Annotated in this window: 47 protein-coding genes (1 of these 47 only partly in view); 28 read left to right on the top strand and 19 right to left on the bottom strand. The window is 70.2% G+C overall.

All coding sequences use genetic code 11. The annotated features are described in order from the left end of the window. The 3 genes from cls to NKJ47_RS00230 form a co-directional block, all read left to right on the top strand. Positions 1-1,410, top strand: partial view of a cardiolipin synthase gene (cls, locus tag NKJ47_RS00240; protein ID WP_254459605.1) — the 3' portion only. The gene continues 9 nt to the left of window position 1, outside the view; only the last 1,410 of its 1,419 coding nucleotides appear in the window; the start codon falls outside the window, past its left edge; it ends in the stop codon at positions 1,408-1,410. A gap of 111 nt (positions 1,411-1,521) precedes the next feature. Beyond that, a complete protein-coding gene (locus NKJ47_RS00235; protein ID WP_254459604.1) occupies positions 1,522-2,946 on the top strand; it encodes an FAD/NAD(P)-binding protein in 1,425 nt (474 codons plus the stop codon). Between the two features lie 300 nt (positions 2,947-3,246). Continuing rightward, positions 3,247-4,170: an IS110 family transposase gene (locus NKJ47_RS00230; RefSeq protein WP_254458495.1), complete on the top strand. Its 924-nt coding sequence runs from the start codon at positions 3,247-3,249 to the stop codon at positions 4,168-4,170. Between the two features lie 87 nt (positions 4,171-4,257). Here the strand turns inward: NKJ47_RS00230 and NKJ47_RS00225 are convergent, their stop codons facing one another. Next, positions 4,258-5,775, bottom strand: coding sequence for an MFS transporter (locus tag NKJ47_RS00225; RefSeq protein WP_254459603.1), 1,518 nt, complete (start codon positions 5,773-5,775; stop codon positions 4,258-4,260). 115 nt (positions 5,776-5,890) lie between these two features. On the opposite strand from NKJ47_RS00225, the gene NKJ47_RS00220 reads away from it, so the two are divergent. Together NKJ47_RS00220 and uvrD are read left to right on the top strand one after the other, a co-directional pair. Next, complete coding sequence (locus NKJ47_RS00220; RefSeq protein ID WP_254459602.1) at positions 5,891-6,772, top strand: LysR substrate-binding domain-containing protein; 882 nt, start codon at positions 5,891-5,893, stop codon at positions 6,770-6,772. A 70-nt stretch (positions 6,773-6,842) separates the two neighbouring features. Further along, the gene (uvrD, locus tag NKJ47_RS00215) at positions 6,843-9,044 is read left to right on the top strand and encodes a DNA helicase II (protein WP_254459601.1); all 2,202 of its coding nucleotides are present in this window, start codon (positions 6,843-6,845) and stop codon (positions 9,042-9,044) included. A 40-nt stretch (positions 9,045-9,084) separates the two neighbouring features. On the opposite strand, the gene NKJ47_RS00210 is transcribed toward uvrD, so the two are convergent. The 4 genes from NKJ47_RS00210 to NKJ47_RS00195 all read right to left on the bottom strand — a co-directional run bounded on the left by NKJ47_RS00210 (position 9,085) and on the right by NKJ47_RS00195 (position 13,439). Next, positions 9,085-10,080, bottom strand: coding sequence for a UPF0104 family protein (locus tag NKJ47_RS00210; RefSeq protein WP_254459600.1), 996 nt, complete (start codon positions 10,078-10,080; stop codon positions 9,085-9,087). After that, positions 10,077-10,817 carry an endonuclease/exonuclease/phosphatase family protein gene (locus NKJ47_RS00205; RefSeq protein ID WP_254459599.1) on the bottom strand — a complete coding sequence of 247 codons (741 nt, stop codon included), beginning with the start codon at positions 10,815-10,817 and terminating at the stop codon, positions 10,077-10,079. Before NKJ47_RS00205 ends, NKJ47_RS00210 begins: the two co-directional genes overlap by 4 nt. A gap of 118 nt (positions 10,818-10,935) precedes the next feature. Further along, the gene (locus tag NKJ47_RS00200) at positions 10,936-12,873 is read right to left on the bottom strand and encodes a M61 family metallopeptidase (RefSeq protein WP_254459598.1); all 1,938 of its coding nucleotides are present in this window, start codon (positions 12,871-12,873) and stop codon (positions 10,936-10,938) included. A 296-nt stretch (positions 12,874-13,169) separates the two neighbouring features. Further along, positions 13,170-13,439, bottom strand: a complete 270-nt coding sequence (locus tag NKJ47_RS00195; RefSeq protein WP_254459597.1) for a hypothetical protein — start codon at positions 13,437-13,439, stop codon at positions 13,170-13,172. 253 nt (positions 13,440-13,692) lie between these two features. On the opposite strand from NKJ47_RS00195, the gene NKJ47_RS00190 reads away from it, so the two are divergent. Together NKJ47_RS00190 and NKJ47_RS00185 are read left to right on the top strand one after the other, a co-directional pair. After that, positions 13,693-14,253, top strand: a complete 561-nt coding sequence (locus NKJ47_RS00190) for a sugar O-acetyltransferase (protein ID WP_254459596.1) — start codon at positions 13,693-13,695, stop codon at positions 14,251-14,253. A gap of 84 nt (positions 14,254-14,337) precedes the next feature. Further along, entirely contained in the window at positions 14,338-14,784 is a 447-nt protein-coding gene (locus NKJ47_RS00185) for a universal stress protein (protein ID WP_152239900.1), read from the top strand. A 417-nt stretch (positions 14,785-15,201) separates the two neighbouring features. On the opposite strand, the gene NKJ47_RS00180 is transcribed toward NKJ47_RS00185, so the two are convergent. Then, on the bottom strand, positions 15,202-15,495 hold the full coding sequence (locus NKJ47_RS00180) for a DUF2782 domain-containing protein (protein ID WP_254459595.1): 294 nt from the start codon (positions 15,493-15,495) through the stop codon (positions 15,202-15,204). Between the two features lie 332 nt (positions 15,496-15,827). On the opposite strand from NKJ47_RS00180, the gene polA reads away from it, so the two are divergent. Both polA and NKJ47_RS00170 read left to right on the top strand, forming a co-directional pair. Next, a complete protein-coding gene (polA, locus tag NKJ47_RS00175; RefSeq protein WP_254459594.1) occupies positions 15,828-18,599 on the top strand; it encodes a DNA polymerase I in 2,772 nt (923 codons plus the stop codon). A 559-nt stretch (positions 18,600-19,158) separates the two neighbouring features. Then, complete coding sequence (locus tag NKJ47_RS00170) at positions 19,159-19,638, top strand: DUF421 domain-containing protein (RefSeq protein WP_254459593.1); 480 nt, start codon at positions 19,159-19,161, stop codon at positions 19,636-19,638. A 95-nt stretch (positions 19,639-19,733) separates the two neighbouring features. Here NKJ47_RS00170 and NKJ47_RS00165 read toward each other — a convergent pair whose 3' ends face one another. The 6 genes from NKJ47_RS00165 to NKJ47_RS00140 form a co-directional block, all read right to left on the bottom strand. Beyond that, positions 19,734-20,000 carry a DUF2164 domain-containing protein gene (locus NKJ47_RS00165; protein WP_254459592.1) on the bottom strand — a complete coding sequence of 89 codons (267 nt, stop codon included), beginning with the start codon at positions 19,998-20,000 and terminating at the stop codon, positions 19,734-19,736. After that, entirely contained in the window at positions 19,997-20,896 is a 900-nt protein-coding gene (hemF, locus tag NKJ47_RS00160; protein WP_254459591.1) for an oxygen-dependent coproporphyrinogen oxidase, read from the bottom strand. Before hemF ends, NKJ47_RS00165 begins: the two co-directional genes overlap by 4 nt. A 64-nt stretch (positions 20,897-20,960) precedes the next feature. Further along, positions 20,961-21,515 carry a hypothetical protein gene (locus NKJ47_RS00155; RefSeq protein ID WP_254459590.1) on the bottom strand — a complete coding sequence of 185 codons (555 nt, stop codon included), beginning with the start codon at positions 21,513-21,515 and terminating at the stop codon, positions 20,961-20,963. A gap of 465 nt (positions 21,516-21,980) precedes the next feature. Then, complete coding sequence (locus NKJ47_RS00150; RefSeq protein WP_254459589.1) at positions 21,981-24,365, bottom strand: S9 family peptidase; 2,385 nt, start codon at positions 24,363-24,365, stop codon at positions 21,981-21,983. Between the two features lie 548 nt (positions 24,366-24,913). Beyond that, positions 24,914-27,001 (bottom strand): glycoside hydrolase family 55 protein, encoded by a 2,088-nt coding sequence (locus NKJ47_RS00145; protein WP_254459588.1) that lies wholly within the window; start codon positions 26,999-27,001, stop codon positions 24,914-24,916. Positions 27,002-27,261: 260 nt separating this feature from the next. Continuing rightward, on the bottom strand, positions 27,262-27,429 hold the full coding sequence (locus tag NKJ47_RS00140) for a hypothetical protein (RefSeq protein ID WP_254459587.1): 168 nt from the start codon (positions 27,427-27,429) through the stop codon (positions 27,262-27,264). An 828-nt stretch (positions 27,430-28,257) separates the two neighbouring features. Between NKJ47_RS00140 and NKJ47_RS00135 the strand changes: the two genes are divergently transcribed. The 6 genes from NKJ47_RS00135 (at position 28,258) to NKJ47_RS00110 (ending at position 35,427) form a co-directional block, all read left to right on the top strand. Next, positions 28,258-28,545, top strand: a complete 288-nt coding sequence (locus NKJ47_RS00135) for a hypothetical protein (protein ID WP_254459586.1) — start codon at positions 28,258-28,260, stop codon at positions 28,543-28,545. 618 nt (positions 28,546-29,163) lie between these two features. Beyond that, a complete protein-coding gene (locus NKJ47_RS00130) occupies positions 29,164-30,564 on the top strand; it encodes a cytochrome ubiquinol oxidase subunit I (RefSeq protein WP_254459585.1) in 1,401 nt (466 codons plus the stop codon). Continuing rightward, positions 30,564-31,580, top strand: a complete 1,017-nt coding sequence (gene cydB, locus NKJ47_RS00125; protein ID WP_254459584.1) for a cytochrome d ubiquinol oxidase subunit II — start codon at positions 30,564-30,566, stop codon at positions 31,578-31,580. The genes NKJ47_RS00130 and cydB overlap by 1 nt, the downstream gene beginning before the upstream one ends. Before the next feature lie 104 nt (positions 31,581-31,684). Beyond that, entirely contained in the window at positions 31,685-33,049 is a 1,365-nt protein-coding gene (locus tag NKJ47_RS00120) for an AMP-binding protein (protein ID WP_254459583.1), read from the top strand. A 286-nt stretch (positions 33,050-33,335) separates the two neighbouring features. Continuing rightward, positions 33,336-33,899, top strand: coding sequence for a hypothetical protein (locus tag NKJ47_RS00115; RefSeq protein WP_254459582.1), 564 nt, complete (start codon positions 33,336-33,338; stop codon positions 33,897-33,899). A 19-nt stretch (positions 33,900-33,918) separates the two neighbouring features. Beyond that, complete coding sequence (locus NKJ47_RS00110; RefSeq protein ID WP_254459581.1) at positions 33,919-35,427, top strand: XVIPCD domain-containing protein; 1,509 nt, start codon at positions 33,919-33,921, stop codon at positions 35,425-35,427. A 199-nt stretch (positions 35,428-35,626) separates the two neighbouring features. On the opposite strand, the gene NKJ47_RS00105 is transcribed toward NKJ47_RS00110, so the two are convergent. Continuing rightward, a complete protein-coding gene (locus tag NKJ47_RS00105) occupies positions 35,627-36,643 on the bottom strand; it encodes a pteridine-dependent deoxygenase (protein WP_254459580.1) in 1,017 nt (338 codons plus the stop codon). After that, positions 36,640-37,998 (bottom strand): NAD(P)/FAD-dependent oxidoreductase, encoded by a 1,359-nt coding sequence (locus NKJ47_RS00100; protein WP_254459579.1) that lies wholly within the window; start codon positions 37,996-37,998, stop codon positions 36,640-36,642. The genes NKJ47_RS00105 and NKJ47_RS00100 overlap by 4 nt, the downstream gene beginning before the upstream one ends. Before the next feature lie 130 nt (positions 37,999-38,128). Between NKJ47_RS00100 and xanC the strand changes: the two genes are divergently transcribed. The 11 genes from xanC (at position 38,129) to fabG (ending at position 46,605) form a co-directional block, all read left to right on the top strand. After that, a complete protein-coding gene (gene xanC / locus NKJ47_RS00095; protein ID WP_003470209.1) occupies positions 38,129-38,398 on the top strand; it encodes a xanthomonadin biosynthesis acyl carrier protein XanC in 270 nt (89 codons plus the stop codon). Beyond that, positions 38,373-39,104, top strand: a complete 732-nt coding sequence (locus NKJ47_RS00090) for a ketosynthase (protein ID WP_254459578.1) — start codon at positions 38,373-38,375, stop codon at positions 39,102-39,104. The genes xanC and NKJ47_RS00090 overlap by 26 nt, the downstream gene beginning before the upstream one ends. 54 nt (positions 39,105-39,158) lie before the next feature. Next, positions 39,159-39,908: a lysophospholipid acyltransferase family protein gene (locus tag NKJ47_RS00085; RefSeq protein ID WP_254461492.1), complete on the top strand. Its 750-nt coding sequence runs from the start codon at positions 39,159-39,161 to the stop codon at positions 39,906-39,908. A gap of 9 nt (positions 39,909-39,917) precedes the next feature. Continuing rightward, positions 39,918-40,205 carry a dehydratase gene (locus NKJ47_RS00080; RefSeq protein ID WP_048491109.1) on the top strand — a complete coding sequence of 96 codons (288 nt, stop codon included), beginning with the start codon at positions 39,918-39,920 and terminating at the stop codon, positions 40,203-40,205. Further along, positions 40,202-41,176 carry an acyltransferase gene (locus NKJ47_RS00075; protein ID WP_254459577.1) on the top strand — a complete coding sequence of 325 codons (975 nt, stop codon included), beginning with the start codon at positions 40,202-40,204 and terminating at the stop codon, positions 41,174-41,176. Before NKJ47_RS00080 ends, NKJ47_RS00075 begins: the two co-directional genes overlap by 4 nt. Further along, positions 41,100-41,747 carry a LolA-related protein gene (locus NKJ47_RS00070; protein WP_307547187.1) on the top strand — a complete coding sequence of 216 codons (648 nt, stop codon included), beginning with the start codon at positions 41,100-41,102 and terminating at the stop codon, positions 41,745-41,747. The genes NKJ47_RS00075 and NKJ47_RS00070 overlap by 77 nt, the downstream gene beginning before the upstream one ends. Before the next feature lie 88 nt (positions 41,748-41,835). Further along, entirely contained in the window at positions 41,836-42,054 is a 219-nt protein-coding gene (locus NKJ47_RS00065; protein ID WP_254459576.1) for a hypothetical protein, read from the top strand. A gap of 23 nt (positions 42,055-42,077) precedes the next feature. Further along, positions 42,078-44,411, top strand: coding sequence for an MMPL family transporter (locus NKJ47_RS00060; RefSeq protein ID WP_429002556.1), 2,334 nt, complete (start codon positions 42,078-42,080; stop codon positions 44,409-44,411). Between the two features lie 4 nt (positions 44,412-44,415). Next, positions 44,416-44,850, top strand: coding sequence for a phosphotransferase (locus NKJ47_RS00055; RefSeq protein ID WP_254461490.1), 435 nt, complete (start codon positions 44,416-44,418; stop codon positions 44,848-44,850). Between the two features lie 96 nt (positions 44,851-44,946). Next, complete coding sequence (locus NKJ47_RS00050) at positions 44,947-45,663, top strand: MgtC/SapB family protein (RefSeq protein WP_254459574.1); 717 nt, start codon at positions 44,947-44,949, stop codon at positions 45,661-45,663. A 204-nt stretch (positions 45,664-45,867) separates the two neighbouring features. Continuing rightward, positions 45,868-46,605, top strand: a complete 738-nt coding sequence (gene fabG / locus NKJ47_RS00045; protein WP_254459573.1) for a 3-oxoacyl-ACP reductase FabG — start codon at positions 45,868-45,870, stop codon at positions 46,603-46,605. 61 nt (positions 46,606-46,666) lie between these two features. Here the strand turns inward: fabG and NKJ47_RS00040 are convergent, their stop codons facing one another. From NKJ47_RS00040 to NKJ47_RS00020, 5 genes are all read right to left on the bottom strand, one after another. Then, positions 46,667-48,343, bottom strand: a complete 1,677-nt coding sequence (locus NKJ47_RS00040) for a tannase/feruloyl esterase family alpha/beta hydrolase (RefSeq protein ID WP_254459572.1) — start codon at positions 48,341-48,343, stop codon at positions 46,667-46,669. Between the two features lie 207 nt (positions 48,344-48,550). Further along, positions 48,551-50,176 (bottom strand): NAD(P)/FAD-dependent oxidoreductase, encoded by a 1,626-nt coding sequence (locus tag NKJ47_RS00035; protein WP_254459571.1) that lies wholly within the window; start codon positions 50,174-50,176, stop codon positions 48,551-48,553. After that, positions 50,173-50,994, bottom strand: a complete 822-nt coding sequence (locus NKJ47_RS00030; protein ID WP_254459570.1) for a glycosyltransferase family 2 protein — start codon at positions 50,992-50,994, stop codon at positions 50,173-50,175. The genes NKJ47_RS00035 and NKJ47_RS00030 overlap by 4 nt, the downstream gene beginning before the upstream one ends. Next, positions 50,991-51,764 carry a beta-ketoacyl synthase chain length factor gene (locus NKJ47_RS00025; RefSeq protein ID WP_254461489.1) on the bottom strand — a complete coding sequence of 258 codons (774 nt, stop codon included), beginning with the start codon at positions 51,762-51,764 and terminating at the stop codon, positions 50,991-50,993. Before NKJ47_RS00025 ends, NKJ47_RS00030 begins: the two co-directional genes overlap by 4 nt. A gap of 8 nt (positions 51,765-51,772) precedes the next feature. Beyond that, entirely contained in the window at positions 51,773-52,972 is a 1,200-nt protein-coding gene (locus tag NKJ47_RS00020) for a beta-ketoacyl-[acyl-carrier-protein] synthase family protein (RefSeq protein ID WP_254461488.1), read from the bottom strand. Between the two features lie 218 nt (positions 52,973-53,190). On the opposite strand from NKJ47_RS00020, the gene NKJ47_RS00015 reads away from it, so the two are divergent. Next, a complete protein-coding gene (locus NKJ47_RS00015; RefSeq protein ID WP_017909431.1) occupies positions 53,191-53,451 on the top strand; it encodes a YcgL domain-containing protein in 261 nt (86 codons plus the stop codon). Further along, entirely contained in the window at positions 53,444-56,755 is a 3,312-nt protein-coding gene (locus NKJ47_RS00010; protein ID WP_254459569.1) for an ankyrin repeat domain-containing protein, read from the top strand. Before NKJ47_RS00015 ends, NKJ47_RS00010 begins: the two co-directional genes overlap by 8 nt. Positions 56,756-56,853: the final 98 nt, after the last annotated feature.

Genomic DNA, 56,853 nt, shown 5'->3' with positions numbered 1-56,853 from the left:
GTCTGGTTGGAAGGCACGTGGCTGCTGGCGCTGGACTGGCTGATCCGGCTGGTGGCGCTGTTGTGGATCCCTACCCGCACCACGCCCGGGGCCGCGCGCAGCTGGCTGCTGCTGGTGGGCTTCGTGCCGCTGCTGGGGCTGCCGCTGTACCTGCTGCTCGGCCACCCCTGGCTCTCGCGCGAGCGCATCCGCCGCCAGGCGCTGGCCTCGCAGGTGATCCGCGAGCAGCAGGTGCCGCTGACCGCGCTGCGCTGGGCGCCGCCGGCCGATACCGTGATCGCCGAAGTGGTGCCGCTGGTCGAGCGCCAGGGCGACTTCATGCCGACCCACGGCAACAGCGTCGAGCTGCTCGACCGCTACGCCCCGTCGCTGCAGGCGCTGATCGACGACATCGACGCGGCGGTGGAGCGCGTGCACCTGCTGTACTACCTGATGTTCGACGACGCGGTCGGCGATGCGGTGAGCGCCGCGCTGCTGCGCGCCGCCGCGCGCGGCGTGCGCTGCCGGCTGCTGCTGGATGCGCGCGGCGGCCGTCGCGGCCTGCGCCGCTACCGCAAACGCCTGCACGCGGCCGGGGTCGAGGTGCAGGCGCTGCTGCCGGGCGGGCTGCGCTGGCGCCGCAGCGGCCGCATGGACCTGCGCAACCACCGCAAGATCGCGGTGATCGACAACCGCGTCGGCTACATCGGCTCGCAGAACCTGGCCGAGCCGCAGTTCGTCCCCGGCCATCCCAACCGCGAGCTGGTGGCGCGGGTGCAGGGGCCGGTGGTGGCGCATCTGGAAGCGGTGTTCGCCAGCGACTGGTTCATCGAGACCGGGCAGCGCCTGAGCGTGGTCGCGCCGGCCTCCATCCACGGCGGCGGCGTCGCCACGCAGCTGCTGCCCAGCGGGCCGGCGTACCCGTTCGAGAACGCGCGCGACACGGTCAACGCGCTGATCCATCTGGCGCGGCGGCGCATCGTCATGGTCACCCCGTACTTCGTGCCGGACGAGGCCACGCTCAGCGCGCTGCGCATCGCCGCGCTGTCCGGGGTGGACGTGCAACTGATCCTGTCCGAGAGCAACAACCAGCGGCTCACCGCCTGGGCGCAGGAAGCCTATTACGACGAACTGCTGCGCAGCGGAGTCAAGATCGCGCTGTACCGGCCGTGCTTCCTGCACGCCAAGCACCTGAGCGTGGACGAAGGCATCGCCCTGGTCGGGTCGATCAACCTGGACATCCGCTCGTTCGCGTTGAACGCCGAGATCGGCATGCTGTGCTACAGCGCCGCGGTGGTGCAGCGATTGCGCGCGGTGGAAGCCGACTACCTGGCCGATGCACGGGTGCTGTCGCTGCAGGACTGGCGCAAACGGCCGGCCTGGCGGCGCAGCCGCGAGGGCATCGCGCGCCTGGCCGATGCCCTGATGTGACGCACGCCGATGACAGGCGCATGACGCGCTCATGCGCGATCGGTGCCGGCACATGCACCACGGTTCTCAGCCACCGGCCGGGCCGGTCGGGGCTTCCCTTACAATCGCGGCATGAATGAGCTTGTGCCCAGCGAACCGGCCGAGGACGACTGCGACATCGCCATCGTCGGCGGCGGCGCGGCCGGCGTGCTGGTCGCGTTGCAACTGCTGCGCCAGGCCGGCACCGCGCTGCGCGTGCAATTGATCGAATCGCAGCCGGCGCTGGCGCAGGGCGTGGCCTATGCGACGCCTTGCGCCGAGCATCTGTTGAACGTGACCGGCGGGCGCATGAGCGCCTTCGTCGAGGCGCCCGACGATTTCCTCGACTGGCTGCAGCAGCAGGCGCTGTATCCGCAGCTGTCGCGCGCGGCGCTGGCCGAGGCCTACGTGCAACGCCGCCATTACGCCGCCTACCTGCGCGCGCGTCTGCTGCAGGCGCAGGCCGCCGGGCCGGCGCGCCTGCAATGGCGCCAGGCGCGCGTGCTGGCGCTGCATCCGCAGCCGACAGGCGGGCAGCTCCTGCAGTTGCACGATGGCGGCCGGCTACATGCCGGCGCCACCGTGCTGGCGCTGGGCAACAGCCTGCGTCCGCTGCCGGCGCGGGGTGCCCCCAGTCTCGACGCGCCGTCGCGGATCGAGGCCTGGGACTACGCGCAGCTGCAAGCGATTCCACGCGAGGCGACGGTGTGCATCGTCGGCTCCGGCCTGAGCATGGCCGACAGCGTGCTGACCCTGCTGGCGAACGCGCACCGCGGCCCGGTGCACGTGGTCTCGCGGCATGCCTTGCTGCCGTTGCCGCACGCCGCGCATGGCGCGCCGGCCGAGTTCGATGCGCAGGCGTTGCTGGCGATGTCGCTGCGCCAGCGTCTGCACGCGCTGCGCCGCCACGCCGCCGTGGCGCAGGCGCAGGGCCGGCCCTGGCAGAGCGTGATGGACCGGGTGCGACCGCTGAGCCAGGCGCTGTGGCAGTCGCTGTCGGTCGTCGAGCAGCGCCGCTTCCTGCGTCACGTGGTGCGCTACTGGGACGTGCACCGGCACCGCATCGCCGCCTCCGTGTTCGCGCAACTGCAGGCGATGCGCCGGGTCGGCCAGTTGCGCCTGCACCGCGCGCGGCTGGACACGGTGTTCCCGGTGGGCGCCTGCGTGCAGGTCAACGGCATGGGCGCCGACGGCGCGCCGCTGCAGCTCGACGCGCACTGCGTGATCAACGCCACCGGCGTCGAGCTGCGCGCGCAGACCATGCGCAATCCGCTGCTGCACCAGGTGCTCGGCTGCGGCCACGCGCAGCCCGGCCCGCACGGCATCGGCGTGGCCAGCGCCGCCGATGGCGCGCTGCTGGATGCCGACGGCCGCGCCACCCCGCGCATCCGCGTGCTCGGCAGCCTGCGCATCGGCAGCCTGTGGGAAAGCCTGGCGATCCCCGAACTGCGGGTGCAGGCGCAGCAGACCGCGCAGGCGCTGCTGGCGTTGGATCTGCCGGTCGCCGCCGTGCATTGAGCGCCGCGGCGCATGCCGGCCGCGGTTGCGCGCGGCGTAGCCGCGACCCGGAATTTCGGTCACGCCCGTCGCGGCTGAAGCCGCTTGTGTCAAATGAGGGTCTATCGTTATAGGTGAGAGCGGAGTGCGGCAGGCCGTTTAGCCGCAGTGCCAGCAAGCACGAGTAGGAGTCAGCGCCGCCGCACCCCGTATCTCCTGCCTCATCAGCCCGAACAGTTGCCCGAGTCGCGAGCTCGAACTCCACAAGCATGGGCATCGGCAGGAGTGCTCTCGTTCCTGAGTCTACTGCGGAGAACGTCTATGCGGCGCTATGTCGGGATCGATGTATCCAAGGCCGAACTGGTCATTCATGTCCTGCCGGACGAGCAGGCCTGGACCCAACCCAATACGCCACAGGGGCAGCGTGCGCTGGCCCAACGCCTGGCGGCGCTGGGCTGCGAGCGGATCGTGCTGGAAGCCAGTGGCGGCTACGAACATGCCGTGCTGCAGGTACTCCGAGAGGCGGACCTGCCGGCAGTGCGGATGGCCGCCGATCGTCCGCGCAAGCTAGCCCAAGCCTTGGGCCTGCAGGCCAAGACCGACGCCCTGGACGCGCGCCTGCTGGCCATCGCCGCCCAGCACATCCCGGCCACGCCCACGACCGTGGTGCCCGAGCATCTTCAGTCCCTGCGCGAACTGCTGGACCTACGCGCCACCCTGGTGGGCCAGCGCGATGCCCATCGGCGGCGCCTGGAGCACATCACCAGCGCCAAGGTGCAACGCCGCTGCCGAGAGGTGGTCGCCCTGCTGAACCAGCAGATCCAGACATTGACGCAGGAGATCGAGCAGCAGGGCAAGACCTGCTCGAGCTTGCCCAAGGTGCCTGGGCTCGGCACGATCCTGCGCGCGGTCCTGGCCGCGCGGTTGCCAGAGCTGGGCACGCTGCCGCCACGCAAGCTCGCCGCCCTGGTCGGGCTGGCCCCGTTCAATCACGACAGCGGCTGCTGGAAAGGCCAACGTCGCATCAAAGGCGGCCGTGCCGACGTGCGAGGCGTGCTGTACATGGCCACCTGGGCCAGCATCCGCGCCAAATCCCCCTTGGCCAACACCTACGCGCGCTTGCGCGCGGCCGGCAAGCCGGCCAAGGTCGCCATCGTCGCCTGCATGCACAAGTTCCTGCGCTGGCTCAATGCCATCGCGCGCGATCAGGCACCGTACGCCCCTCCGGTTATCGCTGGGGCATGACAGTTGACTCCTACAGGGACAGGACCTTCGCTTCGTTGCTAGCCGCGACGGGCATTGCCGGTCCTACAGGCGGGTCTTCCAGCGCGATCAGGGGCCCCCCTCCACCGCGTCCTGCGGCGTGCGCCCGAGCAGCACGCAGATCGCGATCGCGGCCAGCGCGGTGATCGCCGCCAGCACCCGGGTCAGCGTGCCGAACGCCGCGGCGTAGGCCAAGCGCAGTTGTACCGCGGACAGTGCGCCCTCCTGCGTGGATGCCGCCAGATCGCCGGCGACCAGCCGCTGCGCGGTTTCCGCCAGGGCCGCGTGCGGCAGCAGCGGCGCGATCGCGGCCAGTCGCACCTGCAGCAACGCCGCGAGCAGGGCCGCCACGCCGGCCAGGGCGATGCCTTCGCCGGCCACACGCAAGGTGCCGAACAGGCCGGCGGCCATGCCGGCGCGTTCCGGCGGCACCACGCTGACCGACAGCGCATCCATCAGGCCCCAGGGCAGGGCGGTGCCGGCGCCGATCACCAGCAGCGCCGGCAGCGCCTGCGCCGGTGGCCGCGCGCCGAGCCAGCACAGGCCGGCCGCGGCCGCGGCCAATCCGGCCGCGGACAGCCAGGCCGGGGCGATGCGCTGCGCCAGTGCGGCGGCCAGGCTCGGTACCAGCAGCATCGGCGCCGACAGCGCCAACAAGGTCAGGCCGGCGCGGGCGGCGGGCGTGCCATCCACGCCGATCATGCGCAGCGGCAGCAGCACCAGCAGCACCACGTAGCTGGTGCAGGTGGCGACCGGCAGCAATTGCACGCCGACGAAGCGCCGGTAGCGGAACAGGCGCAGCTCCAGCAGCGGGTGGCGGTGGCGTCGTTCGATCCGCACGAAGACCAGCAGCAGCATCGCCGCGGCACCGAGCAGGGCCAGCGTGGCGGCGCTGCCCCAGCCGCTGTGCGGTCCCTGGATCAGGCCGGCGGTGAACAGCGCCAGCGCCGCGCTGAAGCACAGCGCGCCGGCGCGGTCGGGCGGTCCGGCGGCCGGGTCGCGCGATGCCGGCAGCCAGCGTGCGGCCAGTCCCCACGCCAGCGCCGCGACCGCGGCCACGCCGAAGAAGATCGCGCGCCAGCCCAGCCGCTCGCTCAGCGCACCGGCGGCCAGCGGGCCGAACGCCAGGCCGGTGCCGAAGGTGGTGCCGAGCAGGCTGAACGCGCGGGTGCGCGCCGCGCCGGCGTACAGCTGCGCCAGCGCCGCGGTGCCGGCGGCGAGCGCGGCGGCGGCCCCGACGCCCTGCAGCGCCCGCCACAGGTCGATCGCCACGACCGAGCCGGCCACGGCCACGCCCAGGCTCGCCAGGACGAACAGCGCCAGTCCGCCGAGGAACACCCGGCGGCGTCCGCGCCGATCGGCGAGCGCGCCGGCGGCCAGCAGCAGGCTGCCGAAGCTGAGCATGAAGGCGTTGGTGATCCAGGCCAGGGCCAGCGCACTGCCGCCCAGGGCCGCGCCGATCGCCGGGGTGGCGACGGCGCCGCCGGAGAAGTTCAGCGGCAGCGCCAGGGCGGCCAGGCACACCGCGGCCAGCGCGGCGCCACGGCGTGGCAGGGGCGTGGAGCGGGAGGTCGAACGGGAGATCATCGGAGCGGCTCTTGCGGCGGATAGCGGGACGCCACTAGAGATACACAGGCCGCAATCTCCGAAAAAGGCCGCGATTCTCCGGACTTCACGGAATAAAACGCTCTAATATCGCGACATGGACCGCCTCACCGGCATCGTTGCCTTCGTCCGTGCCGCCGAGCAGCGCAGTTTCGTCGGCGCCGGCCGCGTGCTCGGCCTCTCGGCCTCGGCGGTGGGCAAGAGCGTGGCCGCGCTGGAGCGCGAGCTCGGCGTGCGCCTGCTGCAGCGGACCACCCGGCGCATCGCGCTGACCGCCGAGGGCGCGCTGTTCCTGGAGCATTGCCAGCGCGTGCTGGCCGACCTGCGCGAGGCCGAGGATGCGCTGGCGCAGACCCGGCAGGCACCGCGCGGGCGGCTGCGGGTCGGCTTGCCGACCATCGGCTACCGCTTCCTGGTGCCGCTGTTGCCGGAGTTCCGCCAGCGCTATCCGGAGGTGGAGCTGGACCTGGACTTCGACGACCGCGTGGTCGACCTGCTCGAACACGGCCTGGACGCGGTGATCCGCAGCGGCGTGCAGGCCGACTCGCGGCTGCTGGCGCGGCGCCTGGGGCCGTTCCGTTTCTGCCTGTGCGCCGCGCCGGACTACCTGCGCCGCCGCGGCGTGCCGCAGACCCCGGTGGAACTGGCCGCGCACGATGGCCTGCTGTTCCGCGTTCCCGGCACCGGCAAGCCGCAGGACTGGCCGCTGGCGGAACCGGCGCCGCTGCCGCCGGCAGTGCTCACCTGCAACAACATGGAGGCGGTGCGCGCGGCGGCGATCGCCGGCATGGGCATCGCCTGCATGCCGGCGTTCCTGGCCCGGGACGCGCTGGCCGACGGCCGCCTGCAGGCGCTGCTGGAGACGCACATGGCCGACGGCGGCACGTTCTTCGTGGTGTGGCCGTCGCGCCGGCAACTGTCGCCGAAGCTGCGCGTGTTCGTGGATTTCCTCGCCGAACGGCTGTTCCGCGCCGCGTGAGGCCGCGCCGCGTGCCGCGCGGCGCGCGCTGTCGCAGCCGCTGCGCCGCCGCAGCGGTTAAAATGCGGCGGTGGATGTCTCCCATTTGCTCGACGATCTGAACCCCGCCCAGCGCGAGGCCGTTTCCGCAGCGCCCGGCCATTACCTGGTCCTGGCCGGCGCCGGCTCCGGCAAGACGCGCGTGCTCACCCATCGCATCGCCTGGTTGCACCAGGTGCATGGCGTGCCGGTGCACGGCATTCTGGCGGTCACCTTCACCAACAAGGCCGCGGGCGAGATGCGCCACCGCGCCGACCTGCAGTTGCGCAACGGCAGCCGCGGCATGTGGATCGGCACCTTCCACGGCCTGGCGCACCGCCTGCTGCGCCTGCACTGGCAGGACGCGAAACTGCCCGAAAGCTTCCAGGTGCTCGACGCCGACGACCAGCTGCGGCTGGTCAAGCGCGTGGTGCAGCAGATGGAGCTGGACGAGGGCAAGTTCCCGCCCAAGCAGATCGTGTGGTGGATCAACCAGCAGAAGGACGAGGGCCGCCGCGCGCAGCACATCCAGCCGGAGCCGCGCGACGAGTGGGTGACCACCCTGCGCAACGCCTACGCGCTGTACCAGGAGCGTTGCGACCGCGCCGGCCTGGTCGACTTCGCCGAACTGCTGCTGCGCGCGCACGAACTGCTGCGCGATACCCCGGCGTTGCTGGCGCACTACCGCGCCCGCTTCGGCGAGATCCTGGTCGACGAATTCCAGGACACCAACGCCATCCAGTACGCGTTCGTGCGCGTGCTCGCCGGCGACAGCGGCCACGTGTTCGTGGTCGGCGACGACGACCAGGCGATCTACGGCTGGCGCGGCGCCAAGGTCGAGAACGTACAGCGCTTCCTCACCGATTTCCCCAGCGCGCAGACCATCCGCCTGGAGCAGAACTACCGCTCCAGCGCCAACATCCTCAACGCCGCCAACGCGGTGATCGCGCACAACCCCGACCGCATCGGCAAGCAGCTGTGGACCGATTCGGGCGACGGCGAGCCGATCGACCTGTATGCCGCCTACAACGAGGTGGACGAAGCGCGCTACGTGGTCGAGCGGGTGCGCCAGTGGGTGCGCGACGGCGGCAGCTACAGCGAGGCGGCGGTGCTCTACCGCAGCAACGCGCAGTCGCGCGCGTTCGAAGAGGCGCTGATCGCCGAACAGGTGCCGTACCGGGTCTACGGCGGCATGCGCTTCTTCGAGCGCGCCGAAATCAAGGACACCCTGGCCTACCTGCGCCTGGTCGCCAACCGCGCCGACGATGCGGCGTTCGAGCGCGCGGTGAACACGCCGGCGCGCGGCATCGGCGACCGCACCCTGGACGAGGTGCGGCGCCTGGCGCGCGCGCAGTCGCTGTCGCTGTGGGCCGCGGCGCAACAGGCCGCGCAGCAGGGCGGCGAACTGGCCGCGCGCGCGCGCAACGCGCTGGGCCAGTTCCTCGGCCTGATCGAGCAGCTGGCCGCGGAAGTGGCCGGGCTGCCGCTGCCCGAACAGATCGACCAGGTGCTGGCGCGCTCCACCCTGCGCGAGCACTGGAGCAAGGAGAGCCGCGGCGGACTGGATTCGGAATCGCGCACCGACAACCTCGACGAACTGGTGTCGGTGGCTTCGCGCTTCGTCCGCGCCGACGGCGACGAGGACGCCGACGAAGGCCGCCAGGCGATGACCGAACTGGTCGCGTTCCTGGCCTACGCCTCGCTGGAGGCCGGCGAAGGCCAGGCCCAGGCCGGCGAGGAGGGCGTGCAGTTGATGACCCTGCACTCGGCCAAGGGCCTGGAATTCCCGATCGTGTTCCTGGCCGGCATGGAAGACGGCCTGTTCCCCAGCGCGCGTTCGCTGGAAGAGAGCGGGCGCCTGGAGGAAGAGCGGCGCCTGGCCTACGTCGGCATCACCCGCGCCCGCCACAAGCTGGTGCTGAGCTACGCCGAGTCGCGGCGCATCCACGGCCAGGACAACTACAACGTGCCCTCGCGCTTCCTGCGCGAGATCCCGCGCGAGTTGCTGCACGAAGTGCGGCCGAAGGTGCAGGTCTCGCGCAGCGCCTCGCTGGGCGCACCGCGCAGCATGGGGCACAGCGTGATCGAGGCGCCGGCGATCAAGCTCGGCGCCAACGTGCAGCACCCCAAGTTCGGCGGCGGCGTGGTCATCGACTACGAAGGCAGCGGCGCCCACGCCCGCGTGCAGGTGCAGTTCGACGAGGCCGGCGCCAAGTGGCTGGTGATGGCGTACGCGAACCTGACGGTGCTATGAGCGCCGCTGGCGGCGTGCCCCAGCCACGGCTGCGGCGCCGCTAATCCACGCCGCGGCGCTGCCGCGCCTCCAGCATGGCGTAGCCAGCGCCGGCCAGCAGCAGCGGGCCGAGATAATAGAACGCACGGTAGGCCAGCAGCGCGGCCAGCAGCGCCGACTGCGGCGCCTGTGCGCCGAGCAGCGGCAGCACCACCGCTTCCATCACGCCGATGCCGGCCGGTACGTGCGCGATGGCGGTGGCCACGGCTGCGGCCAGCAGCGCGCCGAGCACCGCGACGTAGTCCACCCCGGCTGGCATCAGCACGTACAGCAGGGCGCCCATCAGCGCCCAGTTGCCGGCGCCCAGGCCCAGTTGCAGGAGGGTCAGCGGCAACGGCGGCAGGTGCAGGACATGGCCGCGCACCTGCAGCGTACGGCCATGCGCGCGCTGGCAACCGATCAGATACGCCAGCACGGCGGCCAGCATCGCCGCGCCGATCCATGGCAGCGCCGCGCCGCTCAGTGGCCACTGCGCCGGCGTGCGCAGGCGGCCACTGGCCAGCAACACGCCGGTCAGCAGCAGATAGCCCATCCAGTTGGTGGCGATGGCGAAGCCGACCACGCGGCTGATCGCGCCCAGGCGCAATCCGGCCCGCGCGTACAGCCGATAACGGATCCCGGTGCCGCCGATCAGCGCGCCGACGTTCAGGCTCAAGGCGTAGGCGATCATCGCGATCGCCATCGTCCGGGGTGTCGCCGCCGCATGCGCGGTGTAACGGCGCGCGGCCAGGTCGTAGCAGGCGTACAGCAGGTAGCTGGCTACGCTCAGCCCGGCCGCCGCGGCCAGGGTGTCGGCGCCGTAGCCAGCCAGGGTGGTGCCGACCCCGGCCCAGTCGACCGCACGCGCGGCGCGCGCCAGCAGCACCGCGACCAGTGCCAGGAACCCCAGGTAGGCGAGGCGGCGCAGGACGCGCCAGCGCTCGCGCGTGCGGCACGTGGCACGTACGGAGTGTGGCGCGGCGCCGCCATGCGCATCGAGGCGGTCGGTACCGCTCATAAGGCGATGCGCGCCTGCAGCGGCGCGTGGTCGGACAGCTGCGACCAGGGGCGCCCGGTCAGCACCCGTGCGCTCTCGATGCGCACGTTGCGCAGGTAGATCCGGTCCAGCGGCAACAGCGGCCAGCGCGCTGGGAAGCTGCGCGCCACGCGCCCGTGCAGGTGCGCGAAGGCCTCGGTCAGGCCATGCCGCTGCAGCAGCGGATGCCCGCGCTGGCGCCAGTCGTTGAAATCGCCGGCGACGATCAGCGGCGCCTGCGCCGGCAGGTCGGCGATCAGCGCGCCGAGCAGGCCGATCTGCCGGCGCCGGTGCGCCTCGCGCAGGCCCAGGTGCACGCAGATCGCATGCACCGCCATGGCCTGTCCGGGGATCTCCAGCACCGCATGCAGCAGCCCGCGGTGCTCGTGGCCGGCGATGGAGACGTCGCGGTTGACGCAGGAGGCGATCGGGAAGCGCGACAGCAGCGCGTTGCCGTGGTGTCCGTGCGGATACACCGCATTGCGGCCGTAGGCGAACTGCGGCCACCGCGCATCGGCGAGGAATGCGTACTGGCTCTGCGCCGGCCAGTCGGCATGGCGGCCGGCGTGCAGCTGGTGTTCGCCCAGCACTTCCTGCAGGAACACCAGGTCCGCGGGCAGGGCGCGGATCGCCGCGCGCAACTCCGGCAGCATGAAGCGCCGCTTCAGCACGCTGAAGCCCATGTGCGCATTGAGGGTCAGCAACTCGATCGCAGGCATGCCGGGGCAGGAGGGAGGCGGCGTTGCCATTGTCGCCAGCATCCGCGTGCGGCGCGTGACGGTGTCGCCGCGTGTCGCCGCCGCCGCTGCATCGCCGGCAGCGGCGGCAGGCGCCGGCTCAGCGCCGTGCGGCGATGATCTTGCTCAGGTAGTCCGGCGTGCCCTCGACCCGCACCAGGTGCGGATACTGCAGGCCGTCGTGGTAGTTCACCGGCACGTCGCGCACGCCGCCCTGGTACTTGAGCGTCAGCACGATCGGCGCGGTGCCGCCCTTGGCGCCGGCGATGGCCTGCTTGAGCGTGTCGCGCGAATAGTCCTGGCCGTTGACCGCCAGCACGGTGGCGCCGCTGCTGACTCCGGCCTTGAACGCCGGACCGTCCCAAAGCACGTCGTTGATGCTGGCGTCGTCGTTCATCACCAGGCCGATCGACCAGGCGAAGTTGTAGCGGTGCCGCGCCGACTGGTGGCGGCTGTCGTACTGCTTTTCGAATTCGCTGGGCTGGTCGGTGTAGACCAGCTTCCAACCGCTGGCCTGCAGGCCCTCCAGCAGCGGCGGGTCGACTTCGTACACGCGCCGTTTGAGGTAGTCGGCCCAGTCGTAGTGGACCACGCCATCGAGCGCGGCGATGACGTCGTCGAAGGTATAGGTCTTGACCGCGAAACTGCCGTCGTCGATGCCGAAGAAGGCCTTGGCCACGTCGTCCAGCGACTTGCGCCCGTCGCTCATCGCGCGCAGCTTGGCATCCACCGCCAGCCACACCATCTGCCCGCCGCTGTAGTAGTCCTCGCTCATCTGCCAGCTGCGGTAGGGCAGCGGCGCGCGGTGCGCGGCGGTGGGGTCGTTGGTGGTGTCCTCCAGCGAGCGCCAGCGGAAGCCGGGGCGGTTGCGGTCGTAGTTGGCCGCGGTCATCGCCAGCGCATCGCGGAACTGCTGCGGCGTCCACATCCCGGCGCGCGCGGTCAGCACGTAGCCCCAGTACTGGGTCTGGCCTTCGTAGACCCACAGCAGCGAGTCGCCCATCGGCACGTTGAAGGTGGGCGTCCACAGGTCGGCCGGGCGCCGGAACTTGCCGTTCCACGAGTGCGTGTACTCGTGCGCCAGCAGGTCGCGGTCCGGCGCGTTGTCGGCCCAGGCGCTGAAGTAGTCGGCGGCCAGCCCGTTCTCGCTGGACCGGTGGTGCTCCAGGCCGTTGCCGCCGAGCACGTCCGACAGCGAGAACAGGAAGTCGTAATGATCATAGTGGTGCGAGCCGAACAGCTTGATCGCCTGCACCGGCAGGTTGCGGTGTGCCTGCAGCTGCTCGGCGCTGATGTCCAGGAACCGCGGCGCGTCGGCGACCACGTCCAGGTGCACCGGCGCGCCGCCGGCCGGGGTCAGGTCCACGCGCTTGAAGTAGCGCCCGGCGTAGATCGGCGAGTCGACCAGGGTGGTGAAGTCGACCGGCTTGAAGGCGGTGGTGGCGCCGTTGCGGCTGGCGGTCTCCAGCGCGGTGCCGAACTCCCAGCCGGCCGGCAGGGTCACGCTCGGCGCCACGGTGATGCCGCGGGTGTCGTGGCCGGCCGGATACAGCGCGACCTTGTTCCACTCCAACTGCAGCATCTTGTCGGTCATCTCGAAGCCGTCGTCGCGCGGCGACAGGTACTGGAAGCTGGCGTCGATCGCGCTCACGCCCTGTGGCACGTCGACGTGGAAGCTGTACACGTCGAAGGTGTCGCGGCGCCACGGCAGCGGCTTGCCGTTGGCGGTGAGGGTGAGGCCGGCCAGCATCGCCACCGGTCCGCTCGGCGAATGGTCGCCGGGGATCCACTCCGGATACTGCAGGGTCAGCCGCCCGGCGCTGACCGGGATGGTCTCGTGCACCCGGTAGATGCCCTGGCGCACGTCGCCGACGTCCACCTGCAGCGTCAGCGTGCCGGGATAGGGCGTGTCCTGCGGCGCCGGCACGTCGGGCGTGCGCACCACCTGCGCCTGCGCGGCGCTGGCCAGGGCCAGGCCGATGCCGAGGACCAGCGCCCGGCGGGCGCGACGGGAGGCGGGGAAAGCGGTGGCGGACATGCGCGGCTCCGAAAGGCGGGATGGGATGCGGAAGCGCGGAACGTTAGCACCTGCCGCGGCCGCCGGTGCACTGGCGTGGCCGGGCCGGGCCGAGGCAGGCGCCAGGCGGAGCCGTTCATGCGCGCGCCGCGCCCCGCCGCGGTCGAAAGGCGGCGGTGCGAACGCGGTCTCCATCCACTGCCTGGCGACAGCGGCGGTCTGTCCCGGTCCGCCGCGCTGCGGAGCAGCAAGCGCGCAGCCTCGCGGGCCGCTGGTTGCGCTGCGCATGCGCTTCGGCGGCTGGGAGGGATGCCGCCTCAGTCCTTCAACGCACCGTCGCCCGGATCGCTGGCGGCATAGGTCGAGGTCGGCAGTTCCGCGGCATGCGGATGCCGCAGCGCCTCGCGCAGCGGCGCCGGCAGGTGCTCGACCGCCAGGATCACCTTGCCGAAATGCACGTCGCGCACCGCGCTCGACGGCACCACGAAATCGCCGCCGTTCTCGATGTTGATGACGAAGGTCGCGCCGCCGTCGCGGACCTCGCGCACCGCACCCACACCGACCTCGCCGTCTGCGACGAACACCATCTGGCCTGCTTCCACACGTTCGGACCTCGCGCACCGCCTTGTCTGGGGGAAAAGTCCGCGCGGCCTGGCATCGCCGTGCACGGTCGTTCGATGATCGGATGCGTGTGCGTTGCTGGACGGTGAACACAGCGTGGCGCGCAGGTCACGACGTCGCTGCCGCCGCCTGTGCGTCATGACCCAGGGGCGGCGCGCGTTGGTCGTCACGCACGCCGATGCGATCATCCCGGTTCGACCACGGCCTGGGAGGGCAAGGATGCGCAGCGAGAAAGAAAAGATGCTGGCCGGCGAGGCCTATCGTCCCGGCGATGCGCAGCTGCAGGCCGAGCAGGACGCGGCCAGTGCCTGGATGCTGCGCTACAACACGGCGCTGGCCGAGCCGCCGGCGCGGCGGCACGCGCTGCTGGAAGCGGGGCTGGGCTCGGTCGGGCGCGGTGCGGTCGTGCGTCCGCCGTTCCATTGCGACTACGGCTACAACATCCATCTCGGCGCGGACGTGTTCCTCAACTTCAACTGCGTGATCCTGGACGTGGCGCCGGTGCGGATCGGCGCCGGCACCCAGATCGGGCCGGCGGTGCAGCTGTACGCCGCCGATCACCCGCGCGATGCCGCGCAGCGCGCCGAGGGACTGGAACTGGGGCGGCCGCTGACCATCGGGCGCAACGTCTGGATCGGTGGCGGCGCGATCGTGCTGCCGGGCGTGAGCATCGGCGACGATGCGGTGATCGGCGCAGGCAGCGTGGTCACCCGCGACGTGCCGGCCGGCGCGCGCGTGGCCGGCAATCCGGCACGGCGGCTGAAGCCACACAGCGACTGAATTTGATCCGGGTCAAGGAAGGCGCCGCGCATTGGGTGTGCAATGCTGTCCCGGCCGCCGCGCGCGGCGTCAACGGAGCATCCCATGTACCAGCGCATCCTGATCGCCATCGATGGTTCCGAGTTGTCCGCCAAGGGTCTGCAGCAGGGGCTGGCGCTGGCCGCCAAGCTTGGCGCGGAGGTGGATATCGTCACCGTGTCCGAGCCGTGGGCGATGGGCATGTACGACGCGATGGGCTGGAGCGTGGGCTATGAGGCCAGCCCCGAGTACCGCCAGGACCGCGAAGCCGGCGCGCAGAAGATCCTGGCGCCGGCGCTGGCCGCCGCCGCGGCCACCGGCGTGACCGCGCACGGCCGCCACGTCCTCGACCGCTATGCCGCCGAGGGCATCATCGACATGGCCGTGGCCTGCAACAGCGACCTGATCGTGATGACCTCGCACGGCCGCCGCGGCATGAGCCGGGTGCTGCTCGGCAGCCAGACCGCGGAAGTGCTCGCCAACAGCCAGGTGCCGGTATTGGTGATCCGCTGAGGCGTTGAGCGCCGAGCGTCGGCATCGGCGCGGGACCGGAGCGTCCCAGGGGCCCGCGTTCGGCGGGCGGCGGGAGCGGCGTGCTGCGGCGTTGCGGTGCAGCCTGCGGCAACGCCCCGCGGCCTGGCGGAAACCGCCCGGATGCCATGCCATGCCGCGCCCGGCGTCCGCCACCACGAACTCCTGCCGTCGCCAGCCTCTGTGAGCGTGCCGCCGGCGTGGGTCATGCCGCTGCTCTTCGGTGGCCATCGATGGCGCGTGTTCCTGCCATGGCGTGGCGCGCGCGCCGTAGCGCGTCGTCTCCCGGCCGCGTTCCCGGACGACCGCGGGTCATCCCACGGTCGCCCCAGGATCAGGCGTGCGCCGATGGCCCGCTGCGCGGTGCGCGCTGCCGTTCGGCGGCGCGCAGGGCGTGCATCACCAGCTGTAGAGCTTCCAGTACACCGGCGACACGTTGTCCTTGCTGCCGTCCACTTCCATGTGGCCGTCGCCGTTGCGGTCGTACAGGTAGTAGGCCGGGCCGCGCGCCGGGGTCACCTTGACCATGCGCAGCTGGCCGCCCACGCGGTACTCGTCGACGGTGTCGCCGTTGTCCATCTTGCGCTGGGTCGTTTCCGCGCCGCGCACGTCCATCGGCGCGCCGTCCGGGCCGAGGCCGGTGGAGGCGCAACCCGCCAGCAGCAACAGCGGGATCAGGATCAGGGCTTTCATTGCGGTGTTCTCCACGGGCAGGACATGACGCAGAGTATGCGCCGAGTGTCCGCATGTGGCGTGCGAATGGTGGGCCGTACCCTCACCCCAATCCCTCTCCCGGTGGGAGAGGGGCTACGGCTCCTCCCTTCTCCCCTTGGGAGAAGGTGCCCCGCAGGGGCGGATGAGGGTGCGGGCGCAGCCTCGTGGACCCAACTCGGCGAGACGCTCCGCGCCGGACCCTCACCCCAACCCCTCTCCCGGTGGGAGAGGGGCTAACCACGGCTCCCTGCTGCGCCTGGGGCGGATCCCCGTTTCGGGGGCGTGAACGCGCCGCAGCGTAGAATTGGCCGATGAGCCGATTAGTCCTGATCGACGGGTCCAGTTACCTGTATCGCGCGTTCCACGCGCTTCCGCCGCTGACCAATGCCGCCGGCGAGCCCACCGGCGCGCTGTTCGGCGTGGTCAACATGTTGCGCGCCACCCTCAAGGAGCGGCCCGAGTACGTCGCCTTCGTGGTCGACGCGCCGGGCAAGACCTTCCGCGACGACCTGTACCCGCAGTACAAGGCCAACCGGCCGCCGATGCCCGAGGAACTGCGCGCGCAGGTCGAGCCGATGTGCCAGATCGTGCATGCGCTGGGCATCACCATCCTGCGCGAGGACGGGGTCGAGGCCGACGATGTGATCGGCACGCTGGCCCTGCAGGGCGCCGGCGACGGCCTGGACGTCACCATCTCCACCGGCGACAAGGATTTCGCCCAGCTGGTGCGCCCCGGCGTGCAGCTGGTCAACACCATGAGCGGCAGCCGCATGGACTCGGACGCGGCGGTGATGGAGAAGTTCGGGGTCTGGCCGCACCAGATCGTCGACCTGCTGGCGCTGATGGGCGACGCCATCGACAACGTGCCCGGGGTGGAGAAGTGCGGGCCCAAGACCGCGGCCAAGTGGCTGGCCGAGTACGGCTCGCTGGACGGGGTGATCGCCCACGCCGACACCATCAAGGGCAAGATCGGCGACAACCTGCGCGCGGCGCTGCAGCGCCTGCCGCTGAATCGTGAACTGGTCACCATCAAGACCGACGTGGCGCTGGCCGGCGGGCCGCGCACCCTGGGCCTGCGCGAACAGGAGCCGGAGCAGCTGCGCGGCCTGTACCAGCGCTACGGCTTCACCCAGGCGCTGCGCGACCTGGATGGCGGCGTGGCCGCGCCGGAGGCCGCCAGCGAGGCGACGCCCAGCCTGCGCGGCACCGCCGCCGGCTATGCCCGCGCCGCGGCGCCGGCCGACGACGGCGCGCTGGATCCGGCGCTGGCCGCCAAGGGCGAGTACGCTGCGGTGACCACCGCCGAGCAGTTCGAGGACCTGCTGGCGCGGCTGCGCGCCGCCGACGGCTTCGCCTTCGACACCGAGACCGACGCGCTGGACGCGATGCGCGCCAACCTAGTCGGGCTCAGCTTCGCCACCGCGCCGGGCCGCGCGGATTACCTGCCGCTGGGCCACGACTACCCCGGCGCGCCGGCGCAGCTGGACCGGGCGCAGGCACTGGCGGCACTGCAGCCGCTGCTGGAGGACCCGGCCAAGGCCAAGGTCGGCCAGCACGGCAAGTACGACCTGCACGTGCTGCGCCGCCACGGCGTGGAGGTGCTGGGCTACACCGACGACACCATGCTGGAGAGCTTCGTGCTCAACTCCACCGCCAGCCGCCACGACATGGACTCGCTGGCCCGGCGCTACCTGGGCTACGACACGGTCAAGTACGAGGACGTGGCCGGCAAGGGCGCCAAGCAGATCGCCTTCTCGCAGGTGGCCATCGACGATGCCACCCGCTATGCCGCCGAGGATGCCGATATCACCCTGCGCCTGCACTGCACCCTGTCGGCGCAGCTGGACGCCGAGCCCGCGCTGGCGCGGGTCTACCGCGAGATCGAGATGCCGCTGGTGCCGGTGCTGGCGCGGGTGGAGGCCAACGGCGTGTGCGTGGACATCGCCGAGCTGCGCAAGCAGAGCCAGGAGCTGAGCCAGCGCATGCTGGCCGCGCAGCAGAAGGCTACCGAACTGGCCGGGCGCAGCTTCAACATGGACTCGCCCAAGCAACTGCAGGCGGTGCTGTTCGACGAACTGAAGCTGCCGGCGGTGCTGAAGACCCCCAAGGGCCAGCCCAGCACCAACGAGGAGGCGCTGGAGGCGATCGCCGACCAGCACGAGCTGCCGCGGGTGATCCTGGAGTACCGCGGCCTGGCCAAGCTGCGCAGCACCTACACCGACAAGCTGCCGGAGATGGTCAACCCCGCCACCGGCCGCGTGCACACCAGCTACCACCAGGCCGGCGCCGCTACCGGGCGGCTGTCCTCCTCCGATCCCAACCTGCAGAACATCCCGATCCGTACCGACGACGGCCGTCGCATCCGCCGCGCCTTCGTCGCCCCGCCCGGGCGCAAGCTGATCGCCTGCGACTATTCGCAGATCGAACTGCGGATCATGGCCCACCTGTCCGAGGACCCGGGCCTGCTGCGCGCCTTCGGCAGCGGCGTGGACGTGCACCGCGCCACCGCCGCCGAGGTGTTCGGGCGCAAGCTCGAGGAGGTCACCGGCAACGAGCGCCGCGCCGCCAAGGCGATCAACTTCGGCCTGATGTACGGCATGAGCGCGTTCGGCCTGGCCCGCAACCTGGGCATCGGCCGCGGCGAGGCGCAGGACTACGTGGCGCTGTACTTCAGCCGCTACCCGGGCGTGCGCGACTTCATGGAACGCATGCGCGAGCAGGCGCGCACCCAGGGCTACGTGGAGACCCTGTTCGGCCGCCGCCTGTACCTGAACGACATCAACGCCCGCCAGCAGGGCCTGCGTGCCGGTGCCGAGCGCGCCGCGATCAACGCACCGATGCAGGGCACCGCCGCCGACATCATCAAGCGCGCCATGGTCGGCGTGGACGCCTGGCTGCAGGAGCACCGCGCCCGCGCGCTGATGATCCTGCAGGTGCACGACGAACTGGTGTTCGAGGCCGATGCCGACTTCGTCGACACGCTGCTGCCGGAGGTGACCCGGCGCATGGCCGCCGCGGCGGAGCTGAAGGTGCCGCTGGTGGTGGACAGCGGCGTGGGCGACAACTGGGACGAGGCGCATTGACCATTCGGGCCCCGGGGATGCTTCCGGGGCCCTTCCCGGCGCTGCGGTGTCCTGCGTAGACATCGCAGGCGCGCGCGCCACGCAGAGCGCACCGGAGTTTTTCTGAGGATTATCCCGCCAGCGATTTTCGCTTTCCCATTTCTAGGGGTTTTTTGCGCCGCGCGGGCGGTGCAAGCGGCGGAAAGTTCAACTGCCGTCACACCCTGCGGGCAGGCGGTGGCGCCGGATTTGGACGGAATGTTGACGCGCGGTATTCGCGGGATTTTCGGGAATGAATCCGTCCTTAATCTGACAAATTTTTAACTTAAATCTTCACGAACGAGCAAGGTGGGAAATGTTCTTATATCCCTCGACAGGCGCAATACCTGTCGCGGATCTCCTCCCATCCCCTGGAGCAGATCCAGGAACGGCGACTCCTCCCCAAGTCCCCGTTCCCTGGCCCCGCCGACCTCCCCCTGGTCCGCGGGGCTTTTTTATGCCCGCGCTTCGGGCCTGCCCCTATCGCCGCCTGCACGCCACGGCGTAAGGTCGCCGCTCCATCCTCCCTGCGAGCCGTGCGATGCCTGATCTTTTCCATCTGTCGATGCCCTGGTGGGAATTCGTCTTCCGCGCGGTGGTGGTGTACGTGGCGGTGCTGGTGATGGTGCGGGTCTCGGGCAAGCGCGCCATGGGCCAGCTGACGCCGTTCGACATGCTGCTGATCGTGCTGCTCGGCAATGCGGTGCAGAACGCCCTGCTCGGCGAGGACACCTCGCTCGGCGGCGGCCTGTTGCTGGCGGCGACGCTGATCGCGCTGAACTTCACGGTCGGCCTGGTGACCTCGCGCAGCGCCCGCATGGAGCGCTTGATCGAGGGCGAACCGGTGGTGCTGGCCCGCGATGGCCATGTGTTCCGCCAGGTGCTGCGCCGCGAGCTGGTCAGCCATGCCGATTTCGAGGCGGCGATGCGCCAGCAGGGCTGCCTGGGCATCGACGACGTGCGCCTGGCGCTGCTGGAGACCAACGGCCACATCACCATTCTCAGCAACAAGGGCAGTTGAGCGCAGGTCGCGGCGGCCGGCGCAAGGCCGCGCAATCGCCAGGGCGCTGTCGGGCATGCCGCATCGCGGCCGACGCCGCGCGTGAACGGGGCGGTCTAGCGGCGCGGTTCGGTGGCCTGTTCGAGCTGGTAGAGCGCGTCGTCCAGGGTGTCCAGCTGCGTGGCCAGCACGGCACGGGCATCGTGCAGGCCGCGGTTGTAATAATGCGGGCCGATGCGCTCGGCGATGAAGTCGAGCAGGAATTCGGCCTCGAACGCGCCGACCTGCTGCTGCAGCTCGGTGCGCAGGTAGGCCTGCACCTGTTCGGCGATCGCGCGCTTGTCCTCGCGGCCGAGCACGGCGGTGCGCGCCGGCGCGCTCATGCCAGCCACTCGCGCGGCACCAGGTACTCGGCCAGGCGCGCCTCGGCGCTGCCCGGCTCGGGCTGGAAGCCGTATTCCCAGCGCACCCGCGGCGGCAGGCTCATCAGGATGCTCTCGCTGCGGCCGCCGCTCTGCAGGCCGAACAGGGTGCCGCGGTCGTAGACCAGGTTGAATTCGACGTAGCGGCCGCGCCGGTATAGCTGGAACTCGCGCTCGCGCTCGCCCCAGGGCAGGCCACGGCGGCGCTCGACGATCGGCAGGTAGGCGTCGAGGAAGCCGTCGCCGACCGCGCGCTGGTAGGCGAAGTCGCGCTCGAAATCGGCATGCAGGTCGTCGAAGAACAGGCCGCCGACGCCACGGGTCTCGTTGCGGTGTTTGAGGAAGAAGTACTCGTCGCACCAGCGCTTGTGCGCCGGATAGCGGTCGGCGCCGAACGGCGCGCACAGGGCCTGCGCGGTCTGGTGCCAGTGGCGGACGTCCTCGTCGAACGGGTAGTACGGGGTCAGGTCGAAGCCGCCGCCGAACCACCAGGCCACGGTGGCGCCGTCGCGCTGCGCCTCGAAGTAGCGCACGTTGGCGTGGGTGGTGGGGATGTACGGACTGAGCGGGTGGAACACCAGCGACACCCCGACCGCGCGCCACGAGGCGCCGGCCAGTTCCGGACGGTTGGCGCTGGCCGAGGGCGGCAGGCGGGTGCCGGCGACGTCGGAGAAGCCGATGCCGGCCTGCTCGAACAGCGCGCCGTCGCGCAGGATGCGGGTGCGGCCGCCGCCGCCCTCCGCGCGCTGCCACAGGTCTTCGGCGAAACGGGCCTGGCCGTCGGCGGCCTCGACCGCCGCGCAGATGCGGTCTTGCAGGCCAGTGAGATAATCGCGGACACGGTCGAAGGTATGCATGCCGCCATTCTAGAAGCTCGTCATGTCAGGCGTCTGCGGCGGGCTGCGCAGGCCGGTCGGCGTGTCAGCGATGGAACTCGGCGCGGATCGCCGGACGGCACAGCTGGTAGACCAGCCAGCCGTGCAGGCCGGCGAACACCAGTGCGGTCAGCGCGCCGCTGATCATCAGGGTGATCCGGCCCAAGGCCAGATCGTGCTGGAGTTGTTGCGGGTCGAAGGCGTGCAGTGGCGCCCAGGCCTGCAGCAGGTCGATCAGTTGCCACAGCAGCGGCAACACCGCGAAGTTGGCCGCGGCGGTGACCACCAGGAACACGATGAAGGCCCGCCGCGCCCAGTCGCGCCGCTGCAGCAGCGCCCACGACGCCGCACATAGGCCCGCGGCCAGCAGCGCCGACAGCCAGGACAGCGCCTGCGCATGGACGACGCACCACTGCAGCAGCGGCGGCAACGGCAGGCCTGCCTCGCGTAGCACGTCCTCGACCGCCCCGTCCGGCAGCGCCATCAGCAGCAGTGCCTGGCCCAGCGCATATAGCAGCGACAGTACCCCCAGCAACAGCGAGAGCTTGGCCATCGCATCGATGGTCTGGTTGCGCGCGGCGGGCATCGGCGGTGGCGGCATCGGCGGTCCTTCGGTCGGGGCGACACCGGCACGATTGCGTCGGCGGCAGTCCGGCAAGGATAGGGACGACGGACCAGGGCGCAAGCCGGGTGGTGCGCGAGGGGCGCGGCGCTGCGCATGCGCCGGGCGCTTGGCCTCTGCCGCGATGCGGTCAGGGCATGGCCGATGCGGTGTCGCCAGGAGCGGGGGCGGCCGCGAGGTGGTACCGATGCTGTCCGGGTCCGGACGACCTGGCCGCCAACGTCACAGGGGTGCAGGCATCGCGGGGCCGTGGCGGTGGCGGGTGCTGGCGTAGGAACGGCTTCAGCCGCGGCGGGGCATTACCGGTAACGCCCCGTCGCGGCTGAAGCCGCTCCTACGCAGGCCGGCGTGATGCGTGGCGCACGCAGATGGTTGGCATGTCATGCAGGCTGCTGCCCGGCGCCTGCAGCATGTCGACTGCAGGCGCCTCGGCGTGCGGCCGGCTCAGCGCAGCTCGCGCTCGAACAGCTTGAGGATGCGCTTGTACTCGTCCAGCCAGGAGTCGGCGCGGGTGAAGCCGTGCTTCTCCATCGGATACGGCGCGATTTCCCAGTTGTCCTTGTGCAGTTCGATCAGCTTCTGGGTCATGTCCACCGAGTCCTTGAAGAACACGTTGTCGTCGACCATGCCGTGGGCGATCAGCAGGTGGTCGCGCAGCCCGCTGGCGTACTCGATCGGCGAAGAGGTGCGGTAGGCCTCCGGGTCCAGGTCCGGGGTGTTGAGGATGTTGGAGGTGTACTCGTGGTTGTACTGGCTCCAGTCGGCCACCGGGCGCAGCGCGGCGCCGGCCTTGAACGTGCCGGGGCTGCGGAACAGCGCCATGTAGGTCATGAAGCCGCCGTAGGAGCCGCCGTAGATGCCGGCGCGGCCGCGGTCGCCCTGCTTGCTGTCGACCAGCCAGTCCAGGCCGTCCAGGTAGTCCTCCAGCTCCGGATGGCCCATGTCGCGGTAGATCGCGGTGCGCCAATCGCGGCCGTAGCCGGCGCTGGCGCGGTAGTCCAGGTCCAGCACGATGTAGCCCTTCTGCACCAGCAGGTTGTGGAACATCTGCTCGCGGAAGTAAGGGGTGTAGCGCGCCGACACGTTCTGCAGGTAGCCGGCGCCGTGCACGAACATCACCACCGGATAGCGCTTGCCCGGCTCCGGCTGCGCCGGGCCGTAGTACTTGCCCCAGATGGTGCCGGCGCCGTGCTTGGACGGCACCTGCACGAACTGCGGTTGCACCCACGGGCGCGCCTTGAACGCGGCGCTGCGGGTGTCGGTGAGCACGCGTGCGGTGCCGCCGGCGGCCGGCAGCACCGCCAGTTGCGGTGGCAGGTAGGGGCCGGAGTAGTGCACCAGCAGCTGCTGGCCGTCGGGCGAGAGCGCGAAGTCCTCCACGCCGTCCAGCGCGGTCAGTTCGGCGACGCTGTCGTTGCGCAGGTCGAGCTTGCACACCTCGTAGTCGCCCGGCCACTTGCGGTTGCACAGGAACAGGAAGCCCTGGCCGTCGGCGCTGACCACCGGCGCGGACACCTCCCACTTGCCGGAGGTGCGCTGGCGCGGCTTCTCGGTGCCGCGCTGGGTGTACAGGTGCGCGTAGCCGGACTGCTCGGACAGCAGCCACAGGGTCTGGTTGTCCGGCATCCAGCCGAAGTCGTTGAAGCTCCAGTTGATCCACGCCGGATCGGTGAGGCGGTGGCGCGGCTGCAGCACCGCCTTGTCCAGGTCCACGCTGGCGATCCAGCGGTCCTTGTTGTCCACCGCGCGCAGCAGCACGGCGACGTTGCGGCCGTCCTCGCTCCAGTGCATCGAGGCGCCGCTGCCGTCGCCATCGGTCTCCACGCGGACCGCGCGCGGGCCCTGCAGCGGCTCCTGCTTGGCGGCCTTGCGCAGCGCCGCCAGTGGATCGGTGTCGATGCCGGGTAGCACGGAGAGGTCGAGCTTGCGCGCGCTGCCGGCCACCGCATCGACCAGCCACAGGGTCTGCGCCACCGGCGGGTTGCGGCCGACCAGGGTGCGTGTTTCCTGGAATTCGGCGTAGCCGGATTCGGTCACGTACTTGGGCATCTTGCTCTCGCGGCCTTCCTCGGCGCCCTTGGCGTGGGTCACCACCAGCAGGTGGCGGCCGTCCGGCGACAGCGCGCTGTCGTCGACCACCACGTCGTCGCCCAGGTACACCGGCGCCGGCGCGCGGCTGCTGTCGGCACGGCGCCAGGCCTGCTCCTGCTGGCGCAGCAGCTCGCGCTGCGCGCGGTCGCGGGCCAGGGTTTCCAGGGTACGCAGTTGCTGCTCGCGCAGCACGTCGGGCTTGGGCGCGGCATCGGGATCGCGCTCGGCCTTGAGCACCGCGGCCTGCTGTACGCCGCCGCCGGGACTCCAGCGGTACCAGTCGTTGCCGACCCGCCACAGCGCGCCGCCATCGGTGGTGAACTGCGGCCGCGCGGCGGCCTGGTTGCTGCGGGTCAACTGGGTCAGCGCGCCGCTGCGCAGGTCGCGCAGGAACACGTCGCCGTTGCGCACGAACAGCATGCGCTGGCGGCGTGCGTCGTAGACCGGATTGGCCGCATCCAGGGTGCTGCGCTGGGCGTCCTCGACCCGCTGCGCGGCGCTGCCGTCGATGCCCTGGCGGTAGGTGTCGCGCACCGGGCTGCCGGTGCGCTTGAGCTGGTACTGCACCTGGCGCCCGTCCCAGGCCCACCAGGCGTCCTCGACCGGCGGCCCGATCCAGTCCGGATCGGCCATGGCCTGTTCGATGGTCAGCGGGGCGGCGGCATCCTGCGCCGCGGCCAGCGGCGGCAGGCAGGACAGGGACAGCAACACAACAGCGCTCAGGGCGAGACGACGCATCTGGACTTCCGGGCGAACGGCAAACCGCAAGCGTAGCAGCCGCCAGGGTGGCGGCGATTGCGCCGTTGGTCATGGGCGGGGGCCGAGCAACGGCGCCAGGCGCGCCAGCAGAGCGTGCACCGATGCGGGGGACTGTCGCTATTGGATGGAGTAACGATCTCGCACCCCGCAGGGCAGGTCGCGGAAACGCTGACAACTATGCTGGTCAAACGGGGATGAGAGCGGTGTTCGGGCATCTGAAGCGGGATCATCGGCTGGACCGCTGCTGGCTCAAGGCGGGACAGGGCGATGCACTGAACGGCATCGTTGCGGCCACCGGCTAGTACCTGCGCTGGCTGATGCGCTGGATCCCTATCCTCATGCCTAGATCCGGATCGCCGCATCTGGCACCGAGGCTTGATCAGGCCAAGCTGGTAGGCGCGCCGTACTGAATGAAAGCAAATTTTCAAAGCCGACGAAGTCGGCGAATGGCCCATGAAATTCAATGGTCGACAGCGCGGCTACTCCATGCAGTAACCGCGCTGATTGAGCCGATCGATTGGCTTACTTCACATGCTGGCCGACCAGTTGATCGTGAGATTTGAGCCGGATGCCGCCCTTTCCCCGGATTTGTTTACATCGCGAACCGAAACATAGATGTTCGTGTTGTCTATATTGATGACATTTAGAAGAAACGCGTAGTCCGTCTGATTGTTGGAAAATGCACGCGCTGGGGCAAAGCCGAGCCCATGCGCAATCGCTACCGAGCCGCTGCTGTCCACAGTGGCGGCAAGAGATCCAGATGCGCAGTTCGGCCAATGATACGAGCGCATCTGACCACCAAGGAACGCACCGTGATTACCGGTGCCCGTGAAATAGGTGATAGAACCTGACAGATGGATTCTGTTCGTGTCGCTGGTGGACGAGATTGCAGTGAACGCACCAGACAGGGCGTCATCCCAATTGTCAAAATAGCAATTGCTGATGCCAACAGCATTCCCGTTCCCACTGACAAATACAGCTTCTGCCGTTGTCCGTGCTACGCGCAAATTGCACAGCATAAGGCTGTTTCCATCTCCATTGACGAAGATGCCGCGGCTATTTGATAGCTGCGTATTTGGGCCGGGCTGGCATTGAATATTGGTCATGGAAGCGGTAATGCCACTGCCGTCTACAAGAACACCAGTAGCGCAGGCATCCAAGTCCGCATTCGCCACCATCATTTTATTGGTGGCGCCGTCCCCACTCGTTGCCAGGTAAATGCCTCGCCAGACACCATAGACGAAGAAATTGGTGATTTGACAATTGTCGTTGCGATACGAAACTAGGCCATAGGTATTTTTTTGGGTGTAAGCGGCCACGTCGGCGGTGAAGGCGCTCCAAAAGGGATATTGATGGAAATTGTTGACGCGGACAACGTCTGCGGCAAAATTGACTTTTATTCCAAATGAGAAGAACTCCCCCCATACGTTTTCGATGCGCGTCCGCCCTGTGCTGACACCTGGTTGGCCGATCTCAATGCCCGCTGTCACCCCCAAAAAAACCAAATTTTCTAGCAAACAAGCTCCGCCGGCATTGATCCTGATGCAGGGCTTGTAGGCGGGGGGATTCCAGTCGGGGGTCGGTGAAGGTTTCGTCTGGTCGAATCCGATTCCCGCTATCTGTACGTTGTTTGAGCCAGATGCCAAAACGAATGCGCTCTCGTTTTCCGAGCCTAATAGTATCCAGGATCCATTGCCGCGAAGTTGCGGAACAGTCGAGCCGAATGGGCCGACGAACTCTTCTAGGACACCGTCGCCCTTGATCGCGATTCCCCCTCGGGAAATCGTCACTGCTGTATCAATCCGATAAATCCCGTATGGCACATGCACGACTCCGCCGCCACGGTTTTGCACATCGTCCACCGCGGCCTGGAATGCCGACGACGAATCAGAGGAACCGGTGCGATCAGCACCAAATTCCAGTACCGAGACAGGAAGGTAACTCAACTTGTCGGAAACGGGGATGGGCGCGGCGCCGGTGGCAGCCGTCTGCTGGAACCGAATATTCCGCGCGCCTGTTCCTGCCCACAGACCATCCAGAAAATCCTTGACTGTAGTGCCTTCGCCAGACGCAGGGAAGGAATATCCAATCAAAGAGCCTCCGTCTGTTTGAGCGAGGCTCTCGCGTAAGGAGGTGTCGTCACCTTCGCTAGAAGCTGTTCCGGCAATCTCCTCATTTCTCTCACGCGCTGTCATTGGAAAAGGGGAGCGCGTGTCGCTTACAGTGCTTGGCGTTGAATCCGAAATTTCCCGTAACCCGCCGTGGGATTTGGCGTGTTCGTGATTGTGCATTGCAAGTGTGTCCAATCTGGGTTTTGTAAATGCTTCGGCGAGTGGAATATCGCCGGCGGCGTCAATCTTATGTGCATAACTTGCCACATTGATCAACAGGATTTTTTCAGCGGAAGATGGAGGGCGGTGCATTACGATGCGGGTACCGGATTCATCGCCGATTCGTTCAACGTCGAAATCGCCACTCTCCAATTCGGACGCCTTTTCATTAAGGATGATAAATGCCTTCACGCGACTTCTGGAGTGAGCCACCGGGCCAGCAAAAGCACGGGTAACGCCGTCGCCCTGGTGAAATCGGCAATGGTCGGCTGTGGAGACTGTCATTTATTCAACTCCTTTATGAAAAGTAGGCAAGGTTGAAACGTGGACTACCCAGTACACCGTGGAGACTCAATGCCTTCATTGCGTACAGGGACTTTTGAACTACGCGGGTCGTGGATCGGCACTGCGAATCTTCCTGGAACTCCTGCGGGCCAACGCTGGAGAGGGGCGGTCTGCGAAGGGCACAAAAACATTACGCAGTGCACGCCGTGTACAGGGTTCTGCCCGTGTGGCCGTCATCGACAGGCTCGGCATCTGCCTGGTTAGATCGACGTTGCGGTTGAAACGCCATATTGTTTCAATCCGGGTACGGCGTTCCCGAATAGTTGCAAGGCCGCCAGCACCAGTTCGCACCAGCGTTCGCTACCGCCTAGCTTAAGAAGTTGGTGCAGCGAAAGGCTCAGCTGGAATGACACATGGTTGATGGACATCATCCGGTCTCCAGGAAACGGGACCACAGCATGGGGCAACGCGTTCTCACCGAATGAGAACTTGCTAAGGATCGTGTTAGTCAAGGGGGATGGATGGATTCGTGATCAACAAGTGAGGTACTCTCGGAACGCACGGGAGCCTGCGACTTGGACGTTGCAGATGCGCCGTACCATGCAGGAATCGGAGTGAGCGGCTGTTGTGTTGATTGGGGGGATTACTGGCAAGGTTGGTTGCACGGCGCAGGCGTAGCGCAATCGCGCGCGTTGTATGTGCGCTGTCCGCGCCTTAAGGCGTTGCAGCGCGAGGTAAAGGGATTTTCGGCAGGCTAACGATGTGTTGCGCTAACCATTGGCATGTTTTGCCGTGGCGGAGTTCGGCCTCCGCTTCGAGCCACGACCGAAGTCGCCGCGGAGCAATGCGGCGACTTTGACTCGTGCCGATCGGCCGGGTGTCAGGATCGCTCTGTCGAGTTGACACCCCCGCGCGACTGTATCAGCGATCCCGTGTCGCGCGCGGATCGCTGGCGGCGTGAATCCGGCAATGGGTCTGTGAGAGGAAAGCTTGCAACGCTGCACCATCAGCAACAAGTGGGGTGAATCAAGGTGGACTTGCTTAGATCATGTGGCTGTCATCAATCGGGGTGGTCCAATATGGTGCAGTTGATTTTTATATGAAGTAGGGTCAGTCACGGGCGGTGATCTCGCCCTGAGCTTATGACTGCGCGGGCCGATGTGTTGTGAGATTCGTCGCGTGCTATTCTTTTGAATGAAAATCGAAAAACCAACAGGAGAGAGGTGATAGAAATGCAGGTTAGGTGGATTGCGCTTATGTTTGCAGTTGTTTTCTCTGGCCAGTCGTTCGCCAATGAGTGGATGAATGATGTCGAGGTTACTCAGATCAACGCCTATCAATCAGGAACGGGTCATTTCGTATGGTTCACCGCGTTGCCTCAAGAGTGCAAAACGGCATCTCCTTCAGCTTCGATCATGACGTTCGACGAGGCGCAGTCCGGAGGAAAAGGAATGCTTGCCATCGCGATGGCCGCGCTTTTGAATAAGCGCAAGGTCAACGTGCAGGCGGATGGATGCCGTATCGTCGAGATTTACTTGAAGTAGCGCCTGCTTCAGAGGGTTGCATTGCTTAGGTATTCAGGATTACATGGAGTGGCAGAGCGCAGGCTTAAGCAAGGGTCTGCGCCGGCTCCGGATTAAGGAAGATGCCTCTTCCAATTGGGAGAGGCATCGCATAGAGATTCCCTGGGTGTTTTGTTCCAGTAAAACGTCCGATTGCAGACTGCTCTCGTTGTTAAGTCCTGAAATCAGGATTGAGGTGGAGCGATGCGTGCCAGGTGCCAGGTGCCTGATGGTGGGGGAAAGCCAGCAACGTTTGCTCAGTTCTAGAGTTGCGCCATGCACGATCTTTGTGCGTGACAGCGCATGGTTCGATACACCATGCATAGTGCAGCGATCCAAACTCGGTGACATTGAGCGGATTCGAGAGTTATGTTTGATCGCGTCCACAGAGGAATGATCGAGCCAAGCAAGGCTCGCCATCGTTGGGAGCGATCAAGCGGCAGAGTTGGTCAGCGGACTCCAACTTGACCAAGGCTCGCGCAATCTGCGCGAACGCGGAGGTCGTCATCGCATGCACCCGACACTGCGACAAACCGTCACATCCCATTTCGCCGCGCCGCACCAACAATAGGCATCGTCTCCGCTTTCTCAGGCGCACCCATGGACGCCCTGCTGCTGTCGCGCATCCAGTTCGGATTCGTCATCAGTTTCCACGTGCTGTTCCCGGCCTTCACCATCGGCTTGTCGAGCTGGCTGGCGTTCCTGGAGTGGCGCTGGCTGCGCACGCGCGACACGGTGTGGCGCGATCTGTACTTCTTCTGGCTGAAGATCTTCGCCGTGTCCTTCGGCATGGGCGTGGTCAGCGGCATCGTCATGAGCTTCCAGTTCGGCACCAACTGGGCGGTGCTCAGCGAACGTGCCGGCAACATCCTCGGTCCGCTGCTCAGCTACGAGGTGTTGACCGCGTTCTTCCTGGAGGCCTCGTTCCTCGGGGTGATGCTGTTCGGCTGGCACAAGGTGCCGGAAAAGCTGCACTTCCTGGCCACCTGCCTGGTCGCCATCGGCACGCTGATCTCCACGTTCTGGATCCTGTCGGCCAACAGCTGGTTGCAGACGCCGGCCGGCTACGCGGTGGTCGAGGGTGTGTTCCATCCGGCCAACTGGCGCGAGGTGATCTTCAATCCGTCGTTCCCGTACCGGCTCACGCACATGGTGCTGGCCGCCTTCATCACCACCTGTTTCGTGATCGGCGGGGTCAGCGGCTGGTACCTGCGCCGCGGCGAACACCTGGACGCGGCCGGGCGCATGCTCAAGCTGGCGGTGGCCTTTGCCGCGATCGCGCTGCCGCTGCAGATCGCCGCCGGCGATGCGCATGGGCTGAACACGCTCGAGCACCAGCCGATCAAGGTGGCGGCGATGGAAGGGCACTGGCACGGCGAGGCGCCGGGGCAGGGCGTGCCGCTGGTGGTGTTCGCGGTGCCCAACGAGGCCGCCGAGCGCAACGACTATGAGGTGACCATTCCGCGCCTGGGCAGTGTGATCCTCACCCATACGTTGGATGGCGAGATCACGCCGCTGACCGCGGTGCCGCGAGACGAGCGGCCGCCGGTGAAGCCGGTGTTCTACGCGTTCCGGGTGATGGTCGGGCTGGGCATGGCGATGTTGCTGCTGGCGCTGGTGTCGCTGTTCTTCTGGTGGCGCGGCACGCTGCTGCGTCGGTGCGCGCTGCATCTGGCGTGGAACGCGATGCTGCCGGCCGGGTTCGTGGCGCTGGTCGCCGGCTGGTTCGTTACCGAGATCGGGCGCCAGCCGTACGTGATCTACGGCCTGCTGCACACACGCGATGCGGTCAGCCCGGTCAGCCCGGCGATGGTGTGGATCTCGCTGAGCGTGTACGTGCTCGCCTACGCGCTGGTGTTCGGTTTCGGCAGTTGGTACATCCTGCGCATGCTGCGCCATGGGCCGCTGCCGCACGAGCCGGCGCCGCGCATGCAGGAGGGCGACAAGACCCCGGCGCGGCCACTGTCGGCGGCCGACGACGACATCGAGGAGACCCACTGATGGACATGGCGACCGTGCTGCCGGTGATCTGGTTCGGCGTGATCGGCTTCGGCGTGCTGATGTACGTGCTGCTGGACGGCTTCGTGCTCGGCCTGGGCATCCTGGCGCCGTTCGCCGAGGACGAGGACCAGCTCGACCTGATGATGAACACCGCCGCGCCGATCTGGGACGGCAACGAGACCTGGCTGGTGCTCGGCGGCGCCGGCCTGCTGGCGGCGTTCCCGAAAGCCTACGCGGTGGTGCTGTCGGCGCTGTACCTGCCGGTGCTGCTGATGCTGATCGCGCTGGTGTTCCGCGGCGTGGCCTTCGAGTTCCGCTTCAAGGCGCGCAGTTCCAAGTACCTGTGGGGTTGGGCGTTCGCGCTGGGTTCGCTGTGCGCCGCGTTCTGGCAGGGGGTGATCTTGGGGGCGCTGGTGGAAGGCATGCCGTTGCAGGACGGCAAGTACCTGGGTGGGGTGCTTGGCTGGTTCAGCCCGTTCTCGATGCTCACCGGCGCGGCGGTGGTGTTCGGCTACGCGCTGCTCGGCGGCAGCTGGCTGATCCTCAAGACCGAGGGCGCGATGCAACACATCGCCCGCACCCTGACCCGGCCGCTGGTGCTGGTGGTGGTGGTGTTCATGGGCCTGGTCAGCGCCTGGCTGCCGTTCCTGGACTCGCGGATCATGGCGCGCTGGTTCCACGACGGCAATTTCTGGTGGCTCTCGCCGGTGCCGCTGCTGGTGCTGGTCAACGCGCTGGCGCTGTGGCGTGCGGCGATGGCACAGGGCCGCGACGCGCGCCCGTTCATGCTGACCCTGTGCTTCTTCGTGCTCGGCTTCTTCGGCCTGGTGCTGGGCATCTGGCCGAACATCGTGCCGCCCGGGCTGACCATCTGGGAAGCGGCCTCGCCGCCGGCCTCGCAGGGCTTCGTGCTGGCCGGGCTGGCGGTGCTGCTGCCGGTGATCCTGGGCTACACCGCCTGGTCGTACCGGGTGTTCCGCGGCAAGATCACCGCCGACACCGGCTACCACCACTGACGGCGGCCGCGGCGGCCGCCGGCTTGCCAGCGGCGGCGGCGCCGGCCAAGCTACCGGCTCCCCGCGCCGTGCGGGTCATCGCCCCGCCCGAGCCGCCGCCACGCATGTCCGCCGTTTCCTCCGAGATTCCCGCTGCGCCCCTGTTGCACCCGCTCGCCGTCGGCGACGCGCGGCGTCCGCTGGCCTTCGCCAACGGCGAGCACATCGACCTGGCGACCTTCCTCGGCCACGTGCGCGGCCTGGCCGCGGTGCTGCCGGCCGGCCGGCATGCGCTGAACCTGTGCGAGGACCGCTACCGTTTCATGGTCGCGTTCTGCGCGGTGGCGCTGCGCGGGCAGACCTCGCTGCTGCCGTCCTCGCGCGCGCCGGCGGTGGTGGCCGAGGTGCAGCGCAGCCATACCGATTGCTACTGCCTGGGCGACCTGGCGTTGGCCGAGCCGCCGCCGCGCTACTGGCGACTGCCGGACGCGCTGCCGTCGCTGGACGGGCCGATGCCGCAATTGGCCGACGACGCGCTGGTGGCGATCGGCTTCACTTCCGGCAGCACCGGCGCGCCCAAGCCCAATCCCAAGACCTGGGGCAGCTTCCTCACCAGCACCCGCCAGGACCTGCTGGCGCTGGTCGGGCTGTGGCCGGACACGGCGGTGCCGCAGGTGGTGGCGACGGTGCCGCCGCAGCACATGTACGGCATGGAGCTGTCGATCCTGCTGCCGCTGGTGACGCCGCTGGCGGTGCACGCCGGGCGCCCGTTCTTTCCCGAGGACGTGGCCCGTGCGCTGGCGCAGCTGCCGGCGCCGCGGCTGCTGGTGACCACGCCGGTGCATCTGCGCGCGTTGGTCGAATCCGGCGTCGCGCTGCCGCCGCTGGCCGGCATCGTCTCGGCCACCGCGCCGCTGGCGCAGGAGCTGGCCGCCGCCGCCGAGGCGCGCTTCGGCGGCGAGGTGCGCGAGATGTTCGGCTCCACCGAAACCTGCGTGTTCGCCAGCCGCCGCACCGCTTGCGAGGTGCCGTGGACGCCGTTGCCCGGCGTGCGCGTGGCGCCGCAGCCGGACGGCACCCTGGTGCACGCGCCGCATCTGCCGCAGCCGGTGCTGCTGGCCGACCTAATGGACGTGGACGCCGACGGCCGCTTCCAGGTGCGCGGCCGCCAGGCCGACCTGCTGGAGATCGCCGGCAAGCGTGCCTCGCTGGCCGATCTCACCCGGCGCCTGCTGGCGCTGCCCGGCGTGGTCGACGGCGCGATGTTGCAACTGGATCCGGAACCGGGCCAGGCGGTGGGCCGCATCGCCGCGGTGGTGGTGGCGCCGACCCTGGACGAGGCCGCGATCCTGGCCGCGCTGCGCCGCGAACTGGACCCGGTGTTCCTGCCGCGCCGGTTGCGCCTGCTCGAGGCCCTGCCACGCAACGAGACCGGCAAGTTGCCGCGCGATCGCCTGCTGGCGTTGCTGGCGGCCGGTCGCGAGGACTGAGCACCCGCCGGACGGCGCCGGGATAGCGCGCAGCGACCAGGCGCCAGCGCGCTACGGTTTGCGCAGCGTGGCACGCGGCCGCCCGCCGCTTGGCACGGCCGGGGCGTGGCTTGCCGCCCCCCACGCGGGTGTTCGTATACTGCGCCTATCGCTTCGCGCCGCAAGGATGTGCCGCATGCCCCATCGGGCCTCCCTCGTCCTGATCGCCTCGCTCCTGTGTGCGGCCTGCACCCATGCGCCTGCGCGGGCGCCTGCCGCCGCGCCTCCTGCCAAGGACTCTCCCGCCATGACCTCGTCCCCCTCGTCCGGCGCCGCCGATCCGGCCGCCGCGCCCGTGTCGCCCAAGCTGAGCGCCGAGCAGATGCTCAGCCGCTTGCTGACCCTGATCCGCACCAGCAAGAGCGTGGCCGAGTTCACGCCGCAGCGCTTGCGCGAGGTGATGGGGGTGGATGTGGACTATGCGCGCGATGGGTCCGGGCGGTATGGATTCGGAGAGAAGGTAAGCCAGGACTGGGTGCATGGCTTCGAGGTTGATCCGAGAATGAAGAATCATGGGTTTGAGTTCAGCTTCGATCCGGCGACGCCTGGATCTTCTCCCGACATGACCAGTATCTGCCAGATGGACTTTGATCGCTTCACTGGCGAACTTGAAAAGATGGGATTTTTGCGTGAGCACTACTTCGATTCTCCGCCACAAGCATCGTTTGGAGAAAAGTTGCCGCATGGGGCGCTGATGTACGATCTTTTTCAGCGTCCCGGCATGTGGATTCAGGTCTATCCCAACGGCGAGGCAAATGAGCCGATCGAAAAGATTAGCCACTTGTGCGTGCAAATGGTTTTGATCGGATAAAAGACAAGGAAGCCCCAGGATGGCGGAACTCACTGCTCAAGCTCGGGAGATCGTCAGTGAATTTGGCTCTGAGCCGGGCGTTACGGCGGATCAGGCGAGGAATCTGTTATCGATCGTCAACGCTTCGCCCGTACTCGTTGACCAGATCAACACTGCTGTAGCCAAAGGCCATGTGGCGCGCATCGTTCCATTGACTAATCCCAATGCGGGTGGTGAATACGATGCGCAGAATCATGCGATCCGCCTACCCTTGGCACGATTGGTCCCTGTCTCTCCAGGCCAACTCCCCAGTGCCACAAATATGGGTGAGGTCACGTATGCGTTAGGCCACGAGCTGCAACATGGGTTCAATGCTGAAGCTACTAAGCGGGCGTTGAAGCAGTTCGACAACGATGTCGGGAACATTTCACGCGGCTCTGGATTACGTGATTACACCGAGCCCTTGGCGACCTTGTTGGCGCAAAATCGCCGCGACGAAGCCGGTGCGCAGATCGCCGGATGGAATGCAGTCGTCAGCAGGGTTCGGGCAGGCAACCCGGATGCAACGCTAGAAGACGTTTACAAAGAACAGCCAGGGCGCATGGCGGATTTCATAGATCGTAGCGGCAGGCCTGCAACCTTCACATTGAAGCCAAATCTTCGTCTCAATACCGATCTGACGATGAGCGAAACTCCCGGTAATGTGGAGGGAATGGGGCAGAACTTTTTTGACAAGGAAGCTCGAAAAGCCAGGCTTGGCGCCAACGGCACCTCAGATTACGCAAACTATTACGCTACCAACCCGGTCAGCCACATTGCCCAAGTCGAGCACAGGCAACATCCGCCGCAGCCGGGCAACGACACGCCGCAGATCGCGCTGAACCTGTCGCGGCTGCATCTGCGCGAGGCGCTGCTGGAAGAGAACGGGCTGGATCTGGGCAGGGACCGGCGGCCACTGCCGTACTTCGACACCAGCACGCAGCCGCCCGCCGCGGGGCTGCTGCAGCACACTGCCGATACCCATCGGCACGTGTCGCCGCTGGCCAACGGGTTGCCGGAACCAGCGGCGCCTGCCGCGCATGGCGCCGAGGCGCAGCGGAGCGACGATCCCTCGCTGCCCGGGCATCCGGATCACGCGCTGCTGGAACAGATCCGCGCAGGGATGCGCAAGGTCGATGCAGCGCTTGGCAAGGCCTACGACCACGACAGCGAACGGCTCAGCCGCAGTCTGCTGGCGGCCTGCAAGGACAACCGCGACCTGTATCCGGGCGCGGCCGGCTACTCGTTGGCGGGCAATGCGCTGGAGCGGGTCGACCATGTGGTGCTGGGAAAAACCGGCAACCTGATCGCGGTGCAGGGCGCGCTGAACGATCCGGCGATGAAGCGCGCGGTCGTTCCGGTGGAGCAGGCGTTGGCCACGCCGGTGGAGCAGTCGGACCAGAAACTGGCGCTGGCCAATCAGGCGCTGGGGCAGGAGCAGCAGCGTGCTGCACAACAGGCGCTGGGGCGCGGGGTCGACGAGCCGGCGCACATGGCGCCTGGACGTTAGCGCCCGCCGCTTGCAGTGCACGCCGCGGCGTGTCTGGTGCGATGGCAGGCCCGGCATGCCACTACGCCTATGCCCGATGGCGGCGGACGGTCGCCGCCGGTAACGCGCATTTGCCGCGACGGCATTCCCAGGAGGACCCGGTCGCGGCTGAAGCCGCTCCTACGCCGACGTGCCGCGTGGCATGCGCCGGAGCGCGGCCTCAGCCATGCACGCCGTCGATCTCCACCGCCAGCTCGTCGCGGCAGATCACCGCGTGCAGCAGCAGGCGCGGGACGCGGTCGCCGAAGCGGGCGTCCAGGGCGGAGGCGACCAGCGGCAGGTCGTCGGGTTCGCGCACGTAGACCTTCAGGCGGGTGCCGTCGCCGAATTGCGGCGGCAGGTCCGGAGCGTGGCTGCGCGCGGCTGCCAGCAGGGCGTCGAAGTTGGCGAAGGTCTCTTCCAACTGCGCCAGCAGCTGGCCCTGGTGCATGGAGGCGTGGCCGACCACGCTGGCGGTGCCCGACAGCAGCAGCGGCATGTCGCTGCCGGCCGGCGGCAGCATGGCGCGGGCGAAGCTGGGCGGCTGCGGGCCGTACTGGCGCGGGTAGCGGTAGGCGCTGACCTGGCGCGGGTTCTCCAACGGCGTGCCGGCCCGCGCGGCGGCCAGCCAGTAGATCTGCATCACCCGCGCGTCGTCGCAGCGGCCCACCGCGGTGGCCGCCGGCAATTGGGTGGCGTCGAACTCGCCCAGCCCGCGCGCGCGGCCGACGCAGAAGCGCCGGTAGCGTTCGCGATCGCCGCTGCCCAGGGTGATCGCGTCGAGGTAGTTCCAGATGCGCAGCAGGCGTGGCGTAGCGCTGCCGGACACGAAGGCGGTGATCTGCGCGTAGGCGAGTGCGGCGGCTTCCTCGATGTCCAGGTCCACCTGGCGCTCGTCGATCTCGATCACGCCGAACTGCAGGCGGCCGTCGCTGGCCCAGGCGATGGCGCCGTCGCGGCCGCTATGCACCGGGGCGTCGGTGCGCCACACCTCGAGCATGCGCGGGCCGTGCGGCTGCAGCGGCACGCGCAGGTAGCGCGGGTCGTCGTGGTAGGGCGCGGTCTCGCCAAAGCCGAACACCGCCAGCACCTGGTCCTCGCCCAGCAGCTGGCCGGGATCGGTCTCGGCGACGTAGTCCACCTGCAACTGCGGATGGCCCTGCGTGGGGTGCGGGAACTGCAGGTGCGGGCGGCTCATGGTGCGTCTCCGTGCAAGGTGTCGCCGTGGAACGATTCGCGGGCCTGGCGGCGGCGGTGGCGCCAGGCGCGCCACGCCCGCGGCAGCATCGCCACCGCCGACAGCGCATAGATGGCGCGGAACACGCGCAGGCGGCGCAGCACCGCACGGTTGTCGAAGACGTCGCCGGCGAGCATCGCCACCACCGCCTGTTCCACCTGCAGCACGTTGCGCGGCTGCGCGAACAGCTCGCGCATGGTCGGCGAGGTGAAGCGGTAGATGAACCACTTGAACTCGTCCAGGCCGCCGCGCAGGTGCCGCTCCAGGCGCCGCTGCAGCCGCGCCTCGCTGGCCGGGTCGCGCAGCGCCGCATCGACCATGGCCGCGCCGCGCTCGGCGCTGTGCATGGCCAGGTACACGCCGGAGGAGAACATCGGGTCGACGAAGGCGTAGGCGTCGCCGAGCATCAGCCAGCGCGGCCCGCTCATGCGGGTGCATTCGTAGGCGTAGTTGCCGGTGGCGTGCACCGGCGCCACACGCTGCGCGCCGGCCATGCGCGCCACCACGTCCGGATTCAGCGCCAGGGTGCGCAGCAGGAATGCCTCGCTGTCGCAGCCCTGGCGGGTCTTCATGTACTGCGGGTCGCACACCGCGCCCACGCTCATCACGTCGTCGGGCAGCGGGATCAGCCACATCCAGCCGTGCGCGTGGCGGTAGATGCTGATGTTGCCGGCGTCCTCGCCCGGGCGCCGCGCTACCCCGCGGAAATGGCTGAACAGCGCCGCCGACTGGTGGCGCGGGTTGGCGCGCTTGAGCTTGAGCTTGTTGCCGAGGAAGGTGTCGCGGCCGCTGGCGTCGATCAGGTAGCGCGGCCGGTAGTGGCGCACGCCCTCGGCGCTGCGCGCCTGCACGGTGGGCGCCTCGCCGTCCAATTGCACCGCCTCGACCCGCACGCCCTCGTGCACGTCGGCGCCGACCGCGCGCGCATGCGCGCACAGCACGCGGTCGAAGTCGGCGCGCGGCACCTGCAGCGCGAAGTCGGACTGCGCGCCCAGCGCATGCGCGAAGCGGAAGGTGTTGTAGCCGCCGGCGTCGTTGGGGAAGTCGGCGCCGAGCTTGAGCACGCCGATCGCCCGCACCTGCTCGAGCACGCCCAGCCGCTGCAGGATCGGCATGTTCATCGGCAGCAGCGATTCGCCGATGTGGAAGCGCGGATGGTGGTCCTTCTCCAGCACCGTCACCCGCCAGCCGCGCTGGGCCAGGACGATCGCCGCCGCGCAGCCGGCCGGCCCTCCGCCGATCACCAGCACGTCGGGCGTCTCTGCCGCGGCGGCGTTTACGGTGGGGGGGAGGGGAGCAACAGCGGGGGACGTCATCCTGAGGGAACCTGCGGCGCAACGGCGGGGCGAAACGGCATGATAGCGTGCTGTTCGCGGGCGCATGGTTGCGCCGCAGCGTCCGATGCACCATCTTGTCGCACCCGTCCTTTCGCCTGGAAGCCCCTGGATGTCTTCGCAAACCGCCGCCGAACGTGAACTGGCCGAGCTGCTGGTCGAGAGCCTGAACCTGGAAGACGTCCAGCCCGGCGACATCGATCCGGAGGCGCCGCTGTTCAACACCGGCCTGGGGCTGGACTCGATCGACGCCCTGGAACTGGCGCTGGCGATCAGCAAGCGCTATGGCTTCCAGCTGCGCTCGGACAACGACGAGAACCGCCGCATCTTCGCCTCGCTGCGCGCGCTGTCGGCGCATGTCGAAGCCAACAAGACCAGCTGAGCGGGCCGACGCCGCGCCCTGGGCGCTGGCCCTGGGCGTGCTGCTGGCGCTGGCCTACTCGCCGCTGGCGCATTGGGCCAATGCCGCGCACCGCCCGGACCTGGCGGTGCTGGCCGGCGCGGCGCTGGTGCTGATGGTGCTGGTGGAGCCGATGGCGCGCTGGCGGCCCTGGGCCTGGGCGCTGGCCATCGCCGCGACGGCGGCGCTGGTGCCGCTGTGGCGCTCGCCGCACGCCCTGCTGCTGCTGGCCGCCCCGCCGGTGCTGTTCACCGCCTGGGTGGCCTGGTTCTTCGGGCGCAGCCTGCAGCGCGGGCGCACGCCGCTGATCACCCGCATCGTCGAGGCCCTGTACCGGCAGGCCGGCATGCCGATCAGCCCGGCGCAGCGGCGCTACACCCAGCGCCTGACCCTGGCCTGGACCCTGCTGCTGGTCGGGCTGACCCTGCTCAATCTGGTGCTGGCGCTATGCGCCCAGCCCAGCGGCGTGCTGGCGCAACTGGGTCTGGCCGCGCCGTTGCCGATCAGCGATGCGCGCGCCTCGCTGTTCGCCAATCTGCTCGGCTACGGGGTCATCGGCGGCTTCTTCGTCGGCGAGTACCTGTTGCGTGGGCGCTGGTTTCCGCAGCGTCCCTACCGTAATCTGCCCGACTTCCTGCACCAGTTGGCGCGGCTGGGGCCGGTTTTTTGGCGCGATCTACTGCGCTGACGCGCGTATTGCAGGGGATGCAGGGTCGTGCAGATCATCAAGGAAAACCGCAAGTTGCCGCAGGCAGGGATGCCCTCGCGCATGGCCTGGGCCATGTACAACGCCCTGCAGCTGCTGTTCACCCTGGCGCATACCGCGCTGGGCATCGTCGTAGCGCTGGTGCTGCTGCGGCTGACCGGGCCGCGGCTGCCATTGCGCATGGGCGCGCGATTCTGGGCGCCGGTGCTGCTGTTCGGCGCCGGGGCGCGGCTGCAGGTGGAGGGCCGCGAGCGGGTCGACTGGTCGCGCAACCACCTGTTCGTCAGCAACCACCAGTCGATCATCGACATCTGCGCGCTGTTCGTGGCGCTGCCGGTGCCGCTGCGCTTCCTGCTCAAGGACGAGATGCTGAAGGTGCCGTTCGTGAACTGGTATGCGCGCGCGACCGGCATGTTGTTCCTGGACCGCGACAGCCGCCGCGCCGGGGCGATGATGCGGCGCGCGGCGGCGGCGCTGCTGCGCCGCGGCGAGGATCTGTGCCTGTTCCCGGAAGGCACCCGCAGCCGCAGCGGCGCGCTGGCCGAGTTCAAGGCCGGGCTGCTGCAGGCCGCGATCGACGCCGGGGTGGACGTGGTGCCGGTGGCGCTGGACGGGGCGGGCAAGGTGTTGCCGCCGACCAGCCTGTTCCGGGTCCGGCCCGGCGTCATCCGGGTGCGGATCGGCACGCCGATCCCGGTGAACGGCGAGGACGGCCCGCTGAACCGCCAGGAAGTGACCCAGCGCGCGCACCAGGCCGTCCGTGCCATGCTCGAACCCAGGATATGAGTCGCCCGTATGCATTTCGTCGTCCCGCATGATCATCCCAGCCTGCCGGGCCACTTCCCGGGCCGCCCGGTGGTGCCCGGCGTCGTGGTGCTGGACCACGTGCTGCAGGCCGTCGAGGCGGCGCACGGCGCGCGCGCGCCGCTGCGCCTGCCGCAGGTGAAGTTCCTGCAGCCGCTGCTGCCCGGGCAGCCGGCACGGGTGGAGCTGGACGGCGCCGCGCCGCGCTGGCGTTTCCGCGTGCTGCGCGGCGAGGACCTGCTGGTGAGCGGCGAGCTGAACGCCGAGGCGGCGCCGTGAGCGCCGGCTGGAAGCATCGCCCGGAAGGTGGCGGCCGCTTCGCCCTGTGGCTGATTCGCGGCATCGCCCGCCACGGCGGCCGCGCCGTCGGGCGCCTGCTGCTGTACCCGATCACGTTGTACTTCCTGCTGGTGCGCGGCCCGGAGCGGCGCGATTCGCGGCATTACCTGAGCCGTGTGTTCGACCGCCCGGCCACCCTGCTGGAGGTGGCCCGGCACATCCACACCTTCGCCGCGACCATCCTCGACCGGGTGTTCATGCTGTGCGGGCAGATGCACCGGTTCCGGGTGCAGGTCCAGGGCCTGGACCAGTTGCACACGCAGATGGACCGCGGCCGCGGCGTGCTGATCTTCGGCTCGCACCTGGGCAGCTTCGACGCGCTGCGGGTGCTGGCCACCGAGCGTCCGGACGTGCAGGTCAAGGTGGTGCTGGACAAGGCGCACAACCCGGCGATGACCGAGTTGCTGGGCGCGCTGAACCCGCAACTGGCGGCCAACATCATCGACGCCGGCATGGACAGCACCTCGATCGTCATGGCGATCAAGCAGGCCACCGACGAGGGCGCGCTGGTCGCACTGCTGGTGGACCGGCCGCGCCCGGAGGATCCGGCGCTGCCGGCGGCGTTCATCGGCCAGGGCGCGCTGTTCCCGACCTCGCCGTGGCTGATCGCCGCCGCGCTCAAGGTGCCGGTGGTGCTGGCGTTCGGCCTGTACCGCGGCGGCAACCGCTACCAGCTGGTGTTCGAGACCTTCAGCGAAGGCCTGGACCTGCCGCGCCGGCAGCGCGCGCCGGTGCTGGCCGCGCTCATCCGCGATTACGCCGCCAGGCTGGAGCATTACACCCGCTCCGCGCCCTACAACTGGTTCAACTTCTACGACTTCTGGAACAACCGCCATGCCGATGCGCCGCACCTTGCCGTGGATGCTGATACTGCTGTGCAGCGCCGCACCGCTGAGCGCCGCATCGCCTGAGGCACCGGACGCCGACTGGATCCTGCAGAAGCTGGCGCGGCCGGCGCCGGTCAGCACCGCCTTCGTCGAACTGCGCGGCTCGGCGCTGCTGAAGACGCCGCTGCGGGTGCAGGGCCAATACCGCCGCCCGGACGCGCAGACCCTGGTGCGCGAGGTCACCGCGCCGTACCACGAGACCACCACCCTGCGCGGTGGCGAGGCCACGCTGGAACGCGACGGCAAGCCGCCGCGGCGCTTCTCGCTGGCGCGCGTGCCGGAACTGGCCGGCCTGCAGAGCGGCTTCGGCGCGCTGCTGTCCGGCGACCGCGCGCTGCTGCAGCAGCAGTACACCATCAGCAGCGCCGGCACCCGCGAGCGCTGGCAGCTGGAGTTGCAGCCCAAGGACCCGGCCATGGCCGCGCACGTGCGCAGCCTGCGCCTGTATGGCCGCGGCGCCGAACTGCGCTGCATCGAGACCACCCCGGCCAAGGGCGAGGTCCAGCGCACCCTGCTGGCCGGCGCGGCGCAGGCCGCCGGCGCCCTCGCCGACGGCGCCGCGCTGACCGCACTGTGCCACGGCGACGCGGCGTGACCCCCGCGCGCGGCGACGGGTGCCGGCAGCACGCTGCCGGCCTGACGGGTGCGCGTGCGGCCGCTGAACGGTACGCAGGGGCAGCGCGATGAGGCGTGCCCTCGGTTCGAAGATGCGCATCTCGCTGGCGCTGCTGTGGCTGGCCGTGCTGACCGTGGCCGGGATCCGGCTGGGCAATGCGTTGCAGGTGTCGGGCGATCTGCGCAAGTTCATGCCGGCCCGTGGTGGCAGGCGGCGGTCAGTCATGCCCGATGCCGCGCCCGCGGCCCCGGGTCTGAACGGATGGGCGTTGGGGGAGCGGCGGTAGTGACACGCCAACTGAGTTCGAAGATGCGCATCTCGCTGGCGCTGCTATGGCTGGCGGTGCTGACCGTGGCCGGGATCTGGCTGGGCAATGCGTTGCAGGTGTCGGGGGACTTGCGCAAGTTCATGCCGGAAGCCCGCACCCCCGCCCAAAAGCTCCTACTCGACGAACTCGGCGAAGGCCCCGGCTCGCGGCTGCTGCTGATGTCATTGTCCGGGGCCGATCCGGCCACGCTGGCGCAGCAATCGCAGGCGCTGCATGCCGCGCTGGCGGCGCAGCGCGACGTGTTCGAGCTGGTCGCCAACGGCGCCGACGCCGGCCTGGACGCGATCCCCGAGCGCCTGCTGCCGTACCGCTACCTGCTCAGCGACAGCTTCGACGCCAAGCCGCTGGATACGCCGACCCTGCGCGATGCGCTGCAGGCGCGGCTGCAGGACCTGGGCTCGCCGGCGGCGGCGATGGTGGAGCCGCTGCTGCCGCGCGATCCGACCCTGGAGGTGCTGCACCTGGCCGAGCGCCTGCAGCCGGCCGGCGGCCCGCAGCAGCGCGACGGGGTCTGGTTCGACCGCGCCGGCAAGGACGCGCTGCTGGTGGCGCAGACCCGCGCCGCCGGTTTCGACCCCACCGGCCAGCAGCGTGCGGTGGACGCGATCCATGCCGCCTTCGCCAAGGTCAGCGCCGGCACCCGCAGCAAGCTGACGTTGACCGGCCCCGGCGCGTTCTCGGTGGAGATCGGCGGACGCACCCAGAATGAGGCGCAGTGGATCGGCACCCTGGATACGGTGGGGCTGATCGTGTTGCTGCTGGTGGCCTACCGCAGCTGGAAGATCCCGGTGCTGGGCGTGCTGCCGCTGGCCAGCGCCGGCCTGGCCGGGCTCGGCGCGGTGGCGTTGCTGTTCGACGGCGTGCACGGCATCACCGTGGCATTCGGCTTCACCCTGATCGGCGTGGTCCAGGACTATCCGATCCACCTGTTCAGCCACCAGCGTCCGGGCCTGGACCCGCGCGAGAACGCGCGCCACCTGTGGCCGACCCTGGCCACCGGCGTGGTCTCCACCTGCATCGCCTACGTCACCTTCCTGTTCTCCGGCGTGGACGGCCTGCGCCAGTTGGCGGTGTTCACCATCGCCGGCCTGCTGGTGGCGGCGCTGACCACGCGGCTGCTGCTGCCGGCGCTGATCGATCCCTCGCCGCGCGACCATGCCGACTCGCCACTGCTGGAACGGCTGTGGCGCGGCATCGCGCGGCTGCCGCGGCCGCGCTGGTCGCTGCTGCCGCTCGCGCTGCTGGCGGCCGCGGTCATCGTGTTCGCGCCCGGGCCGTTCTGGCAGAACGACCTGTCCAAGCTGACCCCGGTGCCGGCCGACGGCTTGGCACGGGACGCGCACCTGCGCCAGGAACTGGGCGCGCCGGACGTGCGCTACGTGCTGGCCCTGCCGGCCGCCTCCGCCGATGCCGCGCTGGCCGCCTCCGAACGCCTGCGCCCGCGCCTGGACGCGCTGGTGGCGCAGGGCGACCTGGCCGGCTACGACATGGCCGCGCGCTACCTGCCCAGCGCCGCCACCCAGCGCCGGCGCCAGGCCGCCTTGCCCGATCCGGCGCAGGCGCAGGCGATGACCGCCGCCGCGGTCGCCGCCACGCCGTTCCGCGCCGACGCCTTCGCCCCGTTTCTGGCCGACCTGCAGGTCGCGCGCAACGCGCCGCTGCTGACCGCGCGCGCGCTGCACGGCACGCCGCTGGCGACGCCCGTCGGCGGCCTGCTGCTGGAGCGCCCCGACCGCACTACCGCGCTGGTGTCGCTGAGCGGACTGCGCGATCCGGCACAACTGGCGCGCGCGGTGCAGGGCAGCGGCGCGCAGCTGCTGGACCTGAAGGACGCGTCCGAGTCGCTGGTGGCCGCCTATCGCGGCCGCGTGCTCGCCGCGCTGGGCGTGGCCGCGGTGCTGCTGGCGCTGACCGTGGCGATCGCCTTGCGCACGCCGCGGCGGATCGTGCGCGTGCTGCTGCCGATGGCGCTGACCACGCTGCTGATCCTGGCGATCCTGCGTGGCTGCGGCGTCGAACTGAACCTGTTCCACCTGATCGCGCTGATCCTGGCCGCCGGCCTGGGCCTGGACTACGCGCTGTTCTTCGACCACGCCGGCGACGACCGCGCCGACCAGTTGCGCACCCTGCATGCGCTGATCGTGTGCAGCCTGATGACCCTGCTCGTGTTCGCGCTGCTGGCCGCCTCCAGCATCCCGGTGCTGCGCGCGATCGGCAGCACCGTGGCGTTGGGCGTGCTGTTCAATTTCGTGCTGGCGCTGCTGATTTCGCGCGAGACCGCCAGCGACGCCCTGGAGAGCCGCCATGCACACTGAGCCATTGCACGGGCGCGACGCCATCGCCGCGCTGGTCCCGCACCAGGGCCTGATGTGCCTGTGGGAAAAGGTGGTGGCCTGGGACGCGCAGCGCGTGGTGGTGCGCAGCGTCGCGCATCGTCAGGCCGCGCATCCGCTGCGCAGCGGCGGACGCCTGCGCGCGCTGCACCTGTGCGAATACGGCGCGCAGGCGATGGCGGTGCACGGCGGCCTGCTCGGCCGTGCCGCCGGCACGCCGGTGCGGCCGGGCATGCTGGTGGCGCTGCGCGGGGTGCAGTTGCACGTCAGCGAGCTGCAGGACCTGGCCGGGCCGATCGAAGGCGAGGCCGAGGTGCTGCTGCAGGCCGAGGACAGCCAGCAGTACGCCTTCCGCATCCGCCATGCCGGGCAGCTGCTGGCCGAGGGTCGCGCCACGGTGATGCTGCGCGCAGCCGGCTGAGCCGGCGCCTGCCGCCGGCGTAAGCGCGCCGCAGCGTGGCTGTGGCAAGGTGGCGCCACCGTCGATGGCGGCGGATGGGAACAACGGAGCTTGTTGATGCGGTCCATCGAAACCTTCCATGCCGCCGCGTTCCTGGACACGGTGGTCAGCCTGGTGGCGGCGTTCCTGCTCGGCACCCTGATCGGCGCCGAACGCCAGTACCGGCAGCGCACCGCCGGCCTGCGCACCAATGTGCTGGTGGCGCTGGGCGCGGCGGCCTTCGTGGACCTGGGCATGAGCATCGCCGGCAGCGCCGAGGCGGTGCGGGTGATTTCCTACGTGGTTTCCGGCATCGGCTTCCTCGGCGCCGGCGTGATCATGAAGGAAGGCATGAACGTGCGCGGGCTCAACACCGCCGCCACGCTCTGGTGCTCGGGCGCGGTCGGCTGCTGCGCCGGCGCGGACATGCTGGCCGAGGCCGCGCTGCTCACGGTCATGGTGATCGGCGGCAATACCCTGCTGCGGCCGCTGGTCAATGCGATCAACCGCATCCCCATCAACGCCAACGCCACCGAGATGCACTATGCGGTGCGCCTCACCGTGGCGACCTCCGCCGTGCCCGAACTGCGCGAGCGCCTGGTCGAGGAACTGGAGGCGGCCCACTACCCGGTGAGCGCGGTGGACCTGATCGAGCGCGGCGACGAGCAGACCGAGCTGGTGGCCTCGCTGGTCAGCAGCGCGGCGCATCCGGACGAACTGGATGCGGTGATCGCGCGGCTGGAGCGCAAGGGCGAGGTCGTGCACGGGACCTGGGAAACCAGCACCCGCGATTGAGTCGAACGACGGCGCGGCGGCGGCTGCAGGTGCAGGCCGTGCCGGTGCGAGATGTTGATCGGTGCGCGCATCGCCGTCGCGTCGTTGCCGACGGCGGTGGCGGCTGAGGAGGCGGATGCGCATGCGGCGCAACGCGCCCGGGTTTGCTCTACGATGGCGGCCCCTTGTCGGCGGCCGACGTCGGTCGCCAGCGGAGCCTTGCCGATGACAGCTTCCTCTTCCCCGCGTCGTGCCCTGGTCACCGGCGGCAGCGGCGATCTCGGTGGCGCGATCTGCCACGCCCTGGCCGCGCAGGGCCTGCACGTGATCGTGCACGCCAACGCCAATGTCGCGCGGGCGGCGGCGGTGGTGGAGGCGATCGTCGCCGCCTGCGGCAGCGCCGAGGCGGTGGCGTTCGACGTGGCCGACGCCGAGGCCAGTGCGCAGGCGCTGGCGACGCTGCTGGAGGCCGGCCCGATCCAGGTGCTGGTCAACAACGCCGGCATCCACGACGACGCGCCGATGGCGGGCATGACCGCGGCGCAGTGGCACAGCGTCATCGACGTGTCGCTGCACGGCTTCTTCCACGTCACCCAGCCGCTGCTGCTGCCGATGGCGCGCACGCGCTGGGGCCGCATCGTCAGCGTGTCCTCGGTGGCGGCGGTGCTGGGCAACCGCGGGCAGACCAACTACGCCGCGGCCAAGGCCGCGCTGCACGGCGCCAGCATGTCGTTGGCGCGGGAAATGGCCAGCCGCGGGATCAGCGTCAACGTGGTCGCGCCGGGTGTGATCCAGGGCGCGATGGCCGAGAGCGCGTTCCCGCCGGAGGCGATCAAGCAGATGGTTCCCGCCGGGCGCCCGGGCAAGCCGGAGGAAGTGGCCGCGCTGGTCGCCTTCCTGTGCTCGGACGCGGCCGCCTACATCAACGGCCAGGTCATCGGCATCAACGGCGGCATGGGCTGACCGCCTCGAAAACGCCGCGGCCGTTGCGCCGCCACGCCGGCGGCGCAACGGTGGCCGGCGCTCAGCGGCAGACGAAGCTGGACGCCGCCTCCACGTCGCCGCCGACGTAGCGCGCCACCTGCGGATACGGACACAGCGGACGGCTGCGCTGGCTGCTCCAACTGGCCGGCACCTCGTTGTTGGGCGCGGCGCTGCCGCTGCCGCGTGCGTTGGCGACGATCGCGGTCGGCGCCTGGCCCTGCTCGACCCAGGCGACCAGCGGGGTCAGCGCATCGAACTGGTCGGTGGCCGGTCCGCCGGCGCAATGGGCCATCGCCGGCACCGCGAACAGGCGTGCGTAGCTGGCGGCGTCGGCATCGGCCGTGCGCAGGCGGTCGTACCAGGCCGCGGTGTCGGCGAAGGAGAAGATGCCGTCGCCGGTGCCGTGGTAGATCAGCAGCTTGCCGCCGCGCGCCTTCAGCGTGGTCAGCTGGGTCTCGTTCGGCGGGGTCATGTACGACCAGGCGGATTCGCGGAAGGCGCCGTCCGTGGCGAAGATCTTCGGCGCGTCGCGGTCCATGTCGAACTGCAGCGCGTACCGCTTCAGGTCCTGCAGCACCGCCGGATCCTCCGGCGGGGTGACGAAGCCGAAGGCCACCGATCCGGGCACCAGGGTCAGCGAGGCGTCCTGCCGCCAGCCGGCCCAGTCGCCGCTGGCGATGCCCGGGTCGTAGGGAAAGGGCGCGTACAGCGGCGTGCCGGCGCTGTTGCGCACGCCGGCATGGATCGCGCCGAGCGCGCGCTTCTGCGCCGGGGTCAGGCATTGGCCGGTGCGCCCGGCGCTGCCGCAGGTGGCGACGTCGCGGTTCAGGTCGAAGCGGCGCTGGCAGGCGAGCACGTCCTGCACCATGCCGTCGCGCACGCCGTCCAGCGCATCGCAGGTGGCGACGATGCGCTCGGCCACCAGGCTGCGCTCGGCGGCGGTCAGGCCGCTGCGCGTGTCGTTGCCGCCGGCCAGCGCCGCCAGCTGCTGGGCCGCGGCCAGGTCCGCGATCGCCGCCTTGGGCAGGTGGAAGCCGGGATCGCCGACCAGGATGCCGTCGTAGTCCTGCGCATCGCGCGCGGCGGCGACCATGCCGTGGCGACCGCCGTTGGAGCAGCCGCCGAAGTAGCTGTAGTCCGGCGCCTTGCCGTAGGCGATCTGCACCACGCGCTTGGCCATCGGGGTCAGTGCCTGCACCGCCTGGTAGCCGTAGTCCAGCCGCGCCTGCGGGTCGCGACCGAACAGCGGGTTCTGCGCGTTGCTGTGCCCGGCGTCGGAACTGATCACCGCAAAGCCCATGCGCAGCGGGTTGTCGCGCTGACCGCCGCCGCCGATGTCGCCGAGCGCGGGAACCACGTTGCCGTCCAGGCCGCCGTTGGCCTGGTAGAAGAAGCGCCCGTTCCATGCGGCCGGCAGGCGCATCTCGAAGCCGATCGCATAGGCCTGGCCGTCCGTGCCGACGCGTTCGTGCATCAGGCCGGTGATCTGGCAGTGCGCGCCGATCGGCTGGCCGCCCACCTGCAGGGCGCCGGCGGCCACGCTGTGCACCGCGGTGAAGCGGGTGCCGGGATAGACGAGCCGGCTCGCCAACGCCTCGCACGACTGTTGCAGCGGTGCCGGCGTGGCCGGCGCGCGTTCGGTCGGCTGCGCATGCGCGGTGGAGGTCACGGCCAGAGCGGCCAGGGGCAGGGCCAATGCGAGCAGCGTGGAGTGCATGCAGTTCTCCTGAAGGGGGCGCCGGGCACGGCGGGCCTGTTTCGCGCCGGTAGCGCGAGGCGTCAACCGCGGTTCGTGCGAAAACGCGGATGCGTGGGCGATATTCGCCCATTGCGACTTATGTCGCACAATAGCGGCGTTGCATGGCGCGTCGCGGCGGCGCGCGGCGCATGCGTTGTTGCAGGGCGGCATGGCCCTGCGCGCGGTTCAGGCGGCGTCCGCGTACCAGGCCGGCGACAGCACCGGCGCCGGGATCGGCACGCCGCGGCAGGCGTCCAGCAGGCCGTGGTCGGCCAGCGCGGGATGCCGCTGGCGGGCGCGCGCCAGGATCTCCCCAGCCAGTTCCGCCATGCGCGCGACATTGCCGTGCAGGCGGGCGACGAAGGCGGCGTCGTCGAGCCGGTCGCCCAGGGCGCGGTTGAGCTCGTGGAACCAGCCGATCAAGTACTGGTCCAGCAGGCGTCCGTCGGCCACCGCCGCGGCCTGCGCGCGGTTGGCCGCGCCCCAGTCGCGCAGCAGCGCCTGCATACCCAGGTTGAGCGCGCTGGCCTGCTGCAGCGCCGGCCGCAGCCGGCCCAGCACCGCCAGGTCGGCGATGCGGTCGGTGCAGTACAGCGGCGCCAGCAGCGACCAGTAGTAGGTGTAGTCCCAGATCACCTTGACCGGCATCACCTGGGCGTCGCCGAACAGCGGGTACTGGTCCTGGTACAGGGTCAGGGTGTTCTCGTAGAACGAGAAGTACAGCTGCTGGTACAGCTCGGCGTAGGGCGCGATGTCGCGCCCGGCGCGCTCGCGGCCGATCAGTTCGCAGATGTAGGTGTTGCTGATGGCGATGAAGTCGCTGCCCGGCGAGTAGAACGGGTCCAGGAACACCCCGGCCTCGCCGGTCAGCGCCCAGCGCTGCGCCGAGAACACCTGCTTGCAGCCGTAGGAGAAGTCGCGCAGGAACAGGAAGTCCTGCACCGTGTGCTCGCTGCGCTCCAGCGTGCTGGCCACCTGCGGCTGGTGCGTGCGCAGCCAGTCCATCGCCTTGGCGTGGGTGTTCATGGTCTCCAGCGGATGCAGGGCGGCATCGCAGACGATGCCCAGCGAATGCGCGCCGGAGGACAGCGGGATCAGCCAGAACCAGTAGCCGGGGCCGCACATGTGGTTGGTCGAGCGCCAGCGGTCCGGCGGCGTGCAGCGCTGCAGCCAGGCGCTGTCCTGCGACCAGCCGTTGGGATCGACCAGCCCGTCCACCCGCCACCACACCGCGTTGGCCTGGTGCGCGTTGTCCTGCGCCAGGCCGAGCTTGCGCTTGAGCAGGCCGGCGCGGCCGCTGGCGTCGATCACCCAGCGCGCCTGCAGGCGGGCGTCGGCGCCGTCGCGGCTGTAGCGCACGCAGTGGTCGCCGGCGTCCTCGGCCAGGTCGACGCCGCGCACCGTGCTGCCGTCGAGGAACTCCACGCCGAGGGCGCGCGCGCGTTCGCCGAGAAAGTTCTCGAAGCGGCCGCGGTCGATCTGCCACGACGGGGTGGGCAGCAACTGGCTCACCCCCAGCTCGGTGCACTGGTCGATGTCCGTGCGCCCGTCGGAGAAGAAGAAGCGGAAGCCGAACTTGCGGATCTGCTCGGCATCCAGGTGCTCGCGCAGGCCCAGCACCTCGGAAAAATAGTGCGCGCCGATCTCCACCGAGGATTCGCCGACCTTGAACGCGGCTTCGCGCACCGGGTGCGCGCGCCGTTCCAGCACGCGGATGCGCAGCTGCGGGTCGCGCTGGCGCAACTGCAGCGCCAGGGTCAGTCCGGCCAGTCCGCCGCCCAGAATCGCCACATCCGCCTGCGCTGCGTTCATGTCGTCTTTTCCTTGCCGACGGCCAGGGGCGCCGGGTCGAGGGTGCCGTCGGCGTCGTCGATCAGCACCGGGTTGGCGCGGGTGCGCCGGTACTCGCGCACCACGTGCCCGTAGGTCCACACCTGCACGATCACGTGCGAGGTGATCTTCCACAGATCGCGCACCAGGCGGAAGTGGCTCTTGCGGAAGCTACCGGGGGTCTGGTTGGCATAGCGGGTCTCGATCGGCACCGCCACCACCCGTGCGCCGGCCTGGCGCGCCGCCGAGATCAGCAGCTGCGCCTCGAACACGAAGCCTTCGCCGGGCACGTCGGGCAGGGTATAGACCGACTGCGGGTACAGGCGCTGGCCGCTCTGGCTGTCGACCAGGCGGAAGCCGCAGCCCCAGGCGATGCCCCAGTCGCCGAAATCGTTGCCGATGCGGCGGATCGGCGGCTGGCTGGCGCGCTTGCGCAGGCGCGCGCCGACGATCACGCAGCCGGGATGGCGGTTGGCCGCGGCCAGCAGCCGCGGGAAGTCGGCGGCGCTGTGCTGGCCGTCGCCGTCCATGGTCATCACCGCGCGCGCGCCCTGGCGCTGCGCCTCGGCGAAGCCGCTGCGCAGCGCGGCGCCCTTGCCGCGGCGCTGCGGGTGGCGCAGCACGGTCACCGGCAGGTCGGCGATGCAATCGCTGGTGCCGTCGTCGGAACCGTCGTCGACCACGATCACCCGCGGGCAGTGCGCCAGCGCGGCGCTGACCACCTCGCGGATGCGCAGCCGTTCGTTCAGGGCCGGAATCAGGATCGCGGCGTCGGCGGCGGTCAGCGGCGTGCGGCTCATGCGCGCAACTCCACTTGCAGGCAGCGGCCGCCGCCTGCGTCGAGCACGCAGCCGCCGCCCAGCGCCAGTGCGTCGAACAGCGGCAGCATCGGCGCCATCGCGTTGCCCGCGGCATGCTGCGCCAGCGCGCCATCGCCGACCGGCGCGTTGCCGTCGCGCAGTTGCACCTGGAGTTGCGGCTTGCCGTCGCGTGCGCCCGCGCTCAGCACCAGCGCACCGCCGAGCAGGCCTTCGCTGCGCGCGATGCGGCCCAGCGCGCCGACCGAGCGGCTGTCGTAGCCGACCAGCAGCACCGCGTCTTCGCCCGCGGCCAGTTGCGACAGCGCTTCCAGCAGGCCCTGCGCGAAGCTGCCGTGGTGCGCGCTGATCGCGGTCGCCGCGGCGGTGGCGCCGGCGCCGATGGTCCAGTAGCCGGCGGCGGCGTTGTGCACCGAGTTGTGGAACTTGGTCGGCGAGACCGACAGCGGTTCGCTGGCCAGGGTGGTGCACATGTAGTCGGTGATCGCCAGGTCGCCGTGGGTGGAGGTGAACACCGACGGCAGCGTGGCCGGGTCGCGGCCGGCGTCCTGGCAGGCGGCCAGCGCCGCGTCCAGCGACACCGCCACCGTGTCCGGCGCGCGGCGGCGTTCGTTCGGCGCCAGCAGTTGCGGCGAGGGCCGTGCCGGCGTCTCCAGCAGTGCGCTCTCGCCGCGGGCGAACGCCTGCGCCACGGTCCACGAGGGCAGCCCGGGCGCCCAGAAGCCGATGCCTTCGATCGTCGCGCGCAGCATGGGCGTGCTCATGCGCGGCCGAACAGCAGCGAGCAGTTGTTGCCGCCGAAGCCGAAGGAGTTGTTCATCGCGTAGCGGACCTGTGCATGGGCGGTGGCGAAACGGATCTGCGGGCCGCAGGCGGGATCGGGCAGTTCGCTGTTGAGGGTGCCGGGCAGCAGGCCGTCGCGCAGCGCCAGCAGCGCGAACACCGACTCGACGATGCCGGCGGCGCCGAGCGTGTGCCCGGTCCAGGCCTTGGTCGAACTGGCGTGCAGGGTGGGCGGGAACAACGCCGCCACCGCGGCGGCCTCGACGCTGTCGTTGGCCGGGGTCGCGGTGCCGTGCAGGTTCAGATAGCCGACCTCGGCCGGGTCGACGCCGGCGCGCTGCAGTGCGCCGCGCATCGCCAGGCCGGCGCCCAGGCCTTGCGGATGCGGCGCGGACATGTGGTGCGCATCGCTGGACTCGCCGTACCCGCACAGCAGCGCCTGCGCCGGCGGCGCATCGGCGGCATCGGCGCGTTCCAGCAGCGCGTAGCCGCCGGCCTCGCCCAGCGACAGCCCGACCCGGCGCGCGTCGAACGGCCGGCACGGTTCCGGCGACACCACCTGCAGCGAGTTGAAGCCGAACAGCACGCTGCCGCACAGCGTGTCCACGCCGCCGACCAGCGCCGCATCGACCACGCCGGCGGCGATCAGCCGCGCCGCCTGGGCGAACACCTTGGCGCTGGACGAGCAGGCGGTGGCGACGGTGATGCACGGGCCGCGCAGGCCGGTGGCCGCGCGCACGAAATCGCCCAGCGAATGCGGGGTGTGCACGATCGGGCGGTCCAGATCGGCGGGCAGGCGCGGGCCGTCCGCGTCATGATCGAGCCGGGTGTAGCCCTCCTCGCTGGCGCCGATGCTGGAGGTGGAGGTGCCCATCACCACCGCCACCCGGTCGGCGCCATGCCGTTGCGCCGCGGCGGCCACGGCGTCGGCCATGCCGTCCTGCTGCAGCGCCAGCCAGGCCAGGCGGTTGTTGCGGCATTCCCACGCGGCCAGCGCCGGCGGCAGCGCGGCGGTTTCCAGCGCGTCCACCCGGCCGATCCAGCATTGCAGCGGTTGCGGACCGAAATCGTTGCGGCGCAGGCCGCTGCGGCCCTCGCGCAGCGCCGTGGCCTGGGCCTGCAGTCCGCTGCCGAGCGCGTTGGTCGCGGTGTAGGCACGGATGGCCACCGGGGCCATGCGGGGCGACGAGGACGCTTCGGTCACGCGGTATTCCATACAAGGGCAATTGCCGCAGTATATCGACGCATTCGGTCATGCCGTGAAACACCCGCAACGCCAACGTGAATGGCGCGCTTGCCCTGGATCCGTTCAGCGCAGGGCCGGCGTGCGCTTTCGCCGCTGGCGCATTTCCTCCACAATCGCTTGCCTTTCCACGCCAGGCGCACGCCACGGGCATGCAAGCCTACGTCTACAAAAGCCAACGCAAGCCGGACACCTATCTGTATCTCGCCGCCCGCGACGACTTCGGCCGTTTGCCGCCGGCGTTGCTGGCGTCGCTGCAGCCGCTGGCGTTCGTGCTCGAGGTGGCGTTGACCGCCGAACGCACGCTGGCCCGCGCCGATCCGGCCGCGGTGCGCGCCAACCTCGCCGGCTGCGGCTTCCATCTGCAATTGCCGCCGTCTCTGCCCGGCACCACCGATCGACACGATGACTGACTCCTTTCTCCGCGCGCGTGCGCCGATGCTCGCCGCCGCGCTCGGCGCGGTGCTGGCGCTGGCCGCCGGATTCGGCCCGCTGGCCGCGGCGCTGGGCGCCTGGCTGGCGCAACCGGCGTTCGCGCTGGCGCTGTCCTGGCAGCGCGGCAGCCGGCCGCGTCCGCGCGCGGCGCGCGAGCTGGTCGGCGCGGTGGCGCCGCTGCTGGTGCTGTGGGCCGGCGGCATGGCGCTGGTCGCGGTGCTGGTGGCCTGGCCGCTGGCGGCGCTGCACGACAGCGGCAGCCTGGCCGCCGCATTGGCGCTGAGCGTGGCCGCCAGCGCCGCGCTGCTCGGGCTGTGGCGGACCTGGCCGCTGTGGCACGCCAGCGATTGCCAGGGCGGCGCGTTGGGCGCGCGCTGGCACGCGCTGGCGCAGCAGGACGTGCAGGCCTGGCGCGGGCTGGCGGTGGCGGCGCTGGTGCTGGTGCTGGCCGGGCTCGGCGTGGTGCTGGCCTGGCCGGGGCTGCTCGCCGACGCCGCGCGCTGGCCGCTGGCCTTGGCCTACGCGCTGCTGTCGCCGTTGCTGCATGCCGGCCTGCAACGGGTGGCGCCGCCGCAGCCGCTGACCCCGCCGGTGTCCTCCGCCGACCTGTTCGCCGAACTCAGCGCCGCGCCGCACGCGGACGAGCCGGCGCCGGCGCAGGACGAACTGCATGCGGCGCTGTACGAGGCGGCCCGTGGCGGCCGCGTGGATCGTGCGCTGCAGCTGCTGCAGGCCGGCGCCGATCCGCATGCGCTGCCCGCCGCCGAGTGGCGCGACCAGCGCAGCCTGCCGGTGCTGGCGGCGGTGCTGCCGGACCTGCGCCTGTTGCGCGAACTCATCGTGCGCGGGGTCGACGTCAATCGTCCGCACCTGGGCATGACCCCGCTGCTGGCCGCCACCCGCGACAGCTGGCATGGCCGCCCGGAAGCGGTGATGACCCTGCTCGCCAACGGCGCCGACCCGCGCGCCAGCGACGGCGACGGCAATACCCCGCTGCACCACGCCGCGCGCAGTTCCGACCCCGGCGTGGCCGCGCTGCTGCGCGACGCCGCCGCCGAACTGGATGCGGCCAGCCGCGACGGCCTGACCCCGCTGGCGGTGGCCTGCCAGGTCGGCAACTGGCGCATGGCCAAGTTCCTGCTCGAGCGCGGGGCCAAGCCGGAGCCCGCCGAGGCCAGCCCGGTGCTGCTGGCCGCGGCCGGCACCGAGGAAGACGATCCGGCCGGCGTGCAGTTGCTGCTCAAGCACAAGGCGCGGGTCGACGCGCGCGATCGCCAGCGCCGCAGCGCGCTGCACGAGGCGGCGCAGGCCGGCCACGTGGAGATCGTGCAGGCCCTGCTCGGCGCCGGCGCCAACCTGGAAGCGCGCGACGCGCTGGGCCGCACGCCGTGGCTGGAAGCCGCCCGCCACGGCCGCGTGGCGGTGCTGGAACGGCTGCTGCCGCACAAGCCGGACCTGGCCGCGGTCGACGCCGACGGCCGCAACGCGATCCTGCTGGCCTGCACCGCCGACCACGTCGCCCCCGGCCTGATCCGGCGCCTGCTGGAGCTGGGCGTGGCGCCGGCGCAGCCGGACCACAGCGGCCGCCGCGCCGTCGACCTGGCCGCCGAGGCCGGGCGCTGGGCGATCGTGTCCGCGCTGGACCCGGACTATCCGCTGCCGGCCGCGGTCAGCGACGGCCAGGGCGAGACCGGCCCCGCCGGCCTGCCCGACCGGCCGCCGCTGGAACTGCTGCGCGAGGGCCTGCAACTGGGCCAGCCGCGCGAGGGCCTGGCCGCGCTGGCGCGGCTGTGCGCGGCCGAGGAACTGGGCGCGCTGCTGCACGATGCCTCGCTGGCGTTGAACGCGCAGGCGGTGGACTGGCTGCTGGCGCACGGCGCCGCGCCGGAGGTGCTCGACGCCTGCGGCGACACCCCGATGTTCGCGCTGCTCTCGCGCGGCGTGGAGGCGGTGCCCAGCCTGCAGGCGATGCTGCGCCATGGCGTGTCGCCGGCCGGCCGCGGCGGCCTGACCCGGCTGCTCGCCGCCTGCGCCCAGCACGATCACGCCTCGCGCGCGCTGGAACAGTTCGCCCTGGAACTGCTCGAGCGCGGCGCCGATCCGTTCGCGCCATCGCCGGCCGGCGATCCGCCGCTGTCGCTGGCGGTGCGGCTGGGCTGGCTGCGCCTGCAACTGCAGTTGCTCGAGCGCGGCGCCGACCGCGAGGCGCGCGACAGCCATGGCATGACCGCGCTGCACCTGGCCGCCGCGCTGGGCCGCGAGGCCTCGCTGAAACTGCTGATCCAGCAGGGCGCCTCGCCGGACGCGCGCGCCGCCGACGGCCAGACCCCGCTGGGCGTGGCCCTGGCCAGCGGCCGCCGCGACCTGGCCGACTGGCTGGACTGGCGCACCTGGCCGCTGCCGCGGCGCCCGCTGCGCGAGGCCGACGTGCCGGCCGCGGCAATGGTCGGCGACGCCGAGGCGATCCGCCGCCTGATCGACCTGGGCCTGCCGGTGGATGCGGTGGACGCGCAGGGCTGCACCGCGCTGCTGCGCGCCGCCGGCGGCGGCCATGCCGCGGCGGTGAAGCTGCTGCTGTCGCGCGGCGCCGACCTGCAGCACGCCGCGGCCAGCGGCGCCACGCCGCTGTCGGCGGCGGTGAGCATGCGCCAGACCGAGATCGTCGCGGCACTGCTGCAGGCCGGCGCGCAGATCGAACACCGCCTGCCGGGCGGGGTCACCGTGCTGATGCTGGCCTGCGCGCTGGGCCTGCCGGACATCGCCGCGCGGCTGCTGGCGGCCGGTGCCGACGTGCATGCCGGCGATGCCCAGCAACTGGCGCCGCTGCACTGCGCGGCGCTGTACGGCTTCACCGCGCGCGACAAGACGCGCCTGTTGGCGCTGCTGGACACCTTGCTGCTGGCCGGCGCCGAGGCCGACCGCGCTTCCGCCGGCGGGGTGACGCCGCTGCTGTTGCTGCTGGGCGCGCGCGCCGAACCGGGCACGGCCTGCGAGGAGCCGGTGGTGCTGGCCGGCGTCGAGCGCCTGCTCGACGAGGAGGTCAGCCTGGAAGTGCAGGATCCGCGCGGCTTCGGCCCGTTGCACCTGGCCGCGCTGCACGGCCTGCCGCTGCTGGTGCAGCGCCTGCTGCGCGCCGGCGCCGATCCGGAACTGCGCGATACCTTGAACCGCACCCCGCGCGAGATCGCGGTGATGCGCGGCTTCGTCGACGTCGCCGGGCAGTTCCAGCCGGCGCTGCCGGGGGTGTCGTCGATGGCCCGGTTCCTGCGCGAGAGCCGCTGACGGGGAGCGGCCCGGCATGCGCGCGGTGGTCGCCGCGCGCACCCGCGATCGTGCCGCGGAGCGTCGCCGTCGCCGCCGAGAGGCGGACCCGCAGGGGG

Source organism: Xanthomonas sacchari (assembly GCF_024266585.1).
Taxonomy (GTDB): Bacteria; Pseudomonadota; Gammaproteobacteria; order Xanthomonadales; family Xanthomonadaceae; genus Xanthomonas_A; species Xanthomonas_A sacchari_C.
The sequence above is the reverse complement of the archived record's forward strand: the minus strand, read 5'-3'. Positions and strand labels throughout refer to the sequence as shown.

Coding starts and splice junctions, on each gene's coding strand:
- NKJ47_RS00235 (WP_254459604.1), top strand. CDS start 1,522: ATGAATGAGCTTGTGCCCAGCGAACCGGCCGAGGACGACTGCGACATC.
- NKJ47_RS00230 (WP_254458495.1), top strand. CDS start 3,247: ATGCGGCGCTATGTCGGGATCGATGTATCCAAGGCCGAACTGGTCATT.
- NKJ47_RS00225 (WP_254459603.1), bottom strand. CDS start 5,775: ATGATCTCCCGTTCGACCTCCCGCTCCACGCCCCTGCCACGCCGTGGC.
- NKJ47_RS00220 (WP_254459602.1), top strand. CDS start 5,891: ATGGACCGCCTCACCGGCATCGTTGCCTTCGTCCGTGCCGCCGAGCAG.
- NKJ47_RS00210 (WP_254459600.1), bottom strand. CDS start 10,080: ATGAGCGGTACCGACCGCCTCGATGCGCATGGCGGCGCCGCGCCACAC.
- NKJ47_RS00205 (WP_254459599.1), bottom strand. CDS start 10,817: ATGCCTGCGATCGAGTTGCTGACCCTCAATGCGCACATGGGCTTCAGC.
- NKJ47_RS00200 (WP_254459598.1), bottom strand. CDS start 12,873: ATGTCCGCCACCGCTTTCCCCGCCTCCCGTCGCGCCCGCCGGGCGCTG.
- NKJ47_RS00195 (WP_254459597.1), bottom strand. CDS start 13,439: ATGGTGTTCGTCGCAGACGGCGAGGTCGGTGTGGGTGCGGTGCGCGAG.
- NKJ47_RS00190 (WP_254459596.1), top strand. CDS start 13,693: ATGCGCAGCGAGAAAGAAAAGATGCTGGCCGGCGAGGCCTATCGTCCC.
- NKJ47_RS00185 (WP_152239900.1), top strand. CDS start 14,338: ATGTACCAGCGCATCCTGATCGCCATCGATGGTTCCGAGTTGTCCGCC.
- NKJ47_RS00180 (WP_254459595.1), bottom strand. CDS start 15,495: ATGAAAGCCCTGATCCTGATCCCGCTGTTGCTGCTGGCGGGTTGCGCC.
- polA (WP_254459594.1), top strand. CDS start 15,828: ATGAGCCGATTAGTCCTGATCGACGGGTCCAGTTACCTGTATCGCGCG.
- NKJ47_RS00170 (WP_254459593.1), top strand. CDS start 19,159: ATGCCTGATCTTTTCCATCTGTCGATGCCCTGGTGGGAATTCGTCTTC.
- NKJ47_RS00165 (WP_254459592.1), bottom strand. CDS start 20,000: ATGAGCGCGCCGGCGCGCACCGCCGTGCTCGGCCGCGAGGACAAGCGC.
- hemF (WP_254459591.1), bottom strand. CDS start 20,896: ATGCATACCTTCGACCGTGTCCGCGATTATCTCACTGGCCTGCAAGAC.
- NKJ47_RS00155 (WP_254459590.1), bottom strand. CDS start 21,515: ATGCCGCCACCGCCGATGCCCGCCGCGCGCAACCAGACCATCGATGCG.
- NKJ47_RS00150 (WP_254459589.1), bottom strand. CDS start 24,365: ATGCGTCGTCTCGCCCTGAGCGCTGTTGTGTTGCTGTCCCTGTCCTGC.
- NKJ47_RS00145 (WP_254459588.1), bottom strand. CDS start 27,001: ATGACAGTCTCCACAGCCGACCATTGCCGATTTCACCAGGGCGACGGC.
- NKJ47_RS00140 (WP_254459587.1), bottom strand. CDS start 27,429: ATGTCCATCAACCATGTGTCATTCCAGCTGAGCCTTTCGCTGCACCAA.
- NKJ47_RS00135 (WP_254459586.1), top strand. CDS start 28,258: ATGTTTGCAGTTGTTTTCTCTGGCCAGTCGTTCGCCAATGAGTGGATG.
- NKJ47_RS00130 (WP_254459585.1), top strand. CDS start 29,164: ATGGACGCCCTGCTGCTGTCGCGCATCCAGTTCGGATTCGTCATCAGT.
- cydB (WP_254459584.1), top strand. CDS start 30,564: ATGGACATGGCGACCGTGCTGCCGGTGATCTGGTTCGGCGTGATCGGC.
- NKJ47_RS00120 (WP_254459583.1), top strand. CDS start 31,685: ATGTCCGCCGTTTCCTCCGAGATTCCCGCTGCGCCCCTGTTGCACCCG.
- NKJ47_RS00115 (WP_254459582.1), top strand. CDS start 33,336: ATGACCTCGTCCCCCTCGTCCGGCGCCGCCGATCCGGCCGCCGCGCCC.
- NKJ47_RS00110 (WP_254459581.1), top strand. CDS start 33,919: ATGGCGGAACTCACTGCTCAAGCTCGGGAGATCGTCAGTGAATTTGGC.
- NKJ47_RS00105 (WP_254459580.1), bottom strand. CDS start 36,643: ATGAGCCGCCCGCACCTGCAGTTCCCGCACCCCACGCAGGGCCATCCG.
- NKJ47_RS00100 (WP_254459579.1), bottom strand. CDS start 37,998: ATGACGTCCCCCGCTGTTGCTCCCCTCCCCCCCACCGTAAACGCCGCC.
- xanC (WP_003470209.1), top strand. CDS start 38,129: ATGTCTTCGCAAACCGCCGCCGAACGTGAACTGGCCGAGCTGCTGGTC.
- NKJ47_RS00090 (WP_254459578.1), top strand. CDS start 38,373: ATGTCGAAGCCAACAAGACCAGCTGAGCGGGCCGACGCCGCGCCCTGG.
- NKJ47_RS00080 (WP_048491109.1), top strand. CDS start 39,918: ATGCATTTCGTCGTCCCGCATGATCATCCCAGCCTGCCGGGCCACTTC.
- NKJ47_RS00070 (WP_307547187.1), top strand. CDS start 41,100: ATGCCGATGCGCCGCACCTTGCCGTGGATGCTGATACTGCTGTGCAGC.
- NKJ47_RS00065 (WP_254459576.1), top strand. CDS start 41,836: ATGAGGCGTGCCCTCGGTTCGAAGATGCGCATCTCGCTGGCGCTGCTG.
- NKJ47_RS00060 (WP_429002556.1), top strand. CDS start 42,078: ATGCGCATCTCGCTGGCGCTGCTATGGCTGGCGGTGCTGACCGTGGCC.
- NKJ47_RS00050 (WP_254459574.1), top strand. CDS start 44,947: ATGCGGTCCATCGAAACCTTCCATGCCGCCGCGTTCCTGGACACGGTG.
- fabG (WP_254459573.1), top strand. CDS start 45,868: ATGACAGCTTCCTCTTCCCCGCGTCGTGCCCTGGTCACCGGCGGCAGC.
- NKJ47_RS00040 (WP_254459572.1), bottom strand. CDS start 48,343: ATGCACTCCACGCTGCTCGCATTGGCCCTGCCCCTGGCCGCTCTGGCC.
- NKJ47_RS00035 (WP_254459571.1), bottom strand. CDS start 50,176: ATGAACGCAGCGCAGGCGGATGTGGCGATTCTGGGCGGCGGACTGGCC.
- NKJ47_RS00030 (WP_254459570.1), bottom strand. CDS start 50,994: ATGAGCCGCACGCCGCTGACCGCCGCCGACGCCGCGATCCTGATTCCG.
- NKJ47_RS00025 (WP_254461489.1), bottom strand. CDS start 51,764: ATGCTGCGCGCGACGATCGAAGGCATCGGCTTCTGGGCGCCCGGGCTG.
- NKJ47_RS00020 (WP_254461488.1), bottom strand. CDS start 52,972: ATGGCCCCGGTGGCCATCCGTGCCTACACCGCGACCAACGCGCTCGGC.
- NKJ47_RS00015 (WP_017909431.1), top strand. CDS start 53,191: ATGCAAGCCTACGTCTACAAAAGCCAACGCAAGCCGGACACCTATCTG.
- NKJ47_RS00010 (WP_254459569.1), top strand. CDS start 53,444: ATGACTGACTCCTTTCTCCGCGCGCGTGCGCCGATGCTCGCCGCCGCG.